Source organism: Vibrio sp. McD22-P3 (assembly GCF_021568915.1).
GTDB lineage: Bacteria > Pseudomonadota > Gammaproteobacteria > Enterobacterales > Vibrionaceae > Vibrio > Vibrio mediterranei.
The window spans coordinates 1-57,671 of record NZ_JAKGTN010000022.1; the positions used below are offsets into that span (position 1 = coordinate 1).

The 57,671-nt window shown below is 42.3% G+C and carries 41 protein-coding genes and 2 pseudogenes (1 of these 43 running past the window's edge); 11 read left to right on the forward strand and 32 right to left on the reverse strand.

Going from position 1 to position 57,671, the window contains the following annotated elements:
- The first annotated feature begins 226 nt into the window (after positions 1-226).
- Positions 227-949: an oxygen-insensitive NADPH nitroreductase gene (nfsA, locus tag L2W36_RS21675; protein WP_236111600.1), complete on the forward strand. Its 723-nt coding sequence runs from the start codon at positions 227-229 to the stop codon at positions 947-949.
- 64 nt (positions 950-1,013) lie between these two features.
- Here the strand turns inward: nfsA and L2W36_RS21680 are convergent, their stop codons facing one another.
- Complete coding sequence (locus L2W36_RS21680; protein WP_236111601.1) at positions 1,014-2,348, reverse strand: sensor histidine kinase; 1,335 nt, start codon at positions 2,346-2,348, stop codon at positions 1,014-1,016.
- Between the two features lie 11 nt (positions 2,349-2,359).
- Complete coding sequence (locus L2W36_RS21685) at positions 2,360-3,052, reverse strand: response regulator transcription factor (protein WP_236111602.1); 693 nt, start codon at positions 3,050-3,052, stop codon at positions 2,360-2,362.
- Between the two features lie 444 nt (positions 3,053-3,496).
- Between L2W36_RS21685 and L2W36_RS21690 the strand changes: the two genes are divergently transcribed.
- Positions 3,497-5,110, forward strand: a complete 1,614-nt coding sequence (locus tag L2W36_RS21690; protein WP_236111603.1) for a hypothetical protein — start codon at positions 3,497-3,499, stop codon at positions 5,108-5,110.
- A gap of 40 nt (positions 5,111-5,150) precedes the next feature.
- On the opposite strand, the gene L2W36_RS21695 is transcribed toward L2W36_RS21690, so the two are convergent.
- From L2W36_RS21695 to L2W36_RS21720, 6 genes are all read right to left on the reverse strand, one after another.
- Positions 5,151-5,942 carry an EAL domain-containing protein gene (locus tag L2W36_RS21695; protein ID WP_236111604.1) on the reverse strand — a complete coding sequence of 264 codons (792 nt, stop codon included), beginning with the start codon at positions 5,940-5,942 and terminating at the stop codon, positions 5,151-5,153.
- A 208-nt stretch (positions 5,943-6,150) separates the two neighbouring features.
- Positions 6,151-7,197 (reverse strand): GMP reductase, encoded by a 1,047-nt coding sequence (locus L2W36_RS21700; protein ID WP_236111605.1) that lies wholly within the window; start codon positions 7,195-7,197, stop codon positions 6,151-6,153.
- Positions 7,198-7,722: 525 nt separating this feature from the next.
- Complete coding sequence (locus tag L2W36_RS21705; RefSeq protein WP_236111606.1) at positions 7,723-9,255, reverse strand: NAD(P)H-hydrate dehydratase; 1,533 nt, start codon at positions 9,253-9,255, stop codon at positions 7,723-7,725.
- 138 nt (positions 9,256-9,393) lie between these two features.
- Complete coding sequence (locus tag L2W36_RS21710) at positions 9,394-9,636, reverse strand: hypothetical protein (protein WP_006073638.1); 243 nt, start codon at positions 9,634-9,636, stop codon at positions 9,394-9,396.
- A 36-nt stretch (positions 9,637-9,672) separates the two neighbouring features.
- Positions 9,673-10,569, reverse strand: a complete 897-nt coding sequence (locus L2W36_RS21715; RefSeq protein ID WP_236111607.1) for a DUF6279 family lipoprotein — start codon at positions 10,567-10,569, stop codon at positions 9,673-9,675.
- Positions 10,570-10,682: 113 nt separating this feature from the next.
- Positions 10,683-11,669: a cytochrome-c peroxidase gene (locus L2W36_RS21720; RefSeq protein ID WP_236111608.1), complete on the reverse strand. Its 987-nt coding sequence runs from the start codon at positions 11,667-11,669 to the stop codon at positions 10,683-10,685.
- Between the two features lie 494 nt (positions 11,670-12,163).
- Here L2W36_RS21720 and L2W36_RS21725 point away from each other — a divergent pair, with 494 nt between their 5' ends.
- The 3 genes from L2W36_RS21725 to L2W36_RS21735 all read left to right on the forward strand — a co-directional run bounded on the left by L2W36_RS21725 (position 12,164) and on the right by L2W36_RS21735 (position 14,634).
- Positions 12,164-12,556: a glycine zipper family protein gene (locus L2W36_RS21725; protein ID WP_006073632.1), complete on the forward strand. Its 393-nt coding sequence runs from the start codon at positions 12,164-12,166 to the stop codon at positions 12,554-12,556.
- Positions 12,557-12,622: 66 nt separating this feature from the next.
- Positions 12,623-13,441, forward strand: coding sequence for a LysR family transcriptional regulator (locus L2W36_RS21730; RefSeq protein WP_236111609.1), 819 nt, complete (start codon positions 12,623-12,625; stop codon positions 13,439-13,441).
- A 176-nt stretch (positions 13,442-13,617) separates the two neighbouring features.
- A complete protein-coding gene (locus L2W36_RS21735) occupies positions 13,618-14,634 on the forward strand; it encodes an OmpA family protein (RefSeq protein WP_236111610.1) in 1,017 nt (338 codons plus the stop codon).
- Positions 14,635-14,681: 47 nt separating this feature from the next.
- Here L2W36_RS21735 and L2W36_RS21740 read toward each other — a convergent pair whose 3' ends face one another.
- Entirely contained in the window at positions 14,682-15,950 is a 1,269-nt protein-coding gene (locus L2W36_RS21740; protein WP_236111611.1) for an O-acetylhomoserine aminocarboxypropyltransferase/cysteine synthase family protein, read from the reverse strand.
- Positions 15,951-16,184: 234 nt separating this feature from the next.
- Between L2W36_RS21740 and L2W36_RS21745 the strand changes: the two genes are divergently transcribed.
- Positions 16,185-17,054: a patatin-like phospholipase family protein gene (locus tag L2W36_RS21745; RefSeq protein ID WP_236111612.1), complete on the forward strand. Its 870-nt coding sequence runs from the start codon at positions 16,185-16,187 to the stop codon at positions 17,052-17,054.
- A gap of 38 nt (positions 17,055-17,092) precedes the next feature.
- On the opposite strand, the gene yqfB is transcribed toward L2W36_RS21745, so the two are convergent.
- The 4 genes and pseudogenes from yqfB to L2W36_RS21760 form a co-directional block, all read right to left on the reverse strand.
- A complete protein-coding gene (gene yqfB, locus L2W36_RS21750) occupies positions 17,093-17,401 on the reverse strand; it encodes a N(4)-acetylcytidine aminohydrolase (protein ID WP_031494371.1) in 309 nt (102 codons plus the stop codon).
- Between the two features lie 9 nt (positions 17,402-17,410).
- Positions 17,411-19,009 (reverse strand): annotated as a pseudogene (locus L2W36_RS27550) (SbcC/MukB-like Walker B domain-containing protein); the annotation flags it as partial.
- 711 nt (positions 19,010-19,720) lie between these two features.
- Positions 19,721-20,455 (reverse strand): annotated as a pseudogene (locus L2W36_RS27555) (AAA family ATPase); the annotation flags it as partial.
- A 6-nt stretch (positions 20,456-20,461) separates the two neighbouring features.
- Positions 20,462-21,607 (reverse strand): exonuclease SbcCD subunit D, encoded by a 1,146-nt coding sequence (locus L2W36_RS21760; RefSeq protein WP_236111614.1) that lies wholly within the window; start codon positions 21,605-21,607, stop codon positions 20,462-20,464.
- 442 nt (positions 21,608-22,049) lie between these two features.
- On the opposite strand from L2W36_RS21760, the gene L2W36_RS21765 reads away from it, so the two are divergent.
- Positions 22,050-22,346: a hypothetical protein gene (locus L2W36_RS21765; protein ID WP_006073617.1), complete on the forward strand. Its 297-nt coding sequence runs from the start codon at positions 22,050-22,052 to the stop codon at positions 22,344-22,346.
- A 30-nt stretch (positions 22,347-22,376) separates the two neighbouring features.
- Here the strand turns inward: L2W36_RS21765 and L2W36_RS27455 are convergent, their stop codons facing one another.
- The 9 genes from L2W36_RS27455 to L2W36_RS21810 form a co-directional block, all read right to left on the reverse strand.
- Positions 22,377-23,669 carry an ATP-binding protein gene (locus L2W36_RS27455; protein ID WP_006073615.1) on the reverse strand — a complete coding sequence of 431 codons (1,293 nt, stop codon included), beginning with the start codon at positions 23,667-23,669 and terminating at the stop codon, positions 22,377-22,379.
- 11 nt (positions 23,670-23,680) lie between these two features.
- Entirely contained in the window at positions 23,681-24,388 is a 708-nt protein-coding gene (locus tag L2W36_RS21775) for a response regulator transcription factor (protein WP_038222812.1), read from the reverse strand.
- Positions 24,389-24,714: 326 nt separating this feature from the next.
- A complete protein-coding gene (locus L2W36_RS21780) occupies positions 24,715-27,870 on the reverse strand; it encodes an efflux RND transporter permease subunit (protein WP_006073612.1) in 3,156 nt (1,051 codons plus the stop codon).
- Positions 27,871-27,873: 3 nt separating this feature from the next.
- Positions 27,874-29,007, reverse strand: a complete 1,134-nt coding sequence (locus L2W36_RS21785; protein WP_006073611.1) for an efflux RND transporter periplasmic adaptor subunit — start codon at positions 29,005-29,007, stop codon at positions 27,874-27,876.
- A 124-nt stretch (positions 29,008-29,131) separates the two neighbouring features.
- Entirely contained in the window at positions 29,132-29,986 is an 855-nt protein-coding gene (locus L2W36_RS21790) for a mechanosensitive ion channel family protein (RefSeq protein WP_236111615.1), read from the reverse strand.
- 28 nt (positions 29,987-30,014) lie between these two features.
- Positions 30,015-31,244: a peptidase T gene (gene pepT / locus L2W36_RS21795; RefSeq protein ID WP_236111616.1), complete on the reverse strand. Its 1,230-nt coding sequence runs from the start codon at positions 31,242-31,244 to the stop codon at positions 30,015-30,017.
- A gap of 448 nt (positions 31,245-31,692) precedes the next feature.
- A complete protein-coding gene (locus tag L2W36_RS21800) occupies positions 31,693-31,881 on the reverse strand; it encodes a hypothetical protein (protein WP_006073603.1) in 189 nt (62 codons plus the stop codon).
- 286 nt (positions 31,882-32,167) lie between these two features.
- Positions 32,168-33,121 (reverse strand): TerC/Alx family metal homeostasis membrane protein, encoded by a 954-nt coding sequence (locus L2W36_RS21805; RefSeq protein ID WP_236111617.1) that lies wholly within the window; start codon positions 33,119-33,121, stop codon positions 32,168-32,170.
- A gap of 468 nt (positions 33,122-33,589) precedes the next feature.
- Positions 33,590-34,165 carry a hypothetical protein gene (locus L2W36_RS21810; protein ID WP_031494935.1) on the reverse strand — a complete coding sequence of 192 codons (576 nt, stop codon included), beginning with the start codon at positions 34,163-34,165 and terminating at the stop codon, positions 33,590-33,592.
- A 170-nt stretch (positions 34,166-34,335) separates the two neighbouring features.
- Here L2W36_RS21810 and L2W36_RS21815 point away from each other — a divergent pair, with 170 nt between their 5' ends.
- Positions 34,336-36,390 carry an alpha-amylase gene (locus tag L2W36_RS21815; RefSeq protein ID WP_236111618.1) on the forward strand — a complete coding sequence of 685 codons (2,055 nt, stop codon included), beginning with the start codon at positions 34,336-34,338 and terminating at the stop codon, positions 36,388-36,390.
- 49 nt (positions 36,391-36,439) lie between these two features.
- Here the strand turns inward: L2W36_RS21815 and L2W36_RS21820 are convergent, their stop codons facing one another.
- The 6 genes from L2W36_RS21820 to L2W36_RS21845 are packed head-to-tail and all read right to left on the reverse strand — an operon-like array spanning position 36,440 to position 52,063.
- Complete coding sequence (locus L2W36_RS21820; protein ID WP_236111619.1) at positions 36,440-37,354, reverse strand: PstS family phosphate ABC transporter substrate-binding protein; 915 nt, start codon at positions 37,352-37,354, stop codon at positions 36,440-36,442.
- Positions 37,347-37,964 carry an OmpA family protein gene (locus tag L2W36_RS21825; RefSeq protein ID WP_236111620.1) on the reverse strand — a complete coding sequence of 206 codons (618 nt, stop codon included), beginning with the start codon at positions 37,962-37,964 and terminating at the stop codon, positions 37,347-37,349. Before L2W36_RS21825 ends, L2W36_RS21820 begins: the two co-directional genes overlap by 8 nt.
- The gene (locus tag L2W36_RS21830) at positions 37,961-39,280 is read right to left on the reverse strand and encodes a TolC family outer membrane protein (protein WP_006073589.1); all 1,320 of its coding nucleotides are present in this window, start codon (positions 39,278-39,280) and stop codon (positions 37,961-37,963) included. Before L2W36_RS21830 ends, L2W36_RS21825 begins: the two co-directional genes overlap by 4 nt.
- An 18-nt stretch (positions 39,281-39,298) precedes the next feature.
- Positions 39,299-40,627, reverse strand: coding sequence for an HlyD family type I secretion periplasmic adaptor subunit (locus L2W36_RS21835; RefSeq protein WP_124942130.1), 1,329 nt, complete (start codon positions 40,625-40,627; stop codon positions 39,299-39,301).
- Entirely contained in the window at positions 40,617-42,761 is a 2,145-nt protein-coding gene (locus L2W36_RS21840; protein WP_236111621.1) for a type I secretion system permease/ATPase, read from the reverse strand. Before L2W36_RS21840 ends, L2W36_RS21835 begins: the two co-directional genes overlap by 11 nt.
- Before the next feature lie 26 nt (positions 42,762-42,787).
- Positions 42,788-52,063 carry a T1SS-143 repeat domain-containing protein gene (locus tag L2W36_RS21845; RefSeq protein ID WP_236111622.1) on the reverse strand — a complete coding sequence of 3,092 codons (9,276 nt, stop codon included), beginning with the start codon at positions 52,061-52,063 and terminating at the stop codon, positions 42,788-42,790.
- Positions 52,064-52,325: 262 nt separating this feature from the next.
- On the opposite strand from L2W36_RS21845, the gene L2W36_RS21850 reads away from it, so the two are divergent.
- Positions 52,326-52,973: a hypothetical protein gene (locus L2W36_RS21850; RefSeq protein ID WP_006073580.1), complete on the forward strand. Its 648-nt coding sequence runs from the start codon at positions 52,326-52,328 to the stop codon at positions 52,971-52,973.
- A gap of 39 nt (positions 52,974-53,012) precedes the next feature.
- Here L2W36_RS21850 and L2W36_RS21855 read toward each other — a convergent pair whose 3' ends face one another.
- Both L2W36_RS21855 and L2W36_RS21860 read right to left on the reverse strand, forming a co-directional pair.
- The gene (locus tag L2W36_RS21855; RefSeq protein ID WP_063603643.1) at positions 53,013-53,228 is read right to left on the reverse strand and encodes a DUF3820 family protein; all 216 of its coding nucleotides are present in this window, start codon (positions 53,226-53,228) and stop codon (positions 53,013-53,015) included.
- Between the two features lie 162 nt (positions 53,229-53,390).
- Positions 53,391-53,732 (reverse strand): cupin domain-containing protein, encoded by a 342-nt coding sequence (locus tag L2W36_RS21860; protein ID WP_236111623.1) that lies wholly within the window; start codon positions 53,730-53,732, stop codon positions 53,391-53,393.
- A gap of 184 nt (positions 53,733-53,916) precedes the next feature.
- Between L2W36_RS21860 and L2W36_RS21865 the strand changes: the two genes are divergently transcribed.
- On the forward strand, positions 53,917-55,119 hold the full coding sequence (locus L2W36_RS21865; protein WP_006073575.1) for a potassium/proton antiporter: 1,203 nt from the start codon (positions 53,917-53,919) through the stop codon (positions 55,117-55,119).
- A gap of 86 nt (positions 55,120-55,205) precedes the next feature.
- On the opposite strand, the gene L2W36_RS21870 is transcribed toward L2W36_RS21865, so the two are convergent.
- A complete protein-coding gene (locus L2W36_RS21870) occupies positions 55,206-56,294 on the reverse strand; it encodes a ketoacyl-ACP synthase III (protein WP_236111624.1) in 1,089 nt (362 codons plus the stop codon).
- Positions 56,295-56,473: 179 nt separating this feature from the next.
- Between L2W36_RS21870 and trxC the strand changes: the two genes are divergently transcribed.
- On the forward strand, positions 56,474-56,908 hold the full coding sequence (trxC, locus tag L2W36_RS21875; RefSeq protein WP_236111625.1) for a thioredoxin TrxC: 435 nt from the start codon (positions 56,474-56,476) through the stop codon (positions 56,906-56,908).
- A gap of 23 nt (positions 56,909-56,931) precedes the next feature.
- Here trxC and L2W36_RS21880 read toward each other — a convergent pair whose 3' ends face one another.
- On the reverse strand, positions 56,932-57,671 hold the 3' portion of the coding sequence (locus tag L2W36_RS21880) for a helix-turn-helix transcriptional regulator (RefSeq protein ID WP_236111626.1). It continues 163 nt past the right edge of the window; 740 of the gene's 903 nt are visible here — the last part of the coding sequence; its start codon lies off the right edge, out of view; it ends in the stop codon at positions 56,932-56,934.

Consider the following 57,671-nt stretch of genomic DNA (forward strand, 5'->3'; position numbering starts at 1 on the left):
CAACAAATTGATTTTCTAGAAATCTAGACAACTCATTGTAAAATAAGCAGTTTTAGTTTTTAGGCGTAGCGTTCAAATCCCTATCTCTCCGCCACATTCTAAAGCCTCGCTTAATGCGAGGCTTTTTTCTTTATTCTACAATCCCCTATGCAATTCAAACTTGCAATCTCCTATGAAAAGAAACTAAGGTTCAGTAAGTTATATTAGCCATAGGGACAAAAGGAACGTGAACTCTACTCTAGAAACAATACTCAACCACCGTTCTATTCGAAAATTTAAGCAGCAATCTATCGATAAGGATATTCTAGACACTATTCTTAAAGCTGGAATTGCCGCATCATCATCTAGCCTATTGCAAGTCGTCTCTATTATCAGGGTCACAGAGAAAGATAAGCGCAACAAACTGGTGCAACTTTCTGGCAATCAACCCTATGTGGCTCAAGCCGCTGAATTTCTCGTTTTCTGTATAGACTATCAGCGTCACCAAGAGTTAAACCCAAACGTGAAAGTTGACTACACAGAGTTAGGTTTAATCGGTGCTATTGATGCCGGAATAATGGCACAGAACTGTTTAGTGGCGGCCGAGTCACTAGAGTTAGGCGGCGTCTATATCGGAGGCCTGAGAAATAAAGCGGCTGAAGTTGATGAGTTGTTAGGTTTGCCCCCGCACTCTGCGGTTCTTTTTGGGATGTGTTTAGGATATCCAGACCAAATCCCAGAGGTAAAACCACGCTTGCCTCTTGACGTCATTGTGCATGAAAATGAATACCATCAGCTAGATAAAAATGCGGTTGCACAATACGATGATGTGATGCTTTCCTATTACGCACATCGATCAACAAACCAAAAAAGCAGTACGTGGTCTTCACAAGTTACTAGTAAGCTAGAAGGTGAATCTCGACCTCATATGCTCGGTTACCTAAACAGTAAAGGTTTGTTCAAACGCTAATTTCTACAGTAAGAACTCATGACTTAATCTCTTTCTAGTCATGAGTTCTTTCGTACAAAGCAATTCACTCTTTCGGGATCACTACTGTAAAACGGGCGCCACCAATGTGGCTTTCATCTACAGATACATTCCATCCTAAGTTTCTGCTTGCCTGAGCGACAATAGCTAACCCTAGACCGAATCCGCCATTGTTATGATTTCGCGAAGAGTCCAAGCGCGAGAAGGCGATAAATACTTCCTCTCGCTTTTCAATAGGGATGCCAGGACCATTATCTTCTACGTCCAAAGTCCAACATGAGTGGTACTCTCTCAAGGTGACATTGACTACCCCGCCACCGTAACGAAGTGCATTTTTAAGTAAGTTATCAATGACCAATTTGGACAAGCACTTAGAAGCCAAATACCTATCATCTAGGATGTTTGAATCTTTGATAAACTGAATTTGCTTAGTATCAGCGATAACATCGATACGTTTTTCAACTAGTTCAGAAACGGAAAATGCCTCGCGAGCGATTGGTAGTTCACCGCACCGACCGTTAGTAAGCCTCGATAACTTAAGAATATCACTGGTTAAATGGGAAATGTCTTCAATATAACTGTCTATGTCGTTAAAGAGTGTTTGTTTGTCCTTTGTATCCTCTCTTCTGAGTAAATCACTGGCCATTTGAATTCTAGTTAGGGGCGTTCGGATTTCATGAGGAATAGCCTGAGAAAACACCAGCGACTCTTTTACTCTTAGTTCGATATCATCAGCCATATCGTTAAAACTATGAGCGAGTTCTTTTATCGGTGAAATATGGAACACCTCAGAGCGAACACTAAGGTCACCTTGTCCAAATTTTGTCTGCACAGCTAATAGTTTGTTAATGCGCTTGTTAACTCTGTGCAACGGCAAGTAAATTAATCCTGCTAAAGCGATGCTCAATGTCACGAATAAGGCAAAAAAGAACTGGTTATCGCTGTCTTCATACCATTTAGCGTCAGCACTAAACGGGTCTTCGGTTTCTATAAAAAATAGTTGCTTGTTGGCACGTGGTATTGGAAAAGCGGCTACAAATAACTGGTTATTTTTGATATAAACATCAATGCCATCTCTTCGTTTGAATAGTTCACAATCTGAACAGACGTCTGTAATGGAAGTAGTACTGTCCGATAGCATTAATTTGTAGTCGTAATACTGCAAAGAGGACATGCTGTTGAGCTTATGATGAAATCCGTGCCTCTCATGTTGACTATCGATATAATCTTGAACGTAAGAGTTTCCATTGTCGATAAAAGAGCCAATATCCTCGTGTCTTAATAAAACATTCGTAACATTGATAAAGACGAAGAAGGTTAATACTAACCCTATTAGACTTTCTATGTACAAACAGGTAAACATGTTTTTCGGCTGAGACATTATTTTCATCGTTAGGCCTTAACCAGTCTGTATCCTTGGTTTCGAACTGTTTTGATAATTGCGTCATATATTTCAGCTTGAATCAGCTTTTTCCTTAAGCCTGAAATTCGCATATCGATCGAACGGTTGTAGGAACTGTACTCAATCCCTCTGACAACTCGACAGCAATGCTCTCTAGAAACTGTTTTTCCCTTATTTTCAATAAGTAACTGAAGAATTTCAAACTCAGAGTTAGTGAGATTTAAAGGTTTCTGTTCATAGTATGCGGTCTGGTTCTCATTATTAACGACAATTCCATAAGCATCTGATATATATAAAGACTTTTCAGCTTGTTGGACAGGTTTATAACGGCGCATTAACGCTTCAATACGAGCAACAAGAATATGGCCTCTCACTGGTTTTGTTATATAGTCGTCAGCCCCTAGCTTGAATAGCGATACCTCACTCATTTCATCTTCTGCTGCCGTAACTACCATAATCATTCCAGAATAAAATGCGCGCGCTTCTCGACAAATATCCCCCCCTGACTTTCCTGGTAACATTAAATCTAATATCACTAGATCGGGTTTAAGAGAATCGATTTTATTCAGAGCTATTGATCCGTCTTCAATCCAGTTGACTGTATAACCTTCTGCCTCCAAGAACATTTTGGTCAAATTTCCAATATGCATGTCATCTTCGATAAGCAAAATATTGCAATCCATAACTCCTCCTTAAAACGTAAACGCGCCGGAGTATATTGAAAGTTGAGCATTTCTCAATGCCAATATAAAAAAACATAAAAAAGTTTAGTATCACGGATTTTACAACGCCCTTGCTTACATTAGCTTACTTTGCCTAAATATACAGTACGCAACACCATTAAAATTAATACTTTAGTGGTATCACATTGCTCATGGAACCGAGAAATTACATTTAATGACTAAATGTGACTAAATAATTATTGTACTCATACTTACAAATACCTTAATTGAGCACTGTAACTCCATTTGTACACCTAGATTTCTGCTCTGCATTTATTACTATCGCGCACAATTCAGAGGGTAGACTCACGTTTTATAACTGCCCCACTTCGTTTATAGGCATTAACGTATTTCAAATAATGTTGAGCTTGTAAAGGTTACCGTTAGAAATCATTAGGAAATAAAATGCATTTGATTAAGTTGCTAAGCTTTAGCGCAATAACACTAGCTATTGCTTCAGGTTGTAAGTCAGACAGCGATTCAAGTCATCCAACTTCACCCCCTCCAACAGTTCCAGCCTCGAAGACCGTGAACAACATATCAATTAGTCAAGTAAGTAAGACACTTCCACAAGAGCTTAACATCGCAAGCAATGCTGGTTTTAACCTCTACGTTTCAGTAACTCCTTCAGGTACAGCGACGAGGCAATTGAGATCGTCAGGTATCAATGATGGTGCTATACATGTCATCGCGTATTTCGATGAATCAAAATATCCAGATACTATAGAAAAGGAGAGGCATAGAACAATCGTCAACTACAAAATCGAACGAGCTACCAAGATTCTTCAACACCTGATGTCCAACGTCCCGAACTCACAGTATGGAGAGAATAAATCGTCAATCGCTGCACTCATGGCGCAACGAGAAGCGACATTGATAATGACGGAAAACGATGAGCAAAACCAAATGATGCTCACCAAATTATTCGTCGGCGAAGCGTTTCGTCAAAACAAAATAGATGATTGGGTATCAAAAGTTCCTTCTGCGTCAAGTATCCTTGATACTACATCAGAATTTAATTTCTTAAACTCTCTAATCCCGCTAGCGTCGCCTGATGAGGATCTCTTCGATAATATTATTACTTCGATCTTAACCGGTGTACAGCAAAGTCCTAATAGCCCCAAGTGGCTCATCAACAGCCAATCATTAATGTTCAGAGAGTTAACCCTTGAAGGTGACTGCCACTATATGAGTAACTTCGCGAACTATTGCGAAAACTTAGGTAAACATGCAGACAGAGACGCAGGGTTTGAGGAAATACTTCACTTGTTTCAAGCACAAGGTATCGCTCCTAATCCGACGTTTTATGCGTTTCAACAACAGGTTCAACAACGAGCGCTCTCACTCTATACCGATCACAAAAACGGCCACTATTCACCATGGCAACCAACCAACAGTAGTTGGCAAGATTGGAAAAATGACGACATAGATCCAGCTATCGGACCAAGCTATTCTCATGAGTACTTTGCGGCTGCGTTCGAAGCTTACATGGGGATGTGGGAGCACAAGAGCAAAGGTTTAGATAACTATCAAGCAGTGACTCGCTCTCAAATGCGTTCTATTGATACCGAGTCAGCCTTTTGGATAGAAAACATGTTCCACGACTACTTGCAATACACCGCAAATATCGATTCCAACGGTGTCAAGACGTATTACAACCACCGATTTCCACAAGGGGGCTTAACTCCGACGTTCAATATGTCGAAAAGTACGCATCCACCTCTTGAGCCCTATACCTTTAAGTCTCGCTGGCTAGTTAACGTAAAAATCATAGGTGATGCAACGATTAACCTTAGTGCCAATGACCAGAACAATCATATTGAAGGTAATAAAAAAGACAATGTGGTTGATGGTAAGGGTGGCGATGACGTCTATATCATTGATGAGGACTTTGCTAACTGCGTTATCACAGAGCAGAAATACACAGTTGCAGTGCAATGCTCAAACACGGGAACAGATACCCTAGCGAATTTCGAGGCTATTCAGTTTAAAGATCGCACATACTCCCTCGTGCAATAAATTCCTGCTCTAGGAAGCAACCCTATTGGTTTGCTTCCTATCAATCTAAGTTACTTTCCAGTATTTTCATAGCATTGGGTTTTGCTAAGCCGAACCCTTGAAACAATGACACTCCATGCAATTGACAGCGCGTTAATGTGTCTTGATTTTCAATGCCCTCTGCTACAGTAGTTGCTCCTATTTTATTAGCAGTAGTTACCGCTTCTGAAATTTTTTCATCACACAATAAGGCACTTCTATCAAGTTTTAAGTAGTCAGCTTTAATTTCTAGTGCGCGGTCTTTAGTGGAATAGTCTGTCCCATAGTCATCAAGTGCTGTCTGCACACCAAATTTCGCGAGTTTGCCCTTTCCCACGACAATAGCGCGAATGTCAGATTCTTTAAACTCGGTAATTTCAAACACTATTTGTGATGGCATTGCACCAAATTCACCTATCCGTGTCATAAAACGTTCAACGGCAAGAGGTTCATTTGCAAGTAACTCGAACACACACGGAGAGACGTTTAGGAATAACTTTCGTCTTCTAAAACGAGAACAAGAAAAATTATGCAGGTGTAGCTTACAACATAGAATAGTACAGACGACATTTATCTCGACTTGTCGCTCTAAATCAGCAAAGTAACGCGCCGGATCAAGTTTCCGACCAGAGGTGTGCTTTATCCGAGCCAACCCCTCAAGTGCGACAAGCTCTAATTGTTGATTGAAAATTGGTTGGAACACACTAGTAAACTGAATGCCTTGATACACACCGGTGGCAAAGCCATCTGGTTGTATTTTTAACAGCTTTTGCACCGTGTCATATTTATTGGAATATATATTGCTAATGTCCATATTACGCAAGCAGTCCTTCCTTTGCGGGTTGCAGCACGAATTATCGGCGCAATAGTACCAAACCCCTGTGAGGAGATACGTAATACCATGTAAGCAAAGCACTTTGTTTGAGCCGCGTATTGGAATTGAGGCAAAACAATGCAGAAAGATAAGATCAAAAAAGAGCCGCCTAGGCGACTCTTCTATCAGAATTTGGATTGAAAGTTAATTAACCTTCTTTACCAAATACGTTGTTCTCTTGCTCTTGTACACGGATGAACGTGGTACGCTTAGTTAGCTCTTTCAGTTTCGCTGCGCCTACGTATGTACAAGTTGAACGAACGCCACCAAGAATGTCTTGGATTGTGTTGTTTACGTCACCACGGTAAGGCAGAAGAACCGTCTTACCTTCAGCTGCACGGTAGTTAGCAACACCACCAGAGTGTTTGTCCATAGCAGACTGAGAAGACATACCGTAGAACTTCATAAATTGCTTACCATCTTGCTCGATGATTTCGCCACCAGATTGCTCATGACCAGCTAACATACCACCTAGCATTACGAAGTCTGCGCCGCCACCGAAAGCTTTAGCAACATCACCCGCACACGCACAACCACCATCACCAATGATCATGCCACCTAGGCCGTGTGCAGCGTCAGCACACTCGATGATTGCAGACAGCTGTGGGTAACCAACACCTGTCTTAACACGTGTAGTACATACTGAACCAGGACCGATACCTACTTTAACGATATCCGCGCCAGCTAGAATCAGCTCTTCACACATATCGCCAGTTACTACGTTACCTGCTGAAATCGTTTTCGTTGGGAATTCAGCTCGTACTTTTTGTACAAACTCAACTAGGTGCTCTGAGTAACCGTTTGCAATATCGATACAAATGAATTCTAGATCTTCGCTTAATGCTAAGATTTCTTTTGTTTTCTCGAAATCACGCTCAGACGTGCCCGTTGATACGAATACTTTGTTCAATGTTTCTTTTGTTGCACCAGCAACAAACTCAGCCCACTGCTCTACTGTGTAATGCTTATGCATCGCAGTCATTACACCATGTTGTGCTAGCGCTGTAGCCATTTCAAAACTACCAACAGAATCCATGTTAGCTGCAATTACTGGTGTACCAGACCATTGACGACCACTGTGCTTGAATGTAAAATGGCGGGTTAAATTTACTTGAGAACGACTTTTCAGTGTTGAACGCTTAGGGCGAAACAGTACATCTTTAAAGCCTAACTTAAGTTCTTGTTCGATACGCATTGTGTAAATTCCTTGATTTATATAGTACATGTTCCAGTGGGCATATGACTAAGCATAGTGCGTTGGCTCTCCGTTGGCAGACGGTTTACCTTTCTTCGGACACAAAAAAACCGGAGCGTTGGCAGACGCTCCGGTTTTCAGCATTATAGGTCGCGAAAATAATCTCGCAAGACTGATATTTTAATTTTTTTTGTGTTACTATTCCGACAAGTTGCAAATCCGCTGATTATCAATCCTATCTTAACTAAATAAAATCTCTCCAACCCTCTGATATAACAGAAAAAACCACGTTATTTACATAAACAAGCTTACTTTAGCACTCGACGCAAACGTTTTTGCACTGTGCAAATATCGAGCTCTCAACACCTAAATGTGCATTTATTAACCAATCTTTGTGGTTATTCTTGTTATCTATTAGCTCATTTTTACCGATTGATTCGGAAAAAAACCGCTATTTTATATAACCTCTGAACTGTTCAAATCAAAAGTCATTGTTCTTATCGCCATCACGAATACTTCAAACGCTTAAGATGAAACATAATTGTCATGATTTCGAACTAATCGAATTTGTGGGAGTAAATCAGAAGCTAGCATGCCTACTTCTCCATGTTCCTTTGACTCCTGGTCAGCCGCAAGGCTGTGAATCAAAGTGCCAAGAGTTGCAGACTGCATGTTGTTTTTTCCCTGTCCTAATAGAGCTAAGATTGTTCCAGTCAATAAATCACCCATTCCACCACTGGACATCCCTGGGTTTCCTGCATGACAGACAACCATTGACTGACCATCATAAATCAGTGTTCCTGCACCTTTCAGTACCACTACTCCACCGTAAGTTTTTTGTAATGCTCTAATTGCCTGAAAACGGTCCTTCTCTATATCACTTATACGACAGTTTAATAATTGTGCGGCCTCACCTGGATGAGGTGTGATGATATGGTTCTTCAAGACAGCTGTGTCGCTTTGTATCTGGTTAAGCCAATATAGGCCATCTGCATCAATGACGACTGGAAGATCCAACGACATCGCCAACTTCAGTGTTTGGTCAAAAACTCTAGCGGACCAAGCTGTTCGTCCTAACCCCACTCCAATTGCGATTGCGGAGCTCCAATTTACGCGCTCAGTCAATGATTGGGTGGTGCACGCATCAATCATCGCCTCTGGTAGCAACGTTCTTATTGGTGTGACACTCGCTTCGTGGGTTAAGACGGCGCAAAGCCCACCTCCTGCTCTCAAACAAGCCGCAGAAGCCAGATAAGCCGCCCCACTCATTCCATTGTTTGCACCAACCACTAGCAACTTTCCATGCGTTCCTTTGTGAGAATCTTTTGCTCTTTGCGGAAGATAACTCATCCAATGATTGTTGGTTAATACGACGTTTGCTTTATTCTGTTGAGCAAACTCCCTATCTACCCCTAATCCAGCAAAATGCAGGTGTCCTGTAAATGCTCTAGCTCGACCCGTAACTAACCCTTGTTTGACGCCGATAAAAGTCACGGTTCTATCAGCTTTGATCGCGTTTCCCAAAACAACACCGGTATCAGTATCAAGTCCAGAAGGAGTATCTATCGAGATGATTGGCTTAGAAGACTGGTTTAAACGATCAAACACATGAGAATAGAAAGGACGTACTTCACCTGAAATACCGGTCCCTAATAAAGCATCAATAATAACGTCAATGTCATCCGCAACCACATTTTCCGGCGAATCAATAACGCCACCAGCGGAAAGAAATTCATCTCTAGCTCGCAATGCGTCACCTTTAAGTGCGCTTGAATCGCCGATTTGCCAAACCGTAACGTCATAACCTGCACAAAGACTTAGTTTAGCGACGATATACCCATCGCCGCCATTGTTACCCTTACCGCAGCAAACTAGCAGTTTTCGAGTCTCTGAATAGTAAGTTTGTATAAGTTCAAATACTGACGCACCAGCCTGCTGCATTAAGGTATACATTTCTATACCCAATTGTTGAGCTACGATCTTCTCTCCTTCGCGAACTTGTTGCGAAGTGAAGAGCGATTCAGGCAAGGATGTTATGTTTTGGTTCGAAGAGATCATTGTGTGCTCCCGTTTAACCCTAGTGTCAGCTTGTTGGGCAACAAGTGAGGGGCGACAAAGCTTTAGCTATTCGCTTTATTGGTATTTATCCAAATGTTAGCAAACGGGGCACTACAAAGGTGTGAATGAGATTACAAGTTAAAACTGAGGCCAGAAAATATGCAGCGCAAACCTCAAGACAATGGCGAAAATGATCAAAGCTACACCTAATCGATAACGTTTGTATTCATCAACGCTCATGGGAACGCGTTTATAGAACATCGTAACGACGCCCTTCCAATCTTGACTACGACGACCATATTGCACGATACCTGTGATAATGAACAATACACCGGCAAGTAACAGAAGTTTCTCTGTCCAAAAAACACCTTGCTCTATCATAACCCAACTCACTCCTTAAACTGGTTCGTAACTAGTTTATGATGGAAAGGCGTACTTTTCTGTAGAACTATAGTCTAATAGCGCACTTGTCATTAAGTCTGAAGCGATGTCTCGCCAACCGTCAATTTCTTCTATTAGATGTTGATGTTGTTTTTCTGTCACACTGTTGAGCGCAAGAGCTATGTATTTTTCTGCGACTAGTCGATTGTTAGCGATTTTAAATTTTAGTTTCTCGCTATAAAAACTCTCACTGTCATTTAACAAACGTTGAAATTCTGGTTGAAAGTAGCCTAAGTCCGAGCGCCGGTTAAGCAACTGACGCATAAAGTGTTGCATCTGCTGACGATGGGCTTGCCAATCAAATACAGTAACATCCATTTCATTTGCCCAACGACTCGCAAGTGTTTTTTGCTGCTCCGTCAGAGGTCCGAACCAACGCTCCAAATTCTCTTCAATTCGCTGTTGGTAAATAAGTCGAACATCTTCGTCTTGGAGGCCTTGATACTTTTTAATGAACTTCTCGTCTTTCTGCTCTAAATTATCAAGTAACTCTTTCACTTGTTTATCTGTCATCTGTTGTGTCAATGCATACAGATCAGGGGTAATCTGAGCGACTAATCGTTTAGTATGTTGCCTCACCTGTTCCATCTGCAAAGAAACATATTCTGCATCTACAGTTTTTGGGTCCTTATTTCGTATGTCCGTCAACTGTTGTAGGTAACGAGGCAATTCATTGGACTTATGCCAATCACCAAGAACAAGAATACGCTCAGTTAATATTTCCTCCTGGCCGTCTTCAAGCGTTACATAGTCATCAATATAATCAACAATGAACCAATCCAAATTGCTATATAAAAACTTGGTTGTACACCCTGTTACAATTAACAAGCTGACAAATAAACCAAAACTCTTAACCCAACCAACCTTTTTCATTTAAATACTTCTTCCTTAATGTACGTTCATCCGGACTTATACGAAGTTTAAGATAAGATTAGATTAGATTGAAAATGACTAAAGCGCCCAACTTTGAGCGCTTTTTAACTTGTTTAAATTTGTGGTCTTGCCGTTGAGTGTGTTGACGGTGGAAGGTGAGGTAAAGTGATCTCAGGCTGCTCGCCTGTAAGCGATCTTAAGAATGCAGTGATTTTCTTCGATTCATCTTTAGTTAAGCTTTGTCCTAACTGAATATCTGCCATTACTTCCACTGCTTCTTGCAGATCCCATACAGAGCCGTCATGGAAGTATGGGTAGGTAAGTTCGATGTTACGGAGTGTAGGCACTTTAAACACATATTTATCGAAATCCTTTCCTGTTACGGCAGCTCTACCGATGTCTGGATTATCTGTTTTAAATGCTTTGACCAAGCCCATTTTTTGATACATCTGGCCTCCCGCAAGTGGTCCACTATGGCAAGCGGTACAGCCTTTTTGCTTAAACAGTGCGTAACCTTCAACCTGTTCAGCAGTCAACGCTGAATCATCACCCTTTAGCCACTTATCGAACGCCGCGTTGGGGGTGCGAAGCGTTTTTTCAAACGTTGCAATGGCATCTGTTACTTCATTAATGGTAAAGTTCTTTGAACCATATGCACTTTCAAACCACTGTTGGTATTGAGGGATGGATTGTAAAGTTCCAATAGCGAGTTCATGTGAAAACGCCATTTCTATCGGGTTTTCAATAGGCCCTGCGGCTTGCTCTTGAAGGTCTTTCGCACGTCCGTTCCAGAACTGTACGAAGTTTAAATCTGAGTTAAGAACCGTCGGTGAATTGATAGGTCCAATTGCCCACTGATGACCAATAGAGCTCGGAAGGTTATCAACGCCACCTTTCGCCACATTGTGGCAAGAATTACACGAGATCGTATTGGATGCAGATAACCTTGGTTCAAACCAAAGGGCTTTACCCAAGTCGACCTTTTGTTGGTCCAAGCCAACAACGGGTTCAATCACCTTGATCGGCTCTTGATCTTGCCTTTTCGCATTAACGTTAAATGCGATACCTACTGCTATTGCTGTTACTATTACATTTCTCATTGCTTATTCCTTTGCGCAAATATGTAAATATTAAATACAAGCGAATACCGACGATATATATCGTCTCGTTAGGTTATAATTATTATTAAATTCAACGAACTTATGGCTTATTTGTTCGTCGCAATAAAACAGTAAGGAAATATTAATCGCTTTTACAATGCAAAATTTAGATTAAGATTATGAAAAAAAGGAATGTAAAGTTTAACAAGCTGCCATCTGCCTTTATTTATGGGGATTTGAAAAATAATGAGAAATTAGTCATTACATTAACTCTACATTTTGTTTACACACTTTATTGATTTAAATCAACCAGGAAATTTATCGTTAGAAAAGAAACGATACACTAGCTCTATTTGTTTCTTCATCGCATTTCTCTAGTGAATTCCCAAAAGTCCGCCATATGCATTTCACCTAACGCTATACGTAATAACCGATATTCCAAATTGACACACCGATTTCGTTAACATGCTTCCAAATCAACCGGAGTATCCCCTATGAAAAAACCTTTATTTTCTTTACTATTAGCCTCTACATTTGCTTTGCCTAGCTACGCAAACATCATCGTTGATATGCAAGGTGTGGATGAAAAAGACTACATCTACGATCTGCACAAGTGCGAAGAGATGTCTGGACAAGTACAGAAACAAAAATCATCAGGTGGAGCAATAAGCGGCGCTGCTAAAGGGGCTGCTTTAGGTTCAGCTGGCGTAGCAATCGCTGGTGGATCGGGTACTGAAGGTGCGAAAAAAGGTGCTGCAGTGGGAATGGCAGCTGGTGTTCTTGGCCGTAACCGCGCTAATCGTGAAAACTCAGAACAATATAAACAAGACAAGCAGACAGTAGTTAAAAACTGTATGACTAACCGTGGTTACGTGGTACTGAACTAATAATTGCTAAGTTCCTACCCAACAATTATAGTTGCCTTACATTAGCTAAATGGTATCGACTTGCCGATGAACGATCTCAATGCGCTACGCGTATTCTTAACCTTGATGCAAACGCAATCTACGTTAAAAACAGCCAAAGCATTAGGTCGTTCTCAGTCCTACGTCTCTAAAACGCTGGCTCAATTAAGGATCGACTTAGCGGACCCGCTGTTTGTACGCAGTGCAGAAGGCTTATCTCCGACTAGTTATGCTCAAAACATTGAGCCTAAACTAAAAAGTGCCCTTGCAGATATTACCGATGCTTTAAAGCCAGATACCTTCAATCCGAAATCTGTCGATAAAATCACTTTACACATCATCGAGCCCTACTTAATCGGCTGTGGCAAAGAAATTATTAATGCCATTCGCACGCATACATCAGCACCTATTGAAATTAGGCAATGGAATAAAGGCTCAGAGTCGTTGCTTCTGACGGAAGAAGTCGATCTTGCAGTCCATGCTCTGACTGACAAGCCTCAATCTATTTACCAGAAATATATTCACACGGGTACTGGTGTGTTATATGGCAACACGGACGGAGAATACGTTAAGTATATGGTTGCCGATCTAAATGAGCATATTGATTGGTACAAGCTACTTGATAGTGACGCACAAGCAACCATTTTCGTGGATAACCATGCATTGATGACACAGTTAATGGAACAATGTTACACATTGCGGTATATCACGTCCGAAACACCAGAAAAAGCTCCCTTACATTTAGACATGGCTATCTTAACCAAGGCGTCGCGTAAAAATGAAGAAAAGGTAAAATGGCTCATAGAAATCCTTGAACCAATTCTGCGACGTTATACCCCTCTTTCGTACAGCAACACACCCAACTGATACAAAGACATAGTTCACATATATAGGAAATCTGCGTCCGTTATTTCTTATAAATGAGCAATAGGCTGTTCTTTTGATATGAAACCCGTTTTATTCCTTTGATAAAAAAGAGCTCCTCACCTATTTTTAGCAGTGATGTAATACATCGTACAGTTAACGATAGAAAGGATGTCATTATGAGAAAAACAGTGGTAGCAGCATCAATTATTGGAACGATGATGGCATTGCCAGTTGTCGCCGACGATGGTTTTTATCTGGGTGGTCGATTGGGTGGTTCTCAACTATCCGATGCGTGTAATGTCTCAGCAGCACCTTGTACAGACAGTGGTTTCAGTGCCGGCGTTTATACTGGTTACGATTGGAATGACTACATTGCACTCGAATTTGCTTACGATTGGCTAGGCAGCTATGAAACTTCGTTTGTTGATGGAGCTGAGTATAGAAGAGATGCAAATTTGAGTGCTCTTACACTTGCTCCTAAGTTCTCTTACCCATTTAACGATGAATGGGCAATATTCGGCAAAGTTGGCGCCGCATATACAATGTATGATGACCGTAAATCAACAGCTCTGATGGGAGGAGTCGGTTTAGAGTATGACTTTGCAACAGCTTGGTCAGGTCGACTCGAATATCAGCGAATCAACGACGCTAAAGATGATTGGTTCAACACTGATGTCGATACTTTCTGGCTCGGTATTTCATACTCATTTGGTAGTGCATCTGAGGCTGCTGCAACCGCTGCTGCAGCTAGTTCAACTCAGGAGGCCTCAGCCGAAGAACCACCTGTTGCAGAAGCGGTAGTTATGACCAAAACATTTGAACAAGTTTCTGGTCAAGAAAACTTTGAGTTTAATAGCACTAAGTTGAACGAGAATACTAAGTCTGATTACGATCCACTTATCGCTCTAATGCAAGATTATCCAGATTCAACCGTAACCATCACTGGTTATACTGATTCATCTGGTCCTGAAGAGGTCAATCAACGAATTTCTGAAGAGCGTGCTGAATCCATCGCCGCTTACTTAGAATCTCAAGGCATAGACCGCTCTAGAATGACGGTTAGTGGCATGGGCGAATCTAACCCAATTGCCGACAACTCAACGAAAGAAGGTCGTGCACAAAACCGTCGTGTTGAAATTACTGTTCCTGAGTTCGAATACACCACAGAAGAAATGGTAGAAAAAGCCCAATAGTAATGATTAAGAACAAAAAGAAACCGAGCTTGGCTCGGTTTCTTTTTCTATGCTTTAAGTGCTTGTTCCAAGTCAGCCAGAATGTCATCTATATGCTCAATACCAACTGAAAGCCTAATCATCTCAGGACGCACTCCCGCTTCTAACTGTTCAGACTCACTCATTTGTCTATGAGTTGTAGAAGCAGGATGACACGCTAATGATTTCGCATCGCCAATGTTCACTAACCTCTTAAATATCTGTAACGCGTCATAAAAACGCACACCAGCTTCATAACCGTCTTTCAAGCCAAAAGACAGAATGGCGGATGGTTTCCCATCCATATATTTACACGCCAATTCATAGTGAGCCGAATCTTCTAAACCGGCATAAGACACCCAACTCACTTTCTCGTGTTGTTGTAAATATTGCGCCACTTTGAGGGCATTTTCAGTATGACGCTCCATACGTAAAGGAAGAGTTTCTAGACCTTGTAGCAACATAAAAGCGTTCATTGGAGACAGTGCGGATCCTGTATTGCGCAAAGGTACGGTTCTAGCTCGACCTATGAATGCTGCTGGACCAAATGCCTCGGTATAAACCACACCATGATAAGACGGCTCTGGTTGATTGAAAACTGGGAATCGCTCTTTATGCTGGTCCCATGGAAACTTCCCAGAATCGATAATCACACCGCCGAGCGATGTCCCATGTCCGCCAACATACTTTGTCAAAGAATGCACCACTATGTCCGCACCATGCTCGATGGGTTTACAAAGTATCGGAGTCGCAACAGTATTGTCGACAATGACAGGAACACCTTGCTGATGTGCCAACGAAGAAATACCTTCTAGATCAACGATATTTCCTGCGGGGTTACCAATCGATTCGCAGTAAACTGCTTTGGTATTTTCGTCAATTAGCTCGGCAATCGATTCTGGATTGTCATCTTTAGCAAACTTTACTTGAATCCCTTGCTTCGGCAACATGTGAGCAAATAATGTGTATGTTCCGCCATAAAGTTGAGGCGTCGAGACAATGTTATCTCCGGCTTCCGCTAGAGTCAGAATTGCATAGTTAATCGCGGCACTACCTGCACTTACCACCAACCCAGCAATTCCTCCTTCTAAAGCGGCCATGCGCTGTTCGAGTACATCATTCGTTGGGTTCATAATGCGAGTATAAATATTGCCTGGTACTTCCAAATTGAATAGATCCGCTCCGTGCTGTGCGCTATCAAATTCGTATGCTACCGTTTGGTAAATGGGTGTCGCGACTGATTTTGTCGTAGGGTCCGTTTCATATCCGTGATGAATCGATAGTGTTTCGTCTTTCATTGTCCTTCCTTTTACAAAGTCCTATCTTTCTGGACGTTTTTAAGCGTCAGCCTTCCAGTATTTCATTACTAAATCGAGAATTCTTTGAATCAGACCAAAAAACCAACATGAGTTTTTGCTTTTTAACCTGATGTTTTATCGGTTTTACCAATTAATGAAATAAGTAGAGCCAGTTATACTTGCTTCAACAATCCTAGTATTGTTGCAACATAACCCAAGAGAAGAGAAATCCATATGACCGATAAAGCACTGATCGTCGAAGGTGGCGCAATGCGAGGCATATTTGCAGCAGGTGTGTTGGACGCATTTTTAGAACAGTCGTACAAGCCATACCACTTCGTTATCGGCGTTTCCGCCGGAGCATCAAACCTACTGGGATATTTAGGGAATGCTCCTGGTCGAAGTTACCAAGTTATTAAAGAGCTCGCGACTAGCAAGCAGTTTTACAACCCTCGACGGTTTGTAGCTGGTGGACATCTCGTGGATGTTAAATGGCTATATGAAGAATCCAATAGACAGTTTCCACTCGATCAAGACACGGTATTCAATTCCGTACCTTTTATTGCCGCAGCTACAAATGTTTCAACAGGTCTACCGGATTACTATGAAGTCACTCGTTCCAATATCGCTAAAGCATTAGAGGCAACCGCTTCATTACCTCTCGCCTATAAAAAAACACCTTGCTTTGATGGTGGGTGTTATACCGATGGTGGCGTAGCAGATTCTATTCCCGTACGTGAGGCTTATCATCGAGGAGCCAGAGACATAACGGTTATCCTGTCTCATCCGTTAAGCTATGAAATGCCCAAACCTAAATCAGGTTGGCTGATGAAAAAGATGTTTGTCAAACACCCAAATGTAGGCCGAGCACTCACTAAACGCGCTCAAAACTACAATGAGTCTTTGGATTTTATCAAGAACCCGCCACTTGACTGCGTCATTCGTGTCATCTCTCCACCAGAGCATTTCCCGGTGCGACGTTTAACAATGAAAAAAGAGTTGCTGGATGTAGGTTACGATATGGGACGAGACGAAGGAAGAAAGCATGTTCACCATCTTAGAGGTGAACATGTCTATCAACAAGAAGAGTGCCCTTTTTGCTAACAACCGGTGTTTTAGGAACAGACCTTCCTTACAAGCGATTATGCTAGCTCAAACGTGATTACGTACAATTCGTTCTCACTAGGATAGATGTCACGGATGACCTCTTTTAGCTGAGGCAAAGTCATGTTCTCTTGATAAGCGTGAGCCTCATTAATGTCGTCGTACTGGATCGCCTCAATAGAAACAATGTTTAAATCTCCAAACTTTCTACCAGTTTCAAACGTCGCAACAGGAACAACTCGTCCTAGTTCAAAATCAATTTCTGTTTTGTCGCGAATCGTAATTGTTTTCTTACCTGACAAAATGTCAGCTTCAAACCTTTCGAAAAACGTGATTTGGTCTAGCATAAAATACCCTTAATTAACCAAACTTACTGTACTACCAACTCGCGATGCATGGACATCTAGACGAAGTGGCATTTGTTCTTTTAATTCTGAGACATGGGAAATAATCCCAATTGTTCGTCCGCTTTGTTGAAGTTCAACTAGAGTCTGAACTGCAAGGTCGAGTGACTCCGGATCTAAACTACCAAATCCTTCATCGATAAACAGCGTATCCAATCGAATGCCGCCACTATAGGATTGAACAACATCTGACAACCCTAGTGCTAAGGAAAGCGCTGCCATAAATGACTCACCACCCGAGAGCGTCGCCACATCACGCCATTTTCCTGTATATGCATCCTCTACTATCAAATCCAAGCCAGACCCTGCATTACCTTTACTTCGTGTTTCTTTTCGTTTTAGGTCATATCGACCTTTACTCATCAATCTCAATCTTTGTGATGCTTGGATGAGTACGTCGTCAAGCAATACGCCTAATACAAAACGATGAAGACTAATTTTATTACCCGTTTTACCATTAGCCACGTCACTTAATGTCCCAACCACTTGATATCGCTTATCAAGCTCTGCATTTTGCGACACCAACGAGTTCACTCGAGTTAATACATTATTTAGGCTATCCAGTTTAGATTGCTGTTGTTGGAACTGACCTAACATATGTTGATACGATGCATCAGTTTCATTTTTGGCAACAAGCAGTTCCTGGACGTTCGGGTGCTCTACACCTTTCAACTCTTCAGTCAACAGCTTCAGCTGCTCGCTTACTCTAACCTCATCTCGAACAAACGTCTCAAGCTCAAGCTCAAGTGCAGCGATACGTGGCTCGTCTACTATCGAGGACAAGAAAGCTTCCTCGTCAGAAAAATGACTACTCAACAGTAGTGTCTTCCACCTCTCTACTGAAGACGCATGTTCGTTTGATAAATCCTTCAATTGCTTAGTTAATGTGTCCAAATGAGACTGATATTTAACCAAGGTTTCTGCTGTCTGATTAGCATAGCGCTGTGCTGCTTCAAGCGCCTGAGAAAGCTGCGTTAGTTCATCAGAGATTGAGGCTTGACGCTGAAGGACTAATTGGGCATTAGCATATCCAGTCTTGTTGTTCGATTCCAACTGTACAACCACTGCTCGCAGTTGCTCTTTTGAAATTGCCGCTTTATTAACTGAATTCGTTAACGTGTTTAATAACTCTTGCTTAGCTGATGTTTCGCTAACGTGTTTGTTAAGGCGCGATTCCATGGCGCTTAAATCAATCTTGTTGAGCTCACTGATTTTGTTTTCAAGCATCGTTATTTGATTTTGCGTTTCAATAGCAGATTGATCTAACTTCGCCTCATCCAACTCTAATGAATTTATAAGGTCGCTTCGCTGTAATACGGCACTGTCTAGAACACTATTTAGCCTTACTAGCTCTTGTTGCTGCTGGTTTAGCTCTGCATTTACGCTCGTTTCATTGGCTCTAAAGTCATTCAATTGTTGTAAGCTAACGGTTTCCTGTGATGGTGCCGCTAGTTTAGGGTGTTCAACACTACCACAAACTGGACAAGCGGTACCTTCTTCAAGAGTCGCGGCCAGTATCGAGGCTTGACTAGAATGCCAGGCTATTTCACATTCTGTACGCTTGCGAGTAGCGGCTTGAGCCGAATCCGACAAGTTTTTAACCGTAGATTGAGTGTCATTTAGCTGTTTCTGCAACGCTACAATATTCGCGGCTATTGTTTTAAGTGTTTCAATACCTTGCCATTGTTTCCGCCGCTCACTGAGTGACATTGTCACTTCACCAAGTTTCTGCTTCTCTTTCCTTGCGTCACTCAAAGATTTTTCAAACGTTAGAGTCTGCGCCTGAAGTCGTTCGACTTCATCGGATACTTGTTTATGCTGCTCTACATATGTGTTGAATTGACTGTCAGCATGTTGAGCTTCTCGCCTTTTATCATCAAGTTGGTTCAGAGTTTTTTCTAACTGCTTTAAGGAGTAGCTTTCTTCATTGAGCGCTTCACTCCTTTTATGAACCAGTTTTTGTTGTTCCAAAGCAGTAATAGACGCATCTCGTTCCGTCTCCGCTTGTTGTATTTTTCCACGTCCAATATCAATACGTTCCGATAAAGTTGACATGTTTTGTTCAAGCTTTATGGTTTCATCAAAAGTAGGTTTAATCTTTATTGCCTGCTTGTGACTCGTCATAATTTGCTTGTTTAGTGCAATTTCTCCGCGTTTGTCGTTTAGCGTTTTCGCCTCAGCTTCTACGTTGCTCTTAGCTTGGAATCTCTTTTCTAGTGACTGCGCTTGATCATATATTTGCTGAGCTTGGTTTTTTCTCTTTTCAACGACCTGTAATTCTTGCTTTGCGCGCTCAACATTGGGAGATAACACATCTAAAGAGTCATTGAGCTGCTGTAAAGATTCAAGAGAAGCTACATCTAATGCGCCTTTAATTTGGTTATCAAATTCCTCTTTCGCTTTGCGAATACCTGCTGCTTTATCAAAAAGAGTACGTTCTATCGCCGCATAGACTTGTGTTTGAAATAACTGACCAAAGATAGATTCCCTCTCTTTAGAACTTGCGGTTAGCAACTCTCTAAACTTTCCTTGAGGAATCACCATCACTTGTCGAAACTGCTTAACGTCAAGTCCTAGCAGTTCTTGTATCGCGACACCTACTTGTTTAGGTTTATTAGCAATAAGCGTGTTGTCGCTAAGCTTAAGTAATGTAGCACTATGGCTTCGTTTTGTTGTACCTTCTCCACGCTGTTTTGGAACTTCCTGATCGGGACTACGAGTAACCTCATACTTCTCACCCGACAGTTCAAACTCAAATACCAAGGTGGTCAGCGTTTTACTATCAGCATAATCACAACGCATTTGATCGCCAGTACGCTCGCTTCCAGTGGTCTCGCCATAAAGCGCGTAGCAAATCGCATCCAGTATTGAGCTTTTTCCAGACCCCGTGGGGCCATTGATAAGAAAAAGCGGACAATCACCTAGCTGAGAAAAATCAATACTCTCTTTACCAGAGAATGGACCAAACGCCTGCAGAGTCAGTTTTAAAGGTTTCACTATTGATTACTCCTCAGACTGCTTTTTCAACGACATCACAACTTCTGATAACATGTCCTTTTGATTGTCTGTCATTTCGTCACCTTGGACTTCCAGGAAAAAGTCCCTGAACATATCCACTTCAGAACGACCTAAACGGGCTTGTGATATTTCTTTATCCACACCGACCAACATTCCAGGCTTTTCTAAATGAAGTACGTTTGGGTAGACCTCTCTTAACTTCGCCATTGGATCGAGAATCGCGTGCTTATCCGTCAGTCTTACCAATAGATAATCATCAAAATTTGCATCGCTTCGACCTAGTTCAAGTAAGTTCTCTAACTCTCCTTCAAGCACTCGCATATCGTGCGGAGCGTTTAAAGGCAAAGCTCTTGTGGTTATCTCGCCACTCTCATCACAAATTTCCACTAACGTCACACTTTTTCTATGATGCTGTTCTGAAAATGAATACTTCATGATCGAGCCGGAATAGCGAATGGTTTCTAGTCCTCGTTTTTGAGCTTGATGAAGGTGCCCTAACGCGACGTAATCAAACGACTTAAAATGTTCATAGCTGACACGATCGGCTCCCCCTATTGATAATGTTCTCTCTGATTCACAAGTCTCAGCACCATCAATAAAACAATGGCTAATAACTACATTATGTACATCTTTATATAAGACATTACCGATCTGGGAGGCAAGGTAAGCATGTGCGTCATCATGATTATTGATTTGAATATCATAATGGTGCCTTACCGTTTCAGGGTCGCTATAAGGCATACCATAAAAATGGACTACGCTATCCTGAGCGGACACAATCTCGACCGGAGTACAGAGTTGTTCAAGTGAACTAATGATGTGCAGGCCTGCTTTATCGAATTGCTTTGACCCGAACCCCAACCTCTTTGCCCCGTCGTGGTTACCAGAAATCATAATTACCGGCACGTTCAAATCTTGAACTATATGATTCAAAAAACCGTCGAGCACTTCAATAGCTGCGGTTGGTGGTACTGAACGATCATAGATGTCACCAGCAATGATTAGCGCATCAATATGATTTTCAGTAACGTATCGAGTGATTTGGTTCAAGACTTGCTTTTGATCTTCAAGCAAAGAGACATTGTGAAACTGTCTCCCTAAATGCCAATCAGAGGTATGGATAAATTTCATGCGGTTCAATTTGTTATCGATAATTTCCTTTTAGCAAAGTATATCATCAGCGCTTCAGATTCCTGCGAAAAACTTCTCGTTCAGATCACTTAGCCTTAATTGCCATATTCTTAGCAATAACCGCCAAAAAATGGGGGTTTTATGAATTTTGATATCAGTTTAGTTATAAATACCACTACTCCCCGACAAAAATAAAAACGGGTAAAAGGGTTTATGAGAGTCAACCACAGTTGATTTAACTGTAATTACTCGCGTTGTTGGTCATGTGTGTTTCAGCATTCCATGATCACGTTATCGGCTCTGCGTTTTGTAACTTAGCTGATATTACAATTGGTTGAATTTCTCTTATCGCGGTCTGCTCATGGATGGCTGGCCGCACTTTTAATCCACTCAACGATACGTCAGACAAACAATGTCTAGAACAATAATAAAGGAGACGAAAATGAAAGCTCCACAGCGAAAAGATAGAATTGAAGATCTTCTACAAGGGGTCGCTAAAGAAGTTCATGCCTACCTTCACGAATGCGGACGTTCAACTTCCGATGGCTGGGTTTCTTCCGTGACAATTCAGAAGCAGCTTGGGTTAAAGCACCATTGTAATCCCATTGGATGCTCAAACGACACGCCCAAAAGCTGGGTGTTTAGCGTGATTATGAGAAAGTTACAAGACCAAGGTAAAGTAGAATATAAAAAAGTGGGTTCCCGTGTTACTTATCGAAGTCGCACCTTTGTGCACTGACCTTCAATAACCATTAATAAGAAAGGAGCCTTACGGCTCCTTTCTTATTGGTAGAATCAAACTAAAACATGCTCCGCCCAACTCACTGTGACTGACTTCCACGTTTCCACCATGACGAAGCATAATGTGTTTTACGATAGCAAGACCGAGCCCATAACCGCCAGACGCCCTGTCCCTCGCTTTATCTACACGATAAAACGGCTCAAACAGCATACTCCAGTGTTCTGGCTCTATACCGATGCCATCATCATGAACTTCGATCGCGATATGATCAGAATCAGGAACCACTTTTACAACAATGGCATCTTTTGCATAACGTTTGGCATTACCAATCAAGTTCACTAGTGCTCTGCATAGAAGAAAACCATCTATCTGTGCTGGTAGCTCAGTCTGATAGGTTTGCAGAAGAAACTTTTGCCCTATGTGATGTTCCCACTTAGCATGATTCTCCTTAAGCCACTCTACTAGGTTTACACTCTCTAGGTTAATTGCAGCATCTGGTCGTTCTACTCGAGCATAATAGAGCAACTCATCAACTAACTTTTCCATGTCTTCAGTATCTTCGATGATGCTGGTTAGCTGCTTTTTCGCTTCTGGGTCTTGTATTTGCTCTAACAGTATTTCGCTTTGCCATTGAATCCTAAATATTGGCGTTCGCAACTCATGAGCAACAGCATTAGTTAACGCTTTATTGCTGATCATAAGATCAGCAATCTTGGTCGCCATTCTGTTAAAGGTCCGATTCAACTTACCTAACCTCACCCAATGACGTTCTGAGGCTCTCGCTGCAAAATTACCACTGGCAAATTCCATTGCTGTTTTCTCCAAAACTCGGAGACGACGGCTCAAGAACCAAATGAGTACAAAGCTGAATGCAACAAAGCTTGCTAAGAAAAACAGCCACACCACTTGATTCCCAAACTCAATAGCTTTAATCAGTTCTGAGTCTGGGTCATCAGAGAGCTCGAAGTAATTAGGGTTATTATCAAACTTCAACCATAAATGACTGTCATCATTTAACAAAAAATGCGTATCTTGGTTTTCTTTAAAATACTCACTAATTGGCTCTGGAAGCTTATCTTGCGGATACTGCTCTAGCAGACGGTGTGTTTTATTTGCGAAAAGCTCCATAAGTTCAATGGCTTGCTCATCACTTTCATTGGTCGACACATGATTCATGATGTCGCGAAACGCTTCCACACGAAGGTTGGCGTCAACTAAATCAGGGTCCGTCTTTCCGTAAATTAGGTATTCATAACCATAGATACTGGCTGCGAATAGTAAGATCAAACCTACTAGAGACTCTACAAATATACGCCACACGATAAGCTACCTTAGTGTTTCCAACCATCGGCAACGAATAGATAGCCTTTTCCACGCACAGTGATAATACCTTTAGGATTTGTCGCGTCATCAGAAAGCTTTTTACGTAATGTCACTATTCGGTTGTCGATAGTACGATCTATACCATCATAGTCTATACCGCGTAATTGGCGAGTAAGGTAGTCTCTTGAAAGAACCTCCCCGGCTGATTTTCCAAGTAACCACAATAGGTCAAACTCACTATCAGTTAGTGCGACATCAACATTGTCATACTTACAGCTTCTGCTTTTTTGGCAGATAACTAAACTGCCAAAGGACATAGAATTTCCGTCTATTTGTACGTGGTCGTCAGTAGGACGTCTCAATAAATTACGGACACGAGCTAGTAATACACGAGGCTTAATCGGTTTAGATACAAAATCATCAGCCCCTGTTTCTAGGGCAGCAACATGGTCAAAATCGTCATCACTGGCCGTCAGCATTAATATTTTTCCCTGATAACTATCGCGAACCTCTCTACATATAGATAATCCGTCTTGGCCTGGAAGCATAAGGTCTAAAATTGTAATGTCAGGATTGAACTCGGTAATTAGCTCAGCTGCTTCATTGCCTTCGAAAACTGTCTTTACCTCAAAACCCTGAGCTTTAAAGTAATCGCCTAACATCACGTTGAGCTTCGTGTCATCTTCTACAATTAACAATTTTTGATTTACCATGATTGAGTCCAACTCTTCTCTATATTGATCGCAACAATACATAAATTTACATAATACTACAATCAGACCTGTTTACAGGTGCGTCAGATTATTCCTAGCACGCCTGTTGGTACATATAACTATATTTATACAAATTAACTCTATAATACAATAACTTATACCACCATCTTAGTCCGCGTTAATTGAACGCCGTACAAAATACAGCCCTAGTCTCTTTTTTAGATCCTACTGTATGGATTTGTCAGAATCCATGAGACAGAACATTACATTTTATAAAAAAGCCCCTCTATATAGAGGGGCTTTAGATTAGAATTTAGCTTTTTTTTAGATTATTCGTCGTCTTCTAGAGGTACTAACTTAGTACTTCCACCACGTATTTTCTCACGTCGATGTTGAATCATGGCGTAAAAGCCCGGAATCAAGAACGTACCGGCTAGCAACACACATAACAATCCACCAACTAATGAAATACCTAACGAATTTTGACTTACGTGACCGGCACCAGATGCAAAAATCAAAGGGAATATACCTAAGATAAACGACCAAGACGTCATATTCACCGCTCGGAATCTCAGCATCCCTCCTCTAACAGCTGCATCATCGATAGCCACATCTTTATCTTCACGCTCTAGTTTGGCGAATTCTACTATCAATATCGCATTCTTCGCCGCCAACGCTATGAGCAAGACGAGACCTATTTGCGCATAGAGGTTAAGAGGCGTACCAGTCAGATTCAGAGCTATAAACGACCCCAATGTCGCGACCGGAACAACGAGTATGATGGCTAAAGGAATAGTCCAACTCTCATATTGAGCCACCATGAACAGATAAATAAATATTAACGCTAACGCAAACGCGTAAATCGCTTGGTTACCCGCTAGTACTTCTTGGTAGGCCATTCCTGTCCATTCATACTGGTAACCCATTGGGAGTACCTCAGCAGCTACCCTTTCCATCGCAGCAATCGCATCACCACTCGAATAACCAGGAGCTGGTTGTCCTTGGATAACAGCACTTCGGTACATGTTGTATCGCCACGCGACGTCTGGTTCAAACACTTGTTCGTAAGAAACCAATGTGCTTAATGGAATCATCTCACCGTTTGAAGAGCGCACGTGGAACAATTGTAAATCTTCCATTCCACTTCGATACTGGGCATCAGCTTGTACCGTCACACGGAAGTTCTTACCAAACATCGTGAAGTCATTCACGTACAATGAACCTAAGTTACCCTGTAGCGTTTGAAATATCGATGAGAGAGGGATCCCTAACTGTTGAGCTTTCTCACGGTCGATATCGACATAGTAATGTGGAACATTTGCTCGAAAAGTGCTGAACGTATAGGCTATTTCCGGTTGTTGATTAGCCGTCTGAATCACATCTTGCATTACTAGAGCAAGGTCAGTTCGGCTTCGTCCTAAGGTATCTTCTAGAACAAACTCGAAACCCGAAGCTGCACCCATACCCGGAACCGCTGGCGGCCCCATTGCAAACACAACTGCTCCTGGAATCTGCTGAGCCGCCATTCCATTAACTCGTGCTGCAATCGCGTTTGCAGAATGATCACCTTCAAATCCGTTTCGCTCACTCCAGTCTTTCAGTTTGATAAACAGTGAAGCACCATTGGAAGCCGCGGCTCCGGTCATAAACGCATATCCGTTAGCGACCGTGATTCCGTCGATTCCCGGTTCCTGCTGCACTAGATTCACCAATTTTTCAGTGGTTTCAGTAGTACGAGATAACGAGGCTGAATCAGGAAGTTGGACGTTTACCAGTAGAATGCCTTTATCTTCTTGAGGAACAAACGCTGTTGACGTATTTTTCGAAAGGAAAGTTACTGCGCCTACCGCGATAATAAAGAATGTCATTAGCAGCAAGGCTTTTTTAACCAAAAATCCTGCAACTTGGCCATATCGCATCGTGATACGTTCTAACAGTCCGTTAAACGTTTGGAACCAACGAGCTGTGTTTCCACCGCCCTGTTTCAATACTAATGAACAGAGTGCTGGTGATAGTGTTAACGCGTTTATCGACGAGATGATTACCGAGATACAGATAGTCAGCGCAAACTGGCGGTACATGATTCCAGTGATCCCCGGGAGCAACGTCACAGGAATGAATACAGCCAATAGAACCAGCGTCGAGGTAATAATCGGCCCTGTTACCTCTTTCATCGCCATCAAGGTTGCTTTTCTTGGCGAGATATGAGGATTGCGTTTCATGATGGTATCCACATTCTCGATAACCAAGATGGCGTCATCCACTACGATACCAATTGCAAGAATGATCCCGAATAAGGTTACTGTATTAATCGTAAAGCCGGTCATGTTCATCACGGCAAACGTACCAATTAGAGATACCGGGATAGCAACAACCGGAATTAATGTTGCTCGCGCACTACCTAGAAACAGATACGTTACTGCGATTACCAGTAAAATAGCTTCCACCAGTGTTTTAACTACGCCCTTGATCGATTCTGCAACGAACACCGTCGTGTCATAACTGGTTTCATATGCCATTCCCTCAGGGAAATTGACACTTAGACGCTCAAGTAAATCCATCACTGCCTGTCCACTTTCTAATGCATTAGCATCAGATTGTAGGTTTAGCGCAACGATTGATGCGTCCTCACCACGGAATTGACCACTACCGTCATAGAACTTCTTACCCAATTCAACACGAGCAACATCTTTTAAGTAGACCGTTGAACCATCAGAGTTTGCTCGAAGAACGACGTTTTCAAACTCGCTGACTGACTCAAGACGACCTTTAGTTACTAAGTTAAATTGTACCTCTTGTGGATCAGCATAAGGCGCAGCACCGACCCTACCCGCAGCAACTTGAACATTCTGTTCTGCTAGCGCGGCATAGACATCGCTGGTAGTCATTTTTAGATTCGCTAGCTTATCGGGGTCTAACCATACGCGCATCGCGTATTCACCGCCACCAATAACGTTAACTTCACTAATGCCTTTAACACGAGCCAGCTGATCTTTAACGTTGAGATTAATGTAGTTAATCAAGAACTGGTCATCGTAACGACCATCTGGAGAATAGAAGTTTAGAACCATCAACAGATCAGGCGAGCGTTTTTTAACTGTTACGCCGACCATACGAACTTCTTGCGGAAGTTTTGATTCTATCTGCGATACGCGGTTTTGAACGTTAACCTGAGCCATGTCCGGATCAGTACCGATGTCAAAGGTTACGTTTAGGTTATATGAACCATCGTTAGCACTCTTTGAGGACATGTAAATCATGTTCTCTACACCATTCACCGACGTCTCTATTGGGTCTGCGACAGCTTCTTCAACGACTTCCGCACTTGCACCTGTATAATAAGCGGTAACACTTACCGATGGCGGACTGATTTTAGGATACTCAGCAACCGGTAGAACCATCAAAGAAATAGCACCGGCGAGTGTGAGTATTATCGAAATAACCAAAGCGAACTTTGGTCTTTGAATAAAGAAACGACTTAACATGTATTAGGCACCCTGTTCTTGTGACTTAGGCTCTTGAATACGTACAGGGATTCCATTTCTTACACGTTGTAGACCTTGAGTGATAACAACATCAGTAGTTTTAAGACCAGAGCGAATCACAACACCCGTTTCCACCTGAGGTCCTAGCGCAACATTGCGGCGCTCCGCCACATTTCCTTCAGAAACGATCATGACAAAGTCACCTTCTAGGTCAGTTTGTACTGCCCGTCTTGGCACAGTAACTACGTCGCTCGCCTCTTTTTCCATAAGCTCAACGCGAACATGTTGACCTGGTAACAGCCTTTGACTTGGGTTTTCAACCACGGCACGCATCGCTAATGTGCCAGTATTAAGATTAATTCGGTTGCCTAAAAAGTCGATTTTCCCTTGTTGCTCATAGACACGACCATCTTCTAGGATAACGTTGACTGCTACGCCATTGGACTCATCAGAACCATCACCTTCGATTTGGTCCATGCCTAAGGCAAGTCGTTCTCGCTCTGATATGCTGAATGAGGCATAGATAGGGTCCATACTCACTAGAGTAGTAAGCACACCTGAAGACGGAGATAACAAGTCACCCGTACTCACTTTACTGTCAGAGATTCGACCCGTGAATGGTGCTCTGATCGTAGTATGCGATAGGTTTACTTCAGCAACTTTCTCTTGTGCAATTCCAGCTTCTAATTGCGCGCGAGCGCTCATTAGTGAAGCAGTTAACGCATCAAATTCGGCCTGAGAAATATTGTTTGATTTAACTAGGTTCTTACCACGCTCGAAGTCCAGTTCTGCTTTCTTTAACGAGGAGCGAGCTTCTGAAACCATAGCTTTTGCGCTCGCTACTTGAGCTTCAAACGTTGATGGCTCGATGGTATAGAGCAACTGTCCTTTTTCTACAATTTGCCCTTCTTGGAAATGACGTTCCAGTAAGTAGCCTGAGACTTGAGCTGTAATAGCCGTGTCTTCTACCGCATCCATGCGTCCGATGTAAATTTTACTTTGTTGATGAGGAACCACCTCCACCGCTTGGGTTTGTACTAGAGGCGCTGGCGCGTTTTGTTGGGTATTAGTTGTTTCACCGCACCCTGCTAAAAGAACAGCAGAGACTAGGCTAGCAACGAGTAGTTTTTTAGGCATTGAAACACCATTTTATCTTCTAATTGGAACAAGCTTTGGCAGACTAGCAAATTACAAGTCAGCTGAATGTCCGAGAAGTATTAATAGTTATATTGAAAGTGTTTCAAAATATAACGAACTGTTTTTACGTAGTTTTTTCTATATCTCTTGGAAATGCATGGTGGTAGATATTCATAAAATCAGCGCGAATTTCTTGCTCTAGATGTGTCGCTAATTCTGTAGGGCAAAATATCATTACATGTAGAATTTGTTCCCCAGTAGCGCCACTAGAAATGTGGATATGTGGCTCTGAACCAGGGAGATCGACGCCGGCATGTTTCTCTATAACACTGTTATAGCGCCGCGCAACATCGATAAAGCTCTCACTATGGTGTTCAATTTTACTCGTAAGTTCAGGTAATAAAGGGAATAAGTTGTCAAACCCAGGAACAATAATAGAAAAGCTATGGTAGACATACCTTTTCATGAAGTTTAGGTTTTTTACCGCGTAAGTGAAGAACATGCTGTTTGGCAAAGTGATCGTTTTGCCAGTGAAGTGATATTGGCCGTGATACAAGTCTATCTCTTGAATAACAGTCGCCATTAAGTTGTGCTCTATTACCTCACCACTCGTTTTGCCAACCTCAATCCAATCTCCGATTCTAAATGAACGAGAGCTCGCTCTTTGGATAGAACCAGTAAAGCACAGGATTATTTCTTTGGAGGCAACGACAATAGCGACGGCAATAGCCGTAACCGACAGTGCAAACTCACTGATTTCAGACTTCCAAACCAAAAACAACGTGATAACGATAATAGCAAAAGAACCATTTTTAGTTCGCGACATCCATTTACGCTGATCTTCAGATAAGAAAGCGACATCCCCTCGGATACCAGAAAGGGTCACTCGGCGAATGACTAAGATAACAAAGACGACCAGAAAGCTTAATAACAGTTTGTTTTCTAATAAGAACGCTATTACTTTTTGAAAATCTTCCATGGTCGCCTACTGCATAACTTTGTTTTCCCTAACGATAACGAATTGCAGTGTCTTTCGCAATTTGCACAATCACGTTTACTGCTAATTCCATTCCTTGAACGGTAATAAATTCATGAATACCGTGGAAATTATAACCACCAGTGAAGATGTTTGGACATGGTAGGCCCATAAACGATAATCGTGCTCCATCCGTACCACCACGAATCGGTTTGATGTTTGGCTTAACATCGCAAGCTATCATCGCTTGTTTAGCAATATCGATAATATGTGGATGTGGTTCAACCATTTCCTTCATATTAGAGTAGTTATCAGTGATCGTTAAAGTGACGAGTTTCTGTTTGCTACCTTGGTTAAATGTCGCGACCTTATCCTCCAGGTAAGCTTTTCGTCTCTCCAGACCTTCTTGCTCAAAGTCTCGCAAAATATAATGTAGCGTAGATTTCGGTACTGACATTTCTGCAGTTGTCAGGTGGAAGAAGCCTTCATAGCCTTCTGTCATTTCAGGCGTCTCTTCTGAAGGCATTTCTGCTTGGAATCGCGATGCGAAAGTCATGGAGTTCACCATCTTGCCTTTCGCAGTGCCAGGGTGAACATTGTTACCATGAAACGTCACCATTGCGGCGGCTGCATTAAAGTTCTCGTACTCAAGCTCTCCGACAGGTCCACCATCTATCGTGTAGGCCCACTGTGCCCCAAACCTCTCAACATTAAACAGGTCTGCGCCACGTCCTATCTCTTCATCTGGGGTGAAGGCAATTTTGATGTCGCCGTGAGGGATATCTGCATTTTCGATCAGATGCTCTACTGCAGAAATGATCTCTGCAATACCTGCTTTATTATCTGCACCTAATAGCGTCGTGCCATCGGTGGTTATGATGTCATGCCCATGTAACTCATGAAGATCTGGATACTGTATCGGAGACAAGACTTCCTCGCCCTTACCCAAAGCAATATCACCACCTTGATAATTTTCTACTAGTTGAGGTTTTACGTTAGCTCCTGAAGCATCAGGGGCTGTGTCCATATGTGCAACAAAACCGATGGCTGGAACGTTGTAGTCAACATTGGAACGAAGTGTTGCCATTACATATCCGTTGTCATCTAGAACAACTTCATGCAGACCTAGTGATAGAAGTTCGTCTCTGAGAAACGCAGCGAATGTCGTTTGACCTTTTGAACTTGGACAACAACCTTGTGACGGGTCTGATTGCGTGTCAAACGTGACATAATTGAGAAACCGGTCGATAAGACTTGTCATTTTTTCACCTTACGTTCTTATGAATATTGGTACTCATCATACGTAAACTCATTGTCAGTAAATTGCGATGAATCAGTTTTATATAGATTGAGTGGGAAAAACGCCAATTAATATACGCCTATTACCCTACGCCCTAAATTTGATAGTTTGGGCTGATGACGATTAGAGACATTAGATAAATAATGAGTTTATAAATTACGTTTACCAATCTAAATGTGGGCTTATCTTATGACGGTCAATAAACATTACGTGTTTTCTCCAGAGGATCTTAGTGAGGCTACTGAAGTAGTTACAGAAAACACATCTCGAGAATCAGAAAGAGTTGAGTTAGTAAAAACGTTACAGAGAAAAGGTGGTTTTGAAGAACACTGATAGGTATAAGATTATTAAAACGAGCAAAAAAAAGAGCACCTAGATAACTAGGTGCTCTTTTTCAAATTCTTTGTGTTTATCGGTTTATACCGATATCACGCTGCATGTGACCAGATAATTCGTTTGCGTAGTAAGTGTTCTCTACTTCGCCTTTACCGAACATAATGTCTAGTAAATGTGCAATCAATCCTTTGAAGTTAACCGCGTAGGTTTTCTTTTCCATAGAGGGTACAGCGATAGTTTCGATGTTCATTGCTTGTGCCATGATTGCCTCTCTTAAAAACTGGGTAACTCGTTGTTGTTGGTGACAATATTAGGCAAAAAAACGCTGTTTAAAAAATGACAAAATTTGGGTGTTCGCATTAGTTATTCTAATAAAACAAGACATTAACAACAGCCAGTTAATGTTATCCCAAAATGGTGACTACATAGTCACAATATGCTTAAATAAATGCATAAATAGCAAACCATATACGTAACAACAATATTGTTGTTGTATTATTGTTAAACAAAAAACCTCTTATAATTAAGAGGTTTTTTGCTATTTGTCGTTAGCTATTCTTATCCACCATGTGCGGTTCGCGCTTTTCTCGATAGAGCGATGCAACCGTTGCTACGGTCATAGTCACAAGAATCACACTTAACGACACCCAGGTTGGAATTTCCCAAGCTGAACCTACTAATGCCATTTTCACACCGATGAAAATCATAATGAATGACAACGCTGGTTTTAAGTAAACAAAACGATTCATCATCCCCTCTAGTACAAAGTACAAAGAACGTAACCCAAGCAGAGCAAATACGTTAGCCGCTAGTACTAAGAACGGTTCTCTAGTAACTGCAAAAATCGCAGGAATTGAGTCTAGAGCAAACATAATATCCATAAACGCAATCACACCGATTACGACTAACATTGGCGTAAATACACGTTTGCCGTTTTCGATAATAGATAACTTGTTACCATGAAAATCATCTGTAACGGGCACTAGCTTTCTAATTACACGTTCAGGTAATGGGTTTACTTCATCCTCACCTGAGTCTTTAGCAAGCTTAATACCTGTCCAGATCAAGAACGCCGCGAATAAGTACATTACCCAATGGAACTCAGCAAGTAACTGAGCTCCAACACTGATCATGATTGCTCTTAAAACCAATGCACCTATAACACCCCAAAGCAGAGCTCTTGGTCGCAAATGTTCAGGTACTGCGTACTGGTGGAAGATAATTGCAAACACAAACAAGTTATCCACGCTGAGCGATTTCTCTAATAGGTACCCTGTTAAGAAAGACACCGTCGCCTTTTCCGCAGTGTAATCACTTGCTGGAGCGTAAAAGTCCCAGAATAAGTAAATCGTTGTAGAAAAAGCAAACGCTAGTAGAAACCAAAATACACTCCATATCGCTGCTTTGCGAATAGAGATTTGACCACCGCGAGTTTGATATATGTCCAACGCAACCAGAGCTAGCGTTAGTACAAAGAAAGAAACATAAATAGATGGGCTCATAAGTCCTCCAGGCGGAAGGACGAAGAGTATGGGTGTCGACCTTCCACAAACAAATACTTCACTCAGTAACAAAATACTGAGCATTTGATTGCGTTGGTCTCGTCAAAGCGCTGTCTGCGCTCTTATTTGCCGGATAAGCTCTAGACTTAACGAGATGACGACAAATAAACGGGTGACTACTCCCCAAAACGAGCGGATTGTATGCCTCAAATTTGAGGTTGTCTATCTTTTTTGTGAGCTAAAAACGAAAAAACCAGCACTTTCTTTTTATGCTGGTTTCACGTCTTGGTTTGTAAAGCTTGATTACGCTTTTACTTTATCCGTTGTTTTCTGGTTTGTTTCTTTCCAGTATTGAATACGACAACGATGAAGCTGTGCACGTCTCATCTTTTTCATGGTTAACTCCTTCTATACTTTACGCAATTCAAGTTACTTTTTGAATGTAACATTGAAATGACAGTCGTAAGACTATTGTGTGACAGTGTTAGAAAGCTGGGGAAAGTCCCAAGTGAGCATGATTTGCTCTTTGTCACTTGTCATTAAAAGCGTTTCTGTTGCTAACGTATTCTGAATCTCATTTTTACGGATCCAGGTAAATAGTTTGGACTCAGAAATGGGATATAAGTTCAAAAATTCTATGAGTTTCTTATCGGCTATATGAGGTAAATCCTGATTGATTAAATCTTCAACAATCAATTCCTTACCCGCTATTTTAACGCTTTTTAATTGATAGCCGTCAGAACGCAGTAACGTCTGAAGCCTTGTGTAATTTGTAACAGTCATTGGTATGAAAAAAGACACTCGCGCTACTGACTGATTCACAACATCGATCTCAGCCACCATTGGAATGCCACGGTATTTTGTATCAAAACCACAAAAACGCTGATGTTCTATTTCACCACAGTCATATACATCAGACAGAGACCTAACCTGATTTAAGGTACTTAACGGCAACTCTCCCATCACATAACGAGATGGCCATGTAGTCATAGCAAAGGAGATAGAGGGAATCAGAAGTGATAGCAACAGTATTCTTAATTTCATCTCTCTATAGTACCTTTTATTTCTTTCTACGAACTCATCCCCCTCTAACTCATCCTTAAGAATCTGTTATGTGAGCTTACTCTGACTTTGAGGCGTAGAGCATGAGAATGATGTGAGACCGTTTGAGGCAACTTATAGTAACCTCGGATTATTAGAACAACGGAATGAGCATGAAACATAAGACCCTACTTACTTATATGCTGTTGGCTTCGCCATCGCTATTTGCATCACCCTACTTAACCATCTTTACCTCTACAACGAGCAGAGACTATCCACTCGACCCTACAACGCCATTAGTCGTCACTCTTAATAAAGATAAGTATCAGCTCGAGATCAGCGCTACAGATACGCTCTGCAATAATGAGTTGCCCAATAAGGTCAAGTTCAACACTCCAGTTCCTCTCCTGTGCGGTAAAACATCTACTTTGCCTTTGAATATTAGGTTCACCGGAGACTACGCCTTTAGCTACGATGAAAAACTTCACACATTAACCTTTAAACGACAGCCTAAAAAAGTGGCTAAAACTGAGTTTAAACGTCCAATACCAGATGTTAAGTGCGAAAGGCTCCCTAACCAGCTCCAGACTATTGATCTAGGAAGCTCTTACCCCGATGGGACACAGTTGAAAGATGTGTTTTCAGGTTCAGTAGTCACTGTTCATAATGGTCAAGTCTCACTACAACCAAACGCATCGAGTGGCGGTCTAACCTTGTTAGAGCCAGTTAAATCAGTCCAATCGAACACCAAGTTCGACTATAGAAACGCCAACATCTATTTCGTCATGGTCGATCGTTTTAAAGATTCTAACCCGGAGGCAATACAACCTTACGGACGTCAAAAAGATGGTAAAGATGAGGTCGGGACATTTCATGGTGGCGACTTAAAAGGCGTCACAGAGAAGCTAGATTATATTAAAACGCTTGGTACCAACGTGATCTGGCTTTCTCCCATCGTAGAGCAGGTACATGGTTTTGTTGGGGGTGGTGATAGTGGATCGTTTCCATTTTATGCCTATCATGGTTACTGGGCTCGTGACTTCACCAAAATTGACCAGAGCTTTGGTAATGACAATGATTTGATGCAGCTTGTTTCTGAAGCCCATAAGCGAGGGATAAAGGTCTTGTTGGACGCAGTCATTAATCATCCAGGCTATTCAACACTTGCCGACCTACAATTCGACCACATTGATGTTGCCAAAACTACCAATATACTTCCAAAGACCTGGGCACACTGGGCACCTAAGAAAGGTGAAAATTGGCACAGTTATCACATCAATATAAATTACAACTCACACAATTGGGCTGATTGGTGGGGACCTGATTGGGTAAGAACTGGGCTACCTGGCTATGATAAGCCAGGCTCTAGTGATACAACTTTGTCCCTTGCAGGTCTGCCAGATTTCAAAACAGAATCAAATAAAACCGTTCAACCACCAGAGTTTCTACTAAATAACCCAGGCACACGAGTAGTCGCAAGAGACAATTATACCGTGGCCGACTACTTAATCGAATGGCAAACTGATTGGGTTAAACGCTTTGGTATAGATGGATATCGAGTTGATACCGTCAAGCACGTTGAAGGCGAGGTCTGGAAAAGACTCAAAGCTGAAGCGACGTCTAGTCTTGAGTTGTGGCGTTCAGAAAATAACGTTGAAGGACAGCCTTTCTGGATGATGGGTGAAGTTTGGGGGCACAGCGCCTACAGAAGCCCCTACTTTGATGATGGGTTTGATGCTTTAATTAACTTTGATATGCAAAAGAAGCTCGACAAAGGCGCTGCATGCTTTAGCCAAATGGCAGACACTTATCAGCATTACGCTGACACCATTCAAAGTTCACCTGATTTTAATCCCGTAAGCTACATGTCTTCTCATGACACAGAACTGTTTTTTAGCCGCTTTAAAGACTATGACATGCAACGAAATGCGGCCAACGCCCTGCTACTAAGCCCTGGTGCGATTCAAGTCTACTACGGCGATGAGGTGGGAAGAAACATCGGTCCTTATGCAGATGACTTCCATCAAGGTACTCGCTCGGACATGATTTGGGAGCTTTCAAATGATAAGCAAAAGCTGTTGAAGCACTGGGAAACAGTTGGACAATTTAGAGATCGACACCCAGCCATCGGTGCAGGAAAACATACGGTATTGCCGAATGATAACGCTTACGTATTTTCAAGAGAATTAGGCGACGACAAAGTCGTCATCGCCTATTTTGGAAACTAACAGCTAGAGCCATTCAATCAAGAGTTCTTAGGCTAGAATGCTTAAGAACTCATTTATATCCCCCTTCTATCATGGGTTCATCTAGCCTTAGTCTAATTCGATTACGTTGAATAGCCTCTGGCGGCAAACTGATGAATCCATATCGATTGAGCACTGGTTTCTGCTCTTCTGACAACGTTAAGCCAATAAAGAACTCTTCTTGCTCATTAAAATACTCTCGATTCGGAGGTAGATTTAGATACATGTAATAAACGCTAGCCAGAGGATAACGTCCAGACAATATCGTTTCTTTATTCACATCATAAGACTCACCAAAACGGTTGGTGACTTTTAAAATATTGGTATCTTTCAGCTCATCACTATACACGGTATAACCGAGCGCCCCTTCCTCACCGGAAATTTCATTTAAAAATGTTGGTTTGTCAGACACAAAGTGCGTCGCAGCGTATTCGTCATCTTTACATGTAACCCAACTTGAAAACTCCTTGTGCATTACTAATTGATTGTCGATAGCAAAAGGAACCATAGGAATAGTGCTCTGTCCATTACCGTCCGCCCACCTCACCACATCTGGTTGTGAATGGCAGCCAAAGACTCGTTTTAGCTCCGCCACAGAAATAGATTGGGTTTGATTGCTTTTATTGGCGACAATTGCTATCACATCAGCCGTAAAGAACAACTCCGTTGGCTTATAACCATGTACTTGAACAAATTTTGCCACTTCCCTGTCTTTCCATTTACGAGAGCTAATTCCCATGGCAAGTTTGTTGTTAGTGATGCTATAAGGAACATCAGTACTGCCTTTAACAGTGATATCTAATTGCTTTGCATCAACCAATGCCTGCATTAACGGGACTAAGTTGTGCTCAACCGCAACAATAGAAGGCGGTGTCATTTGCTGGTCTGCTAGGGCGAGCGGAGAAACTGCCATGCTACCGATAATTACCGTACTCAGTTTATTCACTGGGAGCCTCCACCTTAGTCGCACTGCTTAAGTTTTTTTCCGAAGTAAAGATATCCCACTCCTCGGTTACTTTCATTTCAGGCCGATAAAAAACCGCTATCGTTCGACGCTTACGTTTATGAAGCTGTTCTGTGTAATACGTTGTTTGCGTGAACTCCTGCTCCGAAATGCGTTCTGATTCAATACCCATTCGCTCAAGCTCATTACGGATCGCACCAGTACGGCGCTTAGCCAGCGCTTTGTTGTAAGTGTCGGTTCCTTCTGAGCTAGTATCCCCTATTAGAACCACATTTGAGTTGGGGTATTGCTCCAACATATCGACAAGTCGCTTTACTTTAGACGTTTGGTCGGAACGTAATTTTGATTTATCGAAATCAAAATCAATACTTACAACCACTGGTTTGTCAGAAATTTGCCAATCTGCGCAGCCAGTATTGTCGACCGCAACCTGCTTGGGGGTATCAAGGCATCGATCTCTTTGATTAATAACACCATCTTGGTCTTGATCACGTAAATCATCAATTTGATGTCTATTGGTTTTAACGTTAGGAGATTCAGCGCAGCCAAGAAGTACAAAAGGAAGGAGCCCCATGATAAATAATCGCTTCATGACGACTCTCCTTCTTTTTGCCACTCGTCTGGATGTTCAACGCGTAATGCATACGTCAGCACGCCCATCGCGTTTAGCAGTCGATATGCAGCGAAGGTACGGTCGTATTTACTTCGGATATAGTTTTGTCTAGCAAGAAAGACCTCAACTTTGGCATCCAAGACATCAAGCAGACTGCGTCGTCCTACATTGAATTGCTGGATGTAACCAAGTTCAGCGATTTTTGCCGCATCGACATTTTGTTGAAGCAAGCGAATTTGTTGTTCCAACATTGAGTACGCATTCCACGCAAGTTCAGTACCCTCCCTTACTTCACGTTCAGTTCGTACTCTTATGGCACGTGCCTCCTCCAAACGCCACGCCGAAGACTCCACTCGTGCATTGGTTGAAAAGCCACTGAAAATATCGTAATCCAGCGTCACCATGGCGCGCATATCTTCGTCTGGGCCCACTACGTTACCTACGTTACGATTTTTGTTTGCATGCAACTCCAATTTAACTTCCGGATAATAATCGCCTTTTTCACGTCTAATCTCTTGCCTTGCGGCGTCCATATCAATCATTGCAGCTTGAATCTCAGGATGGTTATCAACCGCTTGTTGAACTGCCGTATCAAGGGTACTCGGGAGCAATCCGCTGTCGAATTTTGGAAAGACCAATTCGCTGCCAGGCTTGCCCACTAAGCGCAAAAACTGTGTTTTCAAATCATAGAGGTTGTTTTGGGCCGATATTTGAGATGACTGAGCGGTCGCAACACGTGCTGAGATCTGTGCTAGATCTGAGTTACTTGCCAACCCTTTCTGTTTTTTGTCTAAAACGTCTTGATAGATTTCTTGGTGCTCGAGCACATTCCTATTGGCCAATTGCAGTAACGTTTCTGCTTCTAATAGCTCTAAATATATTCTGACAACATCAAGCGATACATTTTCTGCCCTTGAAATCAGGGTTAGACGCTCAGCTTCTGCTTCATAGCCTAGGCGTTTTACATTCGCACTAGTACCGAATCCATCAAATAAGAGCTGTGATACCCGAACGCCTAATTCGGTTCGATTTAGTCGTCTATCATCAGGGTCAATATAATTGCCGTTGTTATAGCGAGTTTCTTCTACGCCTGCCGCAGCATACAAATTTACTTGCGGTAAGCGATAACCACCTGCGGCATCACCATCTCTAACTACCGATTGATATCTAGAATACTGCGCAAGTACTTCTGGACTATAATCGATTGCAAATGCTACTGACTCTTCTAGTGAGATCGCGTGAGCTTGAGATGCAAACGCCACACACATAGACAGCATGAGCTTTGAACAACGCATACTTTTTCCTTGTCGTTATTATCGTTCTCGTAAAGAGTTCTGTTTCGCTCTCAGTATTGGTTTTAACCAATAACTCAAAACTGTTTTTTCCCCAGTTAAGATGTCCACTGCTGCCTGCATTCCAGGAATGACTGTAAAGGATTTTTCTTCGAGTGCTTGCTGATCCAGTTCAATGTGAGCTCGATAGTAAGCCGCACCATCCTCAGTTTGCAACGCATCGGCACTGACATACGTCACCTTGCCTTTTTGTCCACCATATATAACAAAATCATAGGCCGAAAATTTGACTGTTGCCTCCAAACCTACTGAAATAAAAGCAATATCTTTGGGAGCAATCTTGGCTTCTACGATCAAACCCGAATTTTTGGGTACCAACTCCATAATCGGTTCACCAGGTCGAACGACACCGCCAATGGTTCGAACGAACACTTCTTTAACGGTGGCGTCTACTGGTGACTCAATCTGAGTTCGGCGTAGTTGGTCGGCAATGGCTTGTCGGCTCTCTTTCAATTGCGCTATCGTCGCGGAGATTTCATTGAGTTGACCTTGAGCCTTAGTTCGATAATTGAGCGCAATACCTCTGTGATCAGCTATTGCTTCAGCGTAAGCGGCTCGCTGTTTTTGAGCAGAAACCTTTGCACTCGATAAATCGCCTTCCAGTCTGATGACATCGCGATTCAGTTTAAGTAACTCCACTTCAGCCACCGCACCACTTTCAACGACAGATTTGAGTAAATCACGTTCTTTCTTAACTATCGCTAAACTACTTTGCAGAGTACGAATGCTAGATTGAGTATCACTAACCGCTTGTGCTTGTTGCTCGATTCTAAGTTTTGATTCTTCTAGCTCTGAGATGACTTGCTCTAGCCGTTCATAATAGTTAGCCTTTGCATTAAATAGCGCCGCACTAGAGGTATCGTTGGTAACAATATCGAAAGGCGTCACTGTTACCTGTTTTTGCCAATCACTTTGTTGGTTGTCGACTTTAACTGATGCCAGCTCCGCCTCTAAGCGGATTCTTTGTGCGGCAAGGCTATCAAACTGCTTACCCGACTCTTGGAATGACGCTCTAAATCGTGTGTCATCCAAAATCGCTAATGGCTGCCCTTTTATGACCGAGTCACCTTGTCTCACTAGTATGTTCTCTATCAACCCGCCCTCTAGAGACTGAATGGTTTGCACAGACTGACTTGGAACGACTGACCCCTCTCCGACGACAACTTCATCAAGCGTTGCCCATGATGCCCAACCAATAATAACCGTGACTAAAGCTGCAATAATCCAAATTAGCTTTCTGGAGCGATAAGCCAATTGACGATTGTTCCATTCGATGTGACTAGTGCTCATGGCTACCTCCTTTTATGACGGAGATATTTTTGACTTTGTGTTTACTAGATCGACGTTCGAAAATATCCTTGGGCGATCCTTCTAGCGCAATTTTCCCCCGTTCAAGGACTATTACACGGTCGCATAAAGCTAGGAATGACTGCCTATGAGAACTAATGACCATGGTGATATTTTTAGGCATTCTTAATAGAGCCTGATAGAAACGCTGTTCAGCTTGACTATCTAAAGCACTGGTTGGCTCATCTAATGCAAGTAGCTTTGGTTGACGATACAACGCTCGCGCTAACGCCACAGCTTGTCGTTGCCCTCCAGATAAATTTCGCCCACCTTCTCCAACTTGAGTTTCTAATCCATTGACTAGCCGAGGCATATAATCGTTCAACCCAGAGTATTGAATTGCGTACCCCAATCTTTGCTCATCAAACTGGGTATCACCAAAGGTAATATTTTCGAAAACAGAACCGAAAAACAGCACACTATGCTGAGCAACCCAACCCGTGTTTTCACGCAACACGCTATGAGGCCATAATTTTGAGTCCAAGCCTTCAAAGTAGACTTGACCACTGCTTGGCTCATATTGCTTCAACAGCAAAGACATTAACGTAGACTTACCGGCTCCAGCGGCCCCTACAATGCCAATCCTTTCGCCTGCTTTAATCTCGATATCGATTCCTGATAACACTTCAGCGTGCATCTCGGGATAGACAAAACCTACATTATCGAGTTTGATATGACCATTAAAGCTACCTCGTTCCAACACCTGATGGCTGGTATCTTCTTGAGGCAAGCTCATGATTTGATTTAGCCCTTCCATTGCTGTTTTTGATTGTTGGTATCTCAGCATTAGCATCGACAGCTGATTAATCGAGCTTCCAGCACGTCCACTTAGCATCACTATCGCTATTAAGCCTCCCATAGTGAGCAGACCTTCTGAGATCTGATAAACGCCGAAGACAATGAGTGACACCGTCACTATCTGTTGGCTAGATTGAATGCAATGCGAAACAATATTTGTGTAGGTTCGTGAACGGCTTTGCCACGTAGAAAGAGATGAGACGACCTGTTCCCAACGTTTTTGTAGTAAACCTTGAGCATTGTTCTGTTTGATTTCAGACAGTGCGTTGAGGCTTTCAATGAGCTGCGCCTGGCGTTGAGTAGAAAGACGGGAGGTTTCCTCTAACGTCCCTTCTACTTTCCTTTTCATAGCAACACTGATGACTACTAGAAGTAGCATGACGCCCATAGGAATTAGCATCATCGCCCCACCTAACCAGCCTATTAACACCAAAAATAGAAACGTAAAAGGCAGATCCACAAGTGTGACTAACGTTACAGAGGTCAAAAACTCTTTGACCGAATCGAAGTCTTGCAGCTGTCTTGAAAATGCACCAACAGATTGAGGTCGGTTTTCTAACCTCATCCCCATTGTTTTACTAAACAGCTGTGATGAGAGTTTGTTGTCAACGTAGCGGCTGGCCATATCCGTAACCGAACTTCGTGACTCTTTGAGTATCCAGTCAAATACAATCACTATAGCCACACCAATCGACAGAACCCACAGTGTGTTAAAGGCTTGATTGGGCACCACTCGGTCATAAACATTCATAGTAAATAAAGGGACAACGAGTGCGAGCACGTTTATTACAAACGAGGCCACCAGCAAGTCACGGTACCAAGGGCGTACTTCCTTGATTGCCATTAATAGCCAATGCGCTGGAGTATGCTGTTTTAGGTCATCGACTCTCTCATCTATTATGCTGTTGGCATTGATTTGCCATAACGCGGTGTCTATTTGTGCTCTAAATTCAGAAATATCGACCGTACTTTGTTTAAACTCTTGTTCAACATTAAGGTATGTAATCTGTTGTCCATCCACACCTATCACAATCAATGGATTACGTGTCACCGACTCAACAACGACCAATGGTAATGCTGCTTTCGTGATATCTGCAATCGACAACTCCATAATATCGATACCAAGCCGTTCCAAAGCTCTAGAAAATATCCCCTCGGACAGTTTTCCTTCATCTAAAGGAAGTCCAGATTTTATTTTGACTGGATGACAACGCACTTCAAAGTGCCTACATAACCACTGTATAGCCTGTAACCAATAATCCTTGTCTGTTTTATCCACTGCGTTTCCCTACTACTTAGATTGGTTTAAGACAAAATTAGGTTTTGGTCGTCGATCATTTTTTGAATAATGTCAACTTCAGCCACTCCACTGGTGCTGTTCCCTCCGTATAACTGTTCCAGTGTTGTGTTTTCTAAAACTATGTGATGCTTAACCGTTGTTCCATCAGGTTTAAGGTCAATCCTGACGTTCGATCCTTCTTGGACCAGATCCATTTGTTGATCTGCCTCAGCAGCCGTCGACACGCCCGCTAGGATATCACTCAAATCAATAGAGTCAGTGTTAGCACCCGTATCGTAATCACTGATGGTGTCGGTATGAGTGATAAGCCCTAGCTCATCAGCACCAAAATAAAACGTGTCAGCCCCAGCCCCTCCAGTTAAAGTGTCACTGCCGTTACCACCATCGATAAAATCATCACCACCTCTACCGTCAAATGTATCGGATTTACTGGTACCCAAAAAGCGGTCGTCTTCGAATGCCGAAGTTGCACTGTCATCAATCGCGGCATTCGTATCGTAGAGCGTTATTTGAAGCTCAGTGCTGAGCCCATCGGCGCTATTGCCATTGAGTTCAGCACTTGGTTCTAAGGTTAAAGTAAATTCCAGTGGACTATCACTAGGGATGACTGGATATCCTGTTATAGCCAGATCGGCAACATCAGCTAAGTCCACAACCCAATCGCTCCCACTTGCTTGTCCTTTGGATAACGTGATATCTGATGGCAATCCAATAATGGTCAGCTTTCCCGTCTCGCTATCCGCAGGATTCACTAATGACAGTTCGAGCCCTAACGGTATATTTCCTTCTGCAATCGAGTAGATAGCATCATATTCAAGAGTAAGAATTGGCTCGTCTGGCTCCGGCGTTATAGAAAGGTGAACCGTACCTTGTTTGAATGGACCTGCATCATAAACTCGATTGCCAAGCACTGTATTCTGATCCAGAGTATCGGCAGTGATAGTCATATCTATTTCACCAAAAGCGTTACCGGCAAACAGTTCAATATTATTAATGGAACTAGCGCTTACAATAACAATAGCGGTTGCAACATTACCTTCATGAACAAATTTCGCTGTTTTTCCATCTATCCTTATACTTTCTATACCATCAATAGCATTGGGGTCGTCAGTCCCTTTAACCGTGACGACTATCGTTAGAGACTCATCGCTATTCGTTTCTAAACTGGTAATCTCAACGGGGATATCAATCACTGCATCTTCATCCCCCGATACCGAATCTGGCAATCCAAAAAACTCGATGTCATCACCGATAGGTTTTACCCCAAGAGTAAAGTTGGATTCAGTAATTCGAGTATCACCTGTGGCAAGTTCTTGGGTAATGGCTCTTAACTCAAGTGGAATATCACCACTGAAGTCCAGGGGTGGCAGAATAAAGGTGTCATTCAGCGTGGCGACATCCAACTGCCATTCATAGGTAGGTGAACCATTAAACGTCCCGCCATCTGGGCCATTATTAGGTACTAATTGATAACTAGACCCCGACTTAATCACAACGACCGCACCTTCGGGAACCCCTGACAGACTGAGAGACATATTTTCAGAGCCATCTTTATCGATCAGGTCCGCACTTAGCGTCGCAAGTGAAATGTAGCTATCCTCATCGCCCAAAATATCAGTTGTTACTAGATCTGCAGGGTCAACGATAGGATTAATAGTGACGATTTTGGTGACGGTTTTAATTTGAGTATCTGTCTCAGCAAGACAATCTGTCTTATCGGTAATTGAAACGGTTGCTGTTAACGATAAATCACCACTGAAATTCTCTGGAGGGACGAGTTTTACTTCCGGTAGTTTAGTCACATCAGTTAATGTCCAAGAACCGTCACCATTATCAACCAACCAGCTAGGATCCCCATCTGCAGAGAGCTGAGCACCACCAGAAACTGCGATAGTGAAGGAATTGACCGTTTCCTTTCCGGTTGCAGAGTCACCTTCGCCGATGACGGTTTGTCCTAATTCAATTGAATCACCCAACACTAACGTTAGGTCTAGATCAGTAGTGACGTCTTCATCGATATCGGTAAACGCTGTCGATAAAATGATCTCATCCACCACGGGTTTAATGTCAATGTTAATGGTTTGGGTTGTCGTCAGTGAAGAGCCATCACAGCTTGAAGTTTCCGTCGTTTCTATTGAAAAAGATAAGCAGCCAGCGAAGTCTTCATCTAACCCTGTAATCTGCAAATTACTCAGTCCTGTTTGACTGATCGAATACCCAATGAGTTCGCCATCATTATCGTAAACAGGAATCACGCCATTCCCTTGAAGCTCTACACCGTCCGGTAGAGACGAGGTAGGAACATAAAACGAAATCTCATTGTCTGGATCACTGGCAATATCAGGATCAAGCAACCCTGATAAGTCTAGGACCTCTGTCCCTTCATCGAATTCTATATCATCGCCAGTTTCGATAGGCTCTGGCGGTCCGATCGGATCACAGGGTTGACCTCCACCACTGTGTCCCGTTACTTGAATTTGAAAGACACCATCAATATAACGAGCGTCATCTCCGTCAACGACTCGCGCTTTTACAACAATATCTAGAATAGGCGTGTCTGTTTTACTCTCAATTGAAATGCCATCGAGAATCAATTTACCCAACTCTTGGATCGAGTCACTCGTTAATCCTTGCGCTGATATCAACCAATTACCATCTGGTGTTTGCTGAGGCTCATTGCCTGAGCTAGTCACAAAAAGTTCATAACCAGTGGGAATCTCTAAAATGATATAATCAAGATACTCTGAGCCATCTATGTCCTCATCGATAAACTTAACCGCTGAAGAGACATCAACAGGCGAGCCGTCATCGCTAACAAACAAATCAATGGATGTTTCTAAACGAGTATCTATTTCAACTTTAGCAGCGACAGCAATAGTCAGTTCACCAATTATCGTTTTTTCACTCGTATCTCCTAATCCAGACGTATCAGTTACTTCATAACGGATTGGTATGCTAAACGTATCACTGAGATCTTCCTTAGGTACGACGCTAAGACGCCCACTATTTAGCAAGCTATCTAATGTCGGTGTTGTAGCGTCGAGTAGTGTTTCCAAATCCAAACCTGAAGACGGAACGCTGATAACTGTACCATCAAAGTAGAGCGTAAGATCCGAAGGCACTGAATCGATAATATAACCTGTCAAAGTTTCACTTTTATCGTTGTCACCACTAATTCTTGGCTCTAGGTTCAATGATATCTGTGCATCTTCTACACCTGTGGTCACTACAGATAACCCATCGCTCTGGTCAACGACCGGTAACAAATCGATCTGTACTGTATAGTCAAAGGAACCTGAATCGCCGTCTTGCTCTGTCGACACGACCGTTGCATCAAAGGTCATTCGTCCACTGAAATCTTCGAGCGGTTTTATATAAAGAGCAGCAAGTTCACTATTACTGACCTGGTAGATATTACCTGTAATAGGGTCAATTTCTGCGATGGTAAGTGCTACTGGATTACCAGCGCTATCTACCAAAGAAATATCATCCGGTATATTAGTGATCAAAATATTCAGCGTTTCAGACACATCATCATCACTTGTGATGAACTCGAAGTCTAATGGCACGAGGCCATCTTCAAGAAAGCTCCCTATCGATTGAATTGTATTGGTATTGCTATCGAAGTCCCAATTACCATTACCTCCATCTTGTGCGATGGGCGGATCTACAACACCTTTAAGATGAATATTGATAGTCTTTGAATCACTGTAGGCTTCATCATTCACCGGTGCTAAACCGTCGATGGTTGACTCGATTGCTACCGCAGTCACTTGAATCGATAGGGATTCAGTTACCGAGCTGATATCCTGTTTTGGGACTAGTAACGCTTGTGAGTTCAATATCGCCTCAGAGTCCACACGATACGTATTTGCTGAAATTAATTGATAACCACTACCTGTAAATGACCAACCATCTTGAACTACAATGTCATATTTAAGAGTCTCTGAACCGTCAGTGTCCGTTAAATTACCGAAAATGGCTTCTTTTAGGTCTATCGTTTGATCTTCTAGCCCTCTGATATCTTTAACCGTAAGCTCTGGCTGATCTGCATCGGGAGAGACTTTAATCACCACGACATTGGCTATTTCTTCAGTCTTATCGTCAGGGCTCGAAAAACTGTTGCCTTTTTCTGTCGCGATAGCTTTGATATCGAAACTAAACTCACCTGCTAGATCTTTATGTACCGTGATCGTCATCTGGTCCAACTGACTCTGAGTATAGCTTTTACCTTCGACGATCTTACTGCCATCAAGCTTGATCGTTATACCGTTAGGAATATTAGAGATCTGATAGGAGAGTTTTTCTGAGGTATCAGTGTCGGCTAACTGGGCATCAATATTTAGTGGGAATGTTCTGTCGATATCTTCCGTCAAGGCATATTCAAACTGCGAGCTTGCCCAGTCAGGAGCGTCTGCCACTGGCAACACAGAAATATCTAGATTTTCACTATTAACATCTTCGTCCGCCACACCAGTCCTAGTTATCGTTGCACCAATAACTAAAGCAACGACATTCCCAGTGAGGGTGGTATTCGATTCATTCTGCTTAGGGACATAAGTCAACACACCATCAGGAACAAAATAGTCTCCTGCACCTTTAGAGATCTGTGCATCTGTCAAGGTAACGACACCGCTTCCATCGGGAACTAAAGCCACACTATCAAGATAAAGCGTCCCGCCTTGAAGGTCACTCAACGTTATTGCACTGACATTTTCATTTTGGTCGAAATCACCCACATAGACTTTGATATCTAATGTGGCCGTTTCATCCTCTCGAATCTCAGTGTTGGTAACTCGTATGACTCCTGTTGAGTCATCTAGAATCAATGAAGCGGTACTCGTCACCGTATCGCCATCAAAGTCAGTGACGGTGAATTCGATATCGTCAACCAACGCTGGGCTTGCATCTACATTTGTATCAGTTGCAATGGTATATCTACCATCAGAATGCAATGTAAGTGTGCCATAACTCGAGTTAGCATTATTTTGGTTAGTAAGCGTAATGACTTCAGGGTCATTCGTTAAGAAATCATATTCTGTTGACTCGTATTTAAACGATGTAATCGTGGCGCCATCTACGCCCATAGCAGATGTACTGAGTAAGTTGCCTGAAAAGGTTTCACCTTCTGTCAATTCTAGAGTTTCACTAGTCACTGAGGGCACATCGTCTGTTACGACTACCGTCAGGTTTGTTACTACCGATATGTCCCCATCTGCATCCGTCGCATAAACAGGGAAATCGATATCCAATGTATTGGTTCCATTACCTAGAGGGTGATCGAGCGGCTTTGTAAGAACAAACTCTGCAGATCCATCAAGGTTCAATCGAATTCGAAAAACCTCTTCACCAGATATCGCCTGACTAGCAATATACCAATCATCAATGTTACTCGCTGTGAGCATGATATTGTCGCCGCCACTGGAATAACCAGCAGCGTTAAAGGTCGATAGGTCGATATCTATTGCCACTATCGCATCGGACCCTCGCACAAATTCAAGCGCATTTGATAGAACAATATCCACTTCAGGAGAATCAGCGAGAAGCGCTTCATAAATCGCAAGGTCATGAGTAACTAAAGAGGGGTCACCACCATCATAGATTTTTACTGTCGATACTGCCGTTGTTTCAGTCCCGTCAACATCTCTTGCCACTACGGGTAAGTTAATAGATAACTCATTTAAACTACCATCATTGCCATGGTCTACCTCTTTAAATACTCGAAACGACAATTGGAAACTCGATGTGAGTCCAGATTCGACCTCGTAATCATTTGGCAAGCCCACTCGAAACACAACTACGCCGTTTTCATCAACACCATCAAACGTTTTGTCACCGTTGTCGCGCCAAACAATGTTTAGCCCATTAGTGGTAATTGGGTTTCCTAACGAATCAACAACCGCATTACCGCTTGTAATACCCAGATCCACTTCGACGATATTGTCTTCCGACGCGGTAATAAATATTGCGCTGCTATCGCTCGTTGTTATTTCATCAGGCGCTGTGCCTTTTGGTAATTCAGTGACGTCAAGCGCAGTTGTACCTAAAGATGCTTCGCCTGAATCATTAACGGTAACATTCAACGTTAATTTGGTGACATCTTTGTCAGAATCTCTTGCGGTAACAATAAAGGGAAGCTGCATCGGATCAGAGGTATTATCTATTTGCTGTTTTAGCTCGAACGTGTAGTCAACCAAACCTCCTGTACTTGCATCCGGTGAAGTAAAGGAAATAATAAAAACCACATTCGAAATATCACCAATGTACCCTGTCAAAATTGAACCTGTGGGGCTTAAGGTGTAAAGCACTTCTTCTCCATTGCTATACACTAAGGGCTGTTCGCCAATCTCAAAGTATACTGAGGCATTATTGGAGATGTTTGTGTCTAGATCATCGGCACCGAGTGCAACATCAAATTGACCAGCGCCCGAAGCAGAATCAGTACTGACATCGCTTTCTGATACGGAAGCATCACTAATTGACGTTAATACGGGATCCGAACCATCCTCAATTAACAAAGTAAACTCACCAGATTCTAAATCGGTACCATCTGTGTCTTTTCCTCCTATAAGCAAAGGTAGTTTCAGCAGATCGTTTTTATTCGGATGGTTTAAAGGGCGCTCAAGGATTATCTTCACATTACCCGTTACATACGTAGAGTCACCGGAAGATACTGCGCCTGATAAGGTAATGGTAAAGACTGTTTGACTGCCCGACGTGGCAGTAATGACCGTCGAATCGTTATTTAGGCTATAACTCAGGGCCAGTAGATTGGCACCACTGGTCAGGGCAAGGTTATCTAGCAAGTTGATAGTCGAAGCTTCAAAAAAGAGACTATTCGGATCTGGATTATCTGATCCTGGAGCAACTGAGAACTGGGCATTGATGGTCTGGGGACGCAAATCGGCGTCAGCTTCAATAAAAGACGTAGAACCTTCTAACACCTCACCGGCATCACCGTCACGAATAAAGATGGTCGCAGTAGCCTGACCAAAATCATTTTCTTGGTCACTAGCAAAATAATCGAATTGAATTTTAGGATTAGTCGAAGCGTCTTGATTTCGGTTCGCAGCGAAGTTGTAGTGTCCGTTGGCAAACACACTGAGCTGCCCTTCAGATAAAGTTACCACCGTTGGAGTACTGCCGCTGATCGCGTACTCCACATTATCAACGATTATTTTGTATATGGTTAATGCGCCATCGAGATCGATATCATTATTCAGAACGTTACCTGATCGAACCTCTCCCTCGGTAACAAAATAGAAATCATTAAACAATACCGGAGCGATATCAACGATGTTTATTGGTAAATGCCCAATAACCACTTCCGTGGTGCCGTCTGCGTCAGTTTGAGTTCCTTGTACTAAAAGAGCCGTTTGAATGGAGTTTAATGGCGCATCTTGATCGATCACTTCTTTAAAAGCGATGTTCACCGAATCACCGGCTAATGTAGCAATAAATACCGTTTCACCGTCACTACGAACGCCAGTTATGACTCGGTTTGTCACCGTTACCGTTATGCTCAAACCATTGGACGTGAGCTGATCAATTAAGTCTTGTTCTTCATAAAATTTAAAGTCTGCATTTTGAATGCGTATATCCGATTCTTTATCTTGGGAACCAAAGATCCCCACTACGGTGTCAGAAAATGCCAGCGATTCCGGTAATATAATGGTCGGCATGTCGTCGATAGCAGTGTTCCCGACCGCGTTTGAAACTTTTGCGTCTAGTGTCCACTCAACACCCTTATCGAGTAAACCAATGTCTATACCATTGACCATCCAGTTGCCAGAGTTATCTACATTACCCTGAAACTCCAATGTCGTTACGCCATCACTCACAATGACTGTAACAGGTAACCCTTCTTCTACGAGTCCTGTCGTTCCTTGCAGAGTAGTCAGGTTGCCAGCACGAAACGAAAGGATATTGAACCCTTGCAGAGTATCAATATCAATAGTTGGCTTTACGACATCAATCGTAGACGTATCAGCCGCTGACGCTGGGTTTCCGGCTACGTCAACGGTGGAAGCAACCACATTTAGTGGTCCATTATTAAACGAAGATAGATCAACACCAGATACGCTCCAAGCACTATTCGTTACCGTCGCACTTAGATTAAGCGGCGATCCGTTTTGGCCTGTAATAACAATCTCAACGATCTGACCGTCTTCAACATCAGTCACCGTTCCTGAGATGGTTGAGTTAGTTATCTCGTTTTCATTGATGACCCCATCCATGTCATCGATCGATACCGTAATAAAGGCTTGAGTATCTTTAATAATGGTATCGGTGGAGTTTGCAGGATTACCTGCAATATCGATGGTGGAAGCTTCAATGATCAAGACTCCATCTTCTAGAGTCGTTACATCCAGAGTGTTGACATTCCACACTCCGACTTCATCAACCGTAGATGAACCTGTAATCGAGTTACCTTGTTCATCGGTAATTACCCAATTGATAGGCTGTCCAGATTCAACATTTGCGACGCTACCCAAATAAGCACTTGTACTAACCTCTATGGCATTAAGGTAGTCGTCACCAAAACCATCTGCTTCAACGGTAATGTTCGCCAGTGTATCTTTTATCGTTTCGTCATTAGCAGAAATGCTATTACCAAAGTCGTCAGAAACAGCGGCATTAACACTCAACGGTCCTTCCATTAGTTCTGTTAGAACAACTCCAGTGGCAGAGTATGCATTGTCCTGAGTGATTGCTTGAGCTTCTACAATATTACCTTGTTGATCGGAAATCGTTATCTGAACTATTCGGCCGTCACGAACGTCGGTTGTTGTTCCGACAATTGTGACATTTGGTACCTCGAACTGGTTCTCGTAACCATCCCCACCATCTAAAATATCTACCGTGATTTGAGCTTGCTCTGAGAGGATATCGAGTGCTAGTAACTCTGGTCGAGTTTCTTGAGAGTCAAATATTCCTGGCCTGGTATCAAATCCTGCTTCAGCGATCGTTTCATCCAAAGTTGCTTTTAAGGCAATGACAAACCCTGCACTGTCGCTAGAGCCTGAATTGGTCTCATCAACAGTCCCATTTGCATTTGTAATGTTATTAGATAGGTTATTTATCGTCTGAGATAACACGCGCTCCGTATCAGCAATTTGTGTCTCAGACAATTGAACATCTTCGCCGAGTTCTTGAACTTCTTGCTTTACAAACTGGACCCCTTTTAACAATACTTCGTCATTCGATACGCGTTCCCACGATCCATCGGCAAATACTTTCCACACAACATCGCCTAGCTGCATGTAAAGAACTGGTACCATACTCAAACCCCAAACCACACTAACTTATTCATTAAGAATAGTATTTCTTGAGACCGCTGCTTGAAATGTTGCTAAAAATGCATTCAGTTCTCAGTTTTTAAACTGCATTAGTGCTTATTCGTTGCAATATTGACATCAGGATTTGGGTACAAGGTCGCATTTCTTAATCTAAGATCAGAACATTTGCTGTCATTTACTAGGATATATTTGTGGTCAAATCACCTTTTAACCACATGTTTTAAATGGATAAAAAGGAATTTTCATGGCGAAAATAATATTGTATATGCCAACACCAACAACAGACTTATTGTCATACATAGAATATGGTGATCAGCCCACCGATAGCGGCGGTTTATCTACATTCGCTGGTCACAGAAAAAACCATCAATGGATTGAATACCTGCTAAACACCAAGAATAAAGAGGCTATCCAGATTTGGTATGAACCAAAAACCGTTATAAACGAATTAAAAACCATTTCTAACGATGACCAAATCTATATTAGAGGACACGGCGAACCTGGTAGCGAGTATATTAAAACCTCGAAAGGTGGTAAGGAACTAGGCCACCGATTTGTTGTTGATAGACTTAGAGAAAACGGTTTGCCCAAATCTTTTAGAGGAAAGATAAAGTGCTATAACTGCAATAGTGGCTCGTGGCTCAACGGAAAACGCAGTTTCGCACAAGCACTGGCGGATTACATGTATGGCTGGGGTTATGACAAATGTACTTATTACGGTTATAGAGGAAAACTAGATTCGTACTATAAACAGGGTACGCAAGGCATACACAAGTACATTCGCGAAGGAGCATGGGATGTAAATCAGGGTATTTGCAGGGCTAGAGATGGTCGGGTACAGATAAAACCTCAGGCTCTTAACCCAACTCAATGGGAGTCTTTATCGGGTTAACGAATACAAATAAGCGACGCAAAAAAACGTCGCTTTTTACTACATTCGCTTTAATGGTTTGACAACACTATCTAGCCCTTCAATTTTCAGTGCCAAGCACAGCTTAAGTAACTCTCCCAACTCACCATTAGGCCAACCTTTTTTGTCAAACCACAATAAGTACTCTTCAGGTAAATCGATCAATACCCTGCCCGCATACTTACCGAACGGCATTTGAACCCTAGCGAGCTTTACTAAATTTTCTTTATCTAACATTTTATTCTTGGGACTAATCAGGTTCTTTTATGGTGAGTAATCTTAAAGATGTTCAACCAAATAGCAATATAAACAAAGAGGAAGAAGACAATAGTTAAAAACTAAGCTGCGAATCGCAGACCTCAAGGTCAAACACTTCTCTAGGGTTTAAGTTCGGAATTTCTACTCACTCTCATCTTTCGGATAGAACACAGCCAACCAAATTGTCAATGAGGACTCTGAGGTGGACTTCACTCGATGCTTGACGTGTGCTGGTATATCAATGTAATCACCAACACTTAAGGTCACAAAAGTACCGTCATAGTACTCAATAACACCTTCTCCTTTCAAAACAGTCACCCATTCATTTTCGGTTTGATCATACCAATCACCAATTGGTGTAAAGTGGCCATCTGAAACGATACGTTCAATTCTCACTCCCTCAGAAGCAATGATGTCTTCAAATACTTCATTGGTTAAATCTTTTGGAATTTCACCAAATATATTTCCTCTCTTCAATCCCATTTATCTATTTCACTCTAGTTATGTAACCAACTAAAATACTTACAAAATTTTTGCTTGTAAGTTAAAGCTCTATCGTTAATAAGATACTATAATCTAAACAAATAGAAACATAGAGTTTACGAATCATTTTCCATTTTGGTTTCTGATTTATGTCATTTGGAACAACAACGATAATAGGACATACATGAACTTTGAGTTTGGACTCGTAGGTTTTGCGGCGTTAATTTGCGTAGGCATTCTGTTACATCACCCTTCTCGTACTCTTGGCTTACCTTCTCTTTTGATCTTTATGGCAGTAGGTCTGGTCATAGGTAACGGTGAATTTGGTTTCGTCTATGACAACTTTACACTTACTTCTGCAATCGGGGCGATTGCATTAAATATTATTGTCTTTGTCGGAGGTTTGAGTACTTCGACACAAAGCATCAAAGTGGCTTACAAAGAAGGTGGCGTACTTTCCTCTCTTGGAGTTGTATTTTCCACGGTTGTCTTCGCGGGTATTATCTATGTTCTCTTTGGCCTCCCGCCGGTGCATTGTTTGTTATTTGGGGCAATAGTTTCCTCAACAGATGCAGCTGCGGTCTTCTCCATCCTTGAGTCCAAAAAACTAAAACTCAAAGAAGACACTGACACTATCTTAGAATTCGAATCAGCAACTAATGACCCTGTCGCTTTGATACTAGTCGTATTGCTGACCAGTCTTGCACTTACTCCCGATACGGTTCCTTCAGTTACAAGTATCGGAATCGAGTTATTACTACAGATCTTTGTCGCGCTAGCTATAGCCATTTCTATCGGTAAGCTATGTACTCACCTGTTAAACAGCATCAAACTTGAAGAGTATGGGTTAATCCCAGTTTTCATTTTAGCTTCTGCAGTGCTAGCAATGTATGGAAGTGATTTGCTCGGTGGCAATATTCTACTCGCTTCCTATGTCGTTGGAGTGGTCATTGGCAACGGCGTAAAACGTGGTATGGAAGTCAGTCGCCACTTTTTTAATAGTCTTTCGTGGTTGGCTCAAGCCATACTGTTTGTTGCTTTAGGGTTACAGATCTTCCCTCAAGAACTCTTCAAGGTGTTCTGGCAATCCTTGCTGCCTGCTTTCTTGTTGATTCTTGTAGCAAGACCGATAGCAGTACAGTTATGTTACCTACCTTTCAGAAAAGCCAGTTGGCAAAAGCGTTTATTCATATCTTCTATCGGATTGAAAGGAGCAACACCTATTGTATTTGCACTAATTCCTGCAGCTGCAGGAGTTGAAAACGCGGTTACTATGGTTCATATGGTGTTCTTTATTGTTGTCATTTCTGTGTTCGTGCAAGGTGGAGCGATTGAAGTATTGGCAAACAAACTCAACCTTAAAGAAGTTAATACACCAGAGGACTAAACACTTATTCTATATACACTCGATTGTTTAAGAGTGAATAAAACAACAGAGCCAGAGAAACTCTGGCTCTTTTAGTTCACAAAACCTTATTTAGCGGGTTTATTGTGACAATGCTCAATCGCCGTTTTCATCAACTCTAGCGCAGACTTGTCACATGGTGGCAATGCAGCATCGCTACTGCCAATTGGCTCGACTCTTTCGCCCCATTTGATGTAGCTAGCGCCCCACGTCAGACCCGCACCAAATGCGGCTAGCAACAAGTTATCTCCTGGCTTAATTCTTCCTTGCTCCATTGCTTCACAAAGTGCGATTGGCACAGTCGCAGCGGAAGTGTTGCCATATTTTTGAATATTGACGAATGCTTTATCTTGGTCGATTCCAGACAAATCACACAAGGTTTGAATGATACGGATATTAGCCTGATGTGGAATCACAACATCAATATCTTCTTTAGTAAGGTTAGAACGAGTCAAAACGGTATTCGCTGCCGCCCCCATTCCTTTTACCGCTCGTTTGAAGATCTCTTTGCCAATGAAATTGAACTCAAAGTAACCGTTATCTGCTGCGAATCTCTCCATTGAAGTGCCAAATTTTGGCACAGCGAGAATATCGCGACCTTTTGCATCACAACCAATTTGCGCATCTTGAAGACCGACTTTACTTTCAGTACGAGAGAGCACTGCAGCACCTGCCCCGTCACCAAATAGTACGGCGGTATCACGCTCACTCCAGTCAATAAAGAACGAAAGTCGCTCAGCACCAATAACGATGGCGTTACGATAATTGCCTGATTGAATCAGTTTTGTGGCCGTTTCGAGCCCATAAACGAAACCTGTACAAGCCGCATTTAGATCAAACGCAGCGGCTGCTGGAACACCTAAGTTTTGCTGAACTCGTGATGCTGTATTGGGAATCAAAGAATCTGGAGAACACGTAGCAACGATAATCAAATCAACTTCATCTGCCGTGATTCCAGCACATGCCATTGCATGTTTAGCAGCAACGGTTGCCATTTCAGAGGTGTTCACATCGCTAATGCGACGATTTTCTATACCAGTACGGGTTCTAATCCACTCATCGGATGTTTCCATTACAGTGCTAAGATCGTGGTTAGATAAGATCGCTGGTGGAAGGCACTTACCCCAACCAGTAATTTCGGCGTAAAATGTTGTCATTCTGTACCTATTTTTTATAGTTTTCGTCAATCGAGATAGACAAATAATATCAATCAGCTCACTGTGATAAGTTTCAATAATAACTTGTCTATCCCGACTCTAAGAGCTTCGAGTATACTCATAATCTAAGGCTCACAGAAGCCTAATTTCATAAATTCAATTCACGGTTGGGAGAGACCATGTCGACTATCAATACCCGTTGCCCATCATGCAATGGACTTAATCGTTTACCCGCAGAAAGAATCACCGAGTCACCTAATTGTGGTCGTTGTAAAGCACCGCTTCTTGATGGCCAACCAGTTGAAGGGACGGTAGACAACTTCTCCGCACTTTTGAACAGTAACCAACCTGTTGTTGTCGATTTTTGGGCCACGTGGTGCAATCCTTGTGTTGGTTTTGCGCCCGTCTTCCAACAAACCGCCGAAGAACGCAAAGGACAAGTACGATTCGTGAAAATTGATACTGAGCAACAGCAACAACTGGCAGCTCAATTTCAAATCAGAAGTATTCCGACCATTATGGTGTTTAAAAATGGTCAGCGCGTAGATGTGATCAATGGTGCCCTGCCAAAAGGTCAATTCGACCAATGGTTAGAGCAAGCTATTGCAAAATAACCACCATAGAGCGCAGAAGCGCTCTATCTTTCTTCATTCGATTGCATGACTTGTTTACGATATGCACTTGGCGAACTACCCATATGTTTTGTGAACCTATGGGTAAAATTGAACGGATCACGATATCCTAATCGCTCCGCAATCATGGCAATTGACCAATCGTTATTTCTTAGCAAATCACACGCTTTTTCCATACGTAGATTAATGAGTCTTGCTCGTGGTGACACGTTGTAAAGCCGTTTACATATTCGTGCGAGTTGCTCTTCGCTTAAAAATGTCTTATTCGCCATAGTTTTAACAGTCCATGGTAGATGAAGCTGACCTTCAATTTGGCTGAACAAAGCTTGTACTCGGACTGTCGAGTCAGTAGGCTGCGACTCAAATCCAGTAATAATACGGCACACTTCCCCTACTAGCAGTTTTCGATAACTTGCTCTGCCACCAATTTCCAAATACAGGAGTGTCATTAAGGCCCAAATCCGTTCACAACCATGAAATGGCAGTACTTTCTGTCCTAAATCAGATAAAGCTTGCCAGCGTTGTCGGTCTTTAGGTAGAAACCAGATCATGCGCCAATGTTTATATTGAGGGTTGATCTCAAATCGATATGGTGTGTGTGCAGGTAATACGACTATCGAGTACGGCTCGATAGGAGCAACAAAATCCTCCGTCATCAACACGCCACCACCTTCGATTGTAAATAAGACTGTGTGTACATCAATGCCCTTGCGCTCCACATGGTAGCCTTCAATCAAGTTTGCCA

Bases quoted from the DNA above. Each gene is read 5' to 3' on its own strand.
- L2W36_RS21680 (WP_236111601.1), bottom strand. From the start codon at position 2,348: ATGTCTCAGCCGAAAAACATGTTTACCTGTTTGTACATAGAAAGTCTA.
- L2W36_RS21790 (WP_236111615.1), bottom strand. From the start codon at position 29,986: ATGGAAGATTTTCAAAAAGTAATAGCGTTCTTATTAGAAAACAAACTG.
- L2W36_RS21690 (WP_236111603.1), top strand. From the start codon at position 3,497: ATGCATTTGATTAAGTTGCTAAGCTTTAGCGCAATAACACTAGCTATT.
- trxC (WP_236111625.1), top strand. From the start codon at position 56,474: ATGTCGACTATCAATACCCGTTGCCCATCATGCAATGGACTTAATCGT.
- L2W36_RS21730 (WP_236111609.1), top strand. From the start codon at position 12,623: ATGAACGATCTCAATGCGCTACGCGTATTCTTAACCTTGATGCAAACG.
- L2W36_RS21710 (WP_006073638.1), bottom strand. From the start codon at position 9,636: ATGATAGAGCAAGGTGTTTTTTGGACAGAGAAACTTCTGTTACTTGCC.
- L2W36_RS21865 (WP_006073575.1), top strand. From the start codon at position 53,917: ATGAACTTTGAGTTTGGACTCGTAGGTTTTGCGGCGTTAATTTGCGTA.
- L2W36_RS21800 (WP_006073603.1), bottom strand. From the start codon at position 31,881: ATGGCACAAGCAATGAACATCGAAACTATCGCTGTACCCTCTATGGAA.
- yqfB (WP_031494371.1), bottom strand. From the start codon at position 17,401: ATGCTAGACCAAATCACGTTTTTCGAAAGGTTTGAAGCTGACATTTTG.
- L2W36_RS21740 (WP_236111611.1), bottom strand. From the start codon at position 15,950: ATGAAAGACGAAACACTATCGATTCATCACGGATATGAAACGGACCCT.
- L2W36_RS21765 (WP_006073617.1), top strand. From the start codon at position 22,050: ATGAAAGCTCCACAGCGAAAAGATAGAATTGAAGATCTTCTACAAGGG.
- pepT (WP_236111616.1), bottom strand. From the start codon at position 31,244: ATGACAAGTCTTATCGACCGGTTTCTCAATTATGTCACGTTTGACACG.
- L2W36_RS21810 (WP_031494935.1), bottom strand. From the start codon at position 34,165: ATGAAATTAAGAATACTGTTGCTATCACTTCTGATTCCCTCTATCTCC.
- L2W36_RS21760 (WP_236111614.1), bottom strand. From the start codon at position 21,607: ATGAAATTTATCCATACCTCTGATTGGCATTTAGGGAGACAGTTTCAC.
- L2W36_RS21870 (WP_236111624.1), bottom strand. From the start codon at position 56,294: ATGACAACATTTTACGCCGAAATTACTGGTTGGGGTAAGTGCCTTCCA.
- L2W36_RS21830 (WP_006073589.1), bottom strand. From the start codon at position 39,280: ATGCGTTGTTCAAAGCTCATGCTGTCTATGTGTGTGGCGTTTGCATCT.
- L2W36_RS21855 (WP_063603643.1), bottom strand. From the start codon at position 53,228: ATGTTAGATAAAGAAAATTTAGTAAAGCTCGCTAGGGTTCAAATGCCG.
- L2W36_RS21845 (WP_236111622.1), bottom strand. From the start codon at position 52,063: ATGGTACCAGTTCTTTACATGCAGCTAGGCGATGTTGTGTGGAAAGTA.
- L2W36_RS21735 (WP_236111610.1), top strand. From the start codon at position 13,618: ATGAGAAAAACAGTGGTAGCAGCATCAATTATTGGAACGATGATGGCA.
- L2W36_RS21685 (WP_236111602.1), bottom strand. From the start codon at position 3,052: ATGGATTGCAATATTTTGCTTATCGAAGATGACATGCATATTGGAAAT.
- L2W36_RS21745 (WP_236111612.1), top strand. From the start codon at position 16,185: ATGACCGATAAAGCACTGATCGTCGAAGGTGGCGCAATGCGAGGCATA.
- L2W36_RS21835 (WP_124942130.1), bottom strand. From the start codon at position 40,627: ATGAGCACTAGTCACATCGAATGGAACAATCGTCAATTGGCTTATCGC.
- L2W36_RS21700 (WP_236111605.1), bottom strand. From the start codon at position 7,197: ATGCGTATCGAACAAGAACTTAAGTTAGGCTTTAAAGATGTACTGTTT.
- L2W36_RS21720 (WP_236111608.1), bottom strand. From the start codon at position 11,669: ATGAGAAATGTAATAGTAACAGCAATAGCAGTAGGTATCGCATTTAAC.
- L2W36_RS21805 (WP_236111617.1), bottom strand. From the start codon at position 33,121: ATGAGCCCATCTATTTATGTTTCTTTCTTTGTACTAACGCTAGCTCTG.
- L2W36_RS21815 (WP_236111618.1), top strand. From the start codon at position 34,336: ATGAAACATAAGACCCTACTTACTTATATGCTGTTGGCTTCGCCATCG.
- L2W36_RS21785 (WP_006073611.1), bottom strand. From the start codon at position 29,007: ATGCCTAAAAAACTACTCGTTGCTAGCCTAGTCTCTGCTGTTCTTTTA.
- L2W36_RS21695 (WP_236111604.1), bottom strand. From the start codon at position 5,942: ATGGACATTAGCAATATATATTCCAATAAATATGACACGGTGCAAAAG.
- L2W36_RS21725 (WP_006073632.1), top strand. From the start codon at position 12,164: ATGAAAAAACCTTTATTTTCTTTACTATTAGCCTCTACATTTGCTTTG.
- L2W36_RS21860 (WP_236111623.1), bottom strand. From the start codon at position 53,732: ATGGGATTGAAGAGAGGAAATATATTTGGTGAAATTCCAAAAGATTTA.
- L2W36_RS21715 (WP_236111607.1), bottom strand. From the start codon at position 10,569: ATGAAAAAGGTTGGTTGGGTTAAGAGTTTTGGTTTATTTGTCAGCTTG.
- L2W36_RS21705 (WP_236111606.1), bottom strand. From the start codon at position 9,255: ATGATCTCTTCGAACCAAAACATAACATCCTTGCCTGAATCGCTCTTC.
- L2W36_RS21780 (WP_006073612.1), bottom strand. From the start codon at position 27,870: ATGTTAAGTCGTTTCTTTATTCAAAGACCAAAGTTCGCTTTGGTTATT.
- L2W36_RS21850 (WP_006073580.1), top strand. From the start codon at position 52,326: ATGGCGAAAATAATATTGTATATGCCAACACCAACAACAGACTTATTG.
- L2W36_RS21825 (WP_236111620.1), bottom strand. From the start codon at position 37,964: ATGAAGCGATTATTTATCATGGGGCTCCTTCCTTTTGTACTTCTTGGC.